This is a genomic window from Paramagnetospirillum sp. (assembly GCF_058402745.1).
In genome coordinates this window covers 168,998-222,530 of sequence record NZ_JBZVFI010000006.1, presented here as the reverse complement: position 1 = coordinate 222,530, position 53,533 = coordinate 168,998, and the positions used below count along the sequence as shown (strand labels likewise).

Below are 53,533 nucleotides of genomic sequence, written 5' to 3'. Positions count from 1 at the left end.
TAAAGACACACCAAATTAGTTGGTTATGCGCCGGCAAAGCGCACAAGCATCTCCTCATATGGGGCCTCGGCCCGGTTTCAAAGCCGATTCCCGCCGCCATCCTATATTGAAAACCGGTAATGTGAATGGCGTCGCGTTTTGCGCAAGGCGGAATCCTGCCTATGTTCCCCATGAATGTTGGGACTTGAACGAAGGGAAACCTCATGGCTTGGAATCCTCGTGGCGGCGGCGGCGGCCCTTGGGGCGGCGGCGGCGGCGGCGGCCCCTGGGGCAATGGTGGCGGCAACCGCCCGGGCGGCGGCGGGAACGGCGGCGGCTTCGGCGGCGGCCCCGATCTCGAGGATTTCATCCGCAAGGGCCAGGAAGGGCTCGCCGCGCCATGCCGGGCGGCACCGGCGGCGCCAACGGCATGCGGGGCATCGCGGCCCTGGCGGCGCTGGCGGTGGCGGCCTGGGGCTTTTCCGGCATGTACAAGGTCAGCCCCGACGAGCAGGGCGTGGTGATGCGCTTCGGCAAGTGGGTGGACACCACCGAGCCGGGGCTGCACTACCGCCTGCCCTACCCGATCGAGACGGTGCTGCTGCCCAAGGTGACCAAGGTCAACCAGCTGCTGCTGGGCTCGCGCGTCGGCGCCGACCTGCGGGGCGGCGGCCGCGCCACCGACGAGAGCCGCATGCTGACCGGCGACGAGAACATCGTCGAGGCGGAAGCCGCCGTGTTCTGGCCCATGCGAGGACGCCGGCAAGTTCCTGTTCGCGGTCCGCGATCCCGAGCTGACCGTCAAGGTGGCCGCCGAAAGCGCGCTGCGCGAGGTGATCGGCCGCAACCCCATCCAGGCGGCGCTGTCCGACAAGCGCGAGCTGATCGCCATCCAGACCCAGGAGGAATTGCAGCGGCTGCTGGATTCCTATGGCGCCGGCATCCACATCCAGCAGGTCCAGCTGCAGAAGGTCGATCCGCCCAGCGCGGTCATCGACGCCTTCAACGACGTGCAGCGCGCCCGCGCCGACCAGGAACGCGCCCGCAACGAGGCGGAAGCCTACCGCAACGACATCATCCCCCGGGCGCGCGGCGAGGCCGAGCACCCCTCGCCCAGGAGGCCCAGGCGCTACCGCGAGCAGGTGGTCAACCTAGCCCAGGGCGACGCCAAGCGCTTCACCCGCCCTTTACAATTCCTACAAGCGAGGCGGAGGACGTCACCGCAAGGCGCCTCTACATCGAAACCATGGAGGAAATCCTGGAAGGAAGGGGGCAAGGTGGTCATCGATCCCTCGGCCAAGGGACTGGTGCCCTATCTGCCGCTGCCCGAACTGAAGAGGGCAGCATGGCCGAGGTCACCGAACAGCAGATCATCCAGGCGCTGAGCCGGGTCATCGATCCCGACCGCAAGGCGGACATCGTCAGTCTCGGCATGGTGTCGGGCCTCGGCGGTGAAGAACGGCCACGTGGCCTTCGCCATCGAAGTCGATCCCCAGCGCGGTCCCCATCTCGAACCCCTGCGCAAGGCGGCCGAGGAGGCGGTGCATGATCTGCCGGGCGTGGTGTCGGTGTCGGCGGTGCTGACCGCCCAGCGCAACACCCAGGGCGGCCCGAAGGGGGCTCCCCAGGGCGGGCACGGCCATGGTCATCAGGCGGAAAAGCCGCTGCTGCCCCACGTCAAGGCCATCGTCGCCGTGGCGTCCGGCAAGGGCGGCGTGGGCGAGTCCACCACGGCGACCAACATCGCCATGGCGCTGTCGCGCATGGGCCTCAAGGTCGGGCTGTTCGACGCCGACATCTTCGGGCCTTCCATGCCGCGCATGCTGGGCATCACCGGCGAGCCGGTCAGCCCCGACGGCCAGACCATGATGCCCATGGAGAATTACGGGGTGAAGTGCATGTCCATGGGCTTCCTGGTGCCCCTGGACTCGCCGATCATCTGGCGCGGCCCCATGGTGATGGGCGCGCTGGAGCAGCTGCTGCGCGACGTCCACTGGGGCGAGCTGGACGTGATGATCATCGACATGCCGCCCGGCACCGGCGACACCCAGCTGACCATGACCCAGCGCGTGCCGCTGACCGGCGCGGTGATCGTGTCGACGCCGACATCGCGCTGCTCGACGCCACCAAGGGCCTCAACATGTTCCGCAAGGTGGACGTGCCGTATGGGCATCATCGAGAACATGAGCTATTACATCTGCCCCAAATGCGGCGACGAGGCCCACATCTTCGGCCATGGCGGCGCCAAGGCCGAGGCCGCCCGCCTGTCCGCCGACTTCCTCGGCGGGCGAGGTGCCCTTGGACATCGCCATCCGCCAGACGGCGGACGCCGGCGAGCCCATCGTCATCTCCAAGCCCAACTCGCCCCACGCCAAGGCCTACATGGAAATCGCCGGCAAGATCTAGGGATAAGGTCCAGGTCCTGCAGGGCAGCCACAAGGGCCCCCGGATCGTGATGGAGTAAGCCGGTGCCGGCGGAGCGCCCGCGCTCCAGGGAGTAGGGGAGTATGCAGGCAGGAGGACACCACGCTCCCCAGGAGTAGGGAGAAGCGGGCGGGACACCCCGCGCTCCACGAGGTATCGGAGCGCGGGCGTCCCGCCCGCCCCTCATCCCCCCGTTCCGGCCGACGGCACGCGGGGGTGGGCGAGGTCGGTCATCACGCCCGGGCCGTTGACCAGGGAGAAGCCGGCCCGAATCGCCTCGGTGATCAGCGGGCGGCGGCGGATGCCCCAGACATAGCAGGCCATGCCCGATGCGTGGGCGGCGTCGCGGAAGCGCTCCAGGCGGGCCAGCAGTTCCATGTCGCCGGTCTTTTCCTCCGGCGTCAGCTGGGCGAGATCGATGCCGATGGCCTTCACCCCCTTCAGGGCCTTGACCATGCCCGGCGCCGACAGGGGCAGGCGGACCATGATGGGGCAGTCCGAGCTTTTCCAGCGGCTGGAACAGGCGTCCGACCACATGGGGCGGGACGGCGGGCGACAGGCCGAAGATTTCGATCTTCAGGTGCTTGCGCAGGGCCTGGGGCGGGCAGCTTTCGAAGGGAATGCGGATGCAGTCGCGCCAGCGCGGCGCCAGGCTCATCCAATGGAAGGGCACGGTCAGCCCCACCTTGAGGCGGGCATAGAACAGGTCCTTCAGCTCGTAGGCCGCCTGGGTGGCGACGAAGCGGTCCATGGTCAGCGATTCGATGGGGGCGGCGCCAGGGCGACGGCGTAGGCGCTTTCCAGCGGCGGCGCCCCTTCCTTGTCGACCCGGATGACCTTGGCGTGGAAGGCGCCCACCGCCGGCTTGGTGGCCACCCAGGTGGGGGTCCACACCAGGGTCAGACTCGATTCCGGCGACAGGTGGTGGTCCGAGGCCAGGCCGGCCTCGGCGTGACGCTCCAGCTGCTCCTCCAGCCAGTCGGCGCCCTTGCCTTCGCGGGCCGCGACGGTCATCACCTCGCGCGGGGCGTCGGCGCCGTGCAGGGCGGTGCCCTCGACCCGCATCACCTCGCGCGGGGCGTCCGCGCCGTCGAGGGGGTGGCCTTCCACCCTGAGGACCCGCATGTCCCGCTTCTTCGGCTCCTCCATCACCCATTTGGGCACGGTGGATTCATCGATGCGATAGGGCTCGTCGCCGCCGCTGACGGCATAGGCCCCGCCCTTGACCGCCGGAGGGGCCCGGCTTCGCCGCCTCCTCGGGCGGCAGCATGGCCGCCAGGGTGGCGCGGTGGAGGGCGGACCAGCCAACTGGACGGGCAGGGCGGCCCCGGCCTGGGCGACGGCCTTGCGGATGGCCTCGTGGTCGAGGGTGCCGTCCTTGGCCACCGCGTCCCTGGCCGCCATGTTGGCGGCCACCACCTGGGGGCGGCGGCCGTTGATCATGGCGTCGCCGAACAGATAGGTGGAGAGGTCGGCGGCGATGGAGGCCACCCGCGCCCGGGTCTCCTGGCGCGACGCCGCCGGCATGGACAGACAGGCGATCTCGGCGTCCAGGCGGGTGATCGTCGTCCTTGGACAGGTCCACGTGGCGGCGGATGATGGCGTCGCCCGCCACCTCCAGCAGGCCGCTGAGCTTGCCCCATTTCGAGGAGCCCACCGCCTGGCGGAAATCGGAAAGCGAGAAGACGTGCAGCCGGTGGTCCTCGCCCCTGGCGCCGCCGGTGGCGTCGAGCAGGGCGCGGGCGAAGGCGTCGGGATCGAGGAAGCCGGTCTGGGGACGCGAGGGCGGGGCGGCGCGCGGCCTAGCTTTGGCAGCCGGTAGGCCTGCCCGCCCGGCGCTGGCCTGAACCGTCTTGATGGCGGCCCAAAGGCTCGCAAGGACCATGGTGCTATCCCCAAACCCCTAAGTAGAATTCCATAAGTGGAGATGGCCTGTCCAGTCGGGGGCTTCAACCCCGCCGGGCTCCGGGTGGCGCTGGCTCCTTTGGGGACAATATGATATGGCAGGAACCCGGCGGGCGCTCCAATCGGGGGCGCCCCGGTCTTTGTGGAGAGGATGGCATGCGTGCGCTTCTTGCCGCGTCGGTGCTGGCGCTGTTGCTCGTGTCCGGCCTGGCGGCGTCCGCCGGAGCGCGGGGAGGGAGCGACCGGAGGCGGTGATCCGCACCTTCAGCGCCCGCCTGCTGGACAGCATGAAGGGCGGCGCCAAGCTGGGCTACAAGGGCCGCGCCGAAAAGATGCGCCCGGCGGTGACCGAGGCCTACGACATGCCCGCCATGACCCGCGGCACCCTGGGCACCGCCTTCAACAAGCTGACGCCGGAAGAGGCGGCCAGGCTGGCCGAGGCCTATACCGCCTTCTCGTGGGCGCCTATGCCGCCAGTTCAACGAGTGGAACGGCGAGCGCTTCGACGTGGGCGCCCATCGCCCGTCAGCCAGCGGCACGGTGATCGTTCCCTCGTGGCTGGTGCCCAAGAGCGGCGATCCACCCCAGATCGACTACGTCATGCGCCAGGAGCAGGGCCAGTGGCGCATCATCGACGTGCTGTTCGAGGGCACGGTCAGCCAGGTGGCGGTGCGCCGCTCGGAATTCGGCTCATCTTCCGCGCCAAGGGCTTGCCGGGCTGATCGAGACCATCGAGAAGCAGACGGCCGGCCTGGACAAGTAGACGGGAGCTGTCGCGTGGCTGTCATCCCGACGACCATCGGGAGGAGGGAACTCCGCTTGTTCGGCTGTTTCCGGTTTGGTTCCGGCACGCCAGGACGAGATCCCTCGCCTGCGCTCGGGATGACCCTGGAGGAAGGCCTGTGATTACCGTTTGGCAGGGGCTGTCCCTGGCCCTGATCGCCCTGACCAGTGGCCGGCTGTATCTTCCAGGTGGCCTCGGCCCTGCTGGTCCACCGCTTCCAGCGGGCGCCCAAGCCCGCCGCCGCCATCCGGCCGCCCATCACGGTGATGAAGCCCCTGTGCGGCGCCGAGCCCGGCATGGCGGAGAACACCGAACTGCTGCTGCGCCAGGACTATCCCCGGTTCCAGATGGTGTTCGACGTGCCGATCCGCCGATCCGGCCCTGGCGGTGGTGGACGGCCTGCCCCGCGACCTGGCCGGCGTGGAGATCGACGCGGTGGCCGATGCCACCCGCCACGGCCTCAACCTCAAGGTCGGCAATCTCCTGAATATGTGGTCCAAGGTCCGGCACGACCTGATCGCCATCGCCGACAGCGACATCCGCGTCGGTCCCCATTACCTGGACGATCTGGCCGCGCCCTTCGCCGAGCCCAAGGTGGGCGTGGTGACCTGTCTTACGTGGGGCGCCCGGTGTCCCGGCCAGACGGTGACCCAGGGCATCGTCTCGGCCCTGGCGCGCACCAATGTGGGCGTCTCGGACGTCCAGAGCTTCATCCAGACCGACGCCGCCATCAATCCCGGCAATTCCGGGGGCGCCCTGGTGGACCTGCAGGGACGGCTGATCGGCATCAACACCGCCATCTATTCCAAGGACGGCGGCTCCAACGGCATCGGCTTCGCCATCCCCACCGCCCTGGTGCGTCAGGTGGCGGCCTCCATCGCCAAGGGCGGCAAGGTGGTGCGGCCCTGGCTGGGTGCGAGCGGGCAGGCGGTGACCTCCGATCTGGCCCAGGCCCTGAAGCTGCCGCGCCCCATCGGCGTGCTGATCAACCACATCCATGGCGATTCGCCCGCCGCCCGCGCCGGGCTGATGGACGGCGACGTCATCGTGGCGGTGGAAGGCCGCGAGGTGGACGACCCCGAAGGCATGCGCTTCCGCCTCGCCACCCTGCCCATCGGCGGCGACGCGCGCCTTACCGTGCTGCGGGGCGGGACGGAGAAGACCATCACCGTCCGGCTGGTGGCGCCCCCCGAGAATCCGCCGCGCGACAAGACCGAGATTTCGGGCCGCAATCCCTTCGCCGGCGCCACCCTGGTCAACCTCAACCCGGCGCTGGCCGAGGAGATCGGCATCAATTCCGGCCTGTCCGGCGTGATGATCTTCGGCATCCGCCGTGGCTCGGTGGCCGGCCGCCTGGGGCTGCAGCCCGGCGACATGCTGCTGAAGATCAACGAACGGCCGGTGGCCAGCGTCGCCGACGCCCGCAAGCTGCTGGGCGTCGAGGCGCCCCGCTGGGCGATCACCATCAAGCGCAACGGCGAGGTGATGAGTCTGGTCGTCGGCGGATGAGTTCGCTGTTCGACAACCCCGCCGACCGCCCCCTGGCCGAGCAGTTGCGCCCGGCCGGCCTGGATGAGGTGGTGGGGCAGACCCATCTGCTCGCCCCCACCGCGCCGCTGGGACGCATGCTGGCGGCGGGGCGCCTGGCCTCGGTGATCCTGTGGGGGCCGCCCGGCTGCGGCAAGACCACCATCGCCCGCCTGCTGGCCGAACGGGTCGGCATGCATTTCGAGCCCCTCTCGGCGGTGTTCTCCGGCGTCGCCGACCTGCGCAAGGTGTTCGATGCGGCGGAAAAGCGAAAACAGACCGGTCGGTCGACCTTGCTGTTCGTCGATGAGATCCATCGCTTCAACCGGGCGCAGCAGGACGGCTTCCTTCCTTTCGTGGAAAACGGCACGGTGGTGCTGGTGGGCGCCACCACCGAGAACCCGTCCTTCGAGCTGAACGGGGCGCTGCTGTCACGCTGTCAGGTGCTGGTGCTGCACCGCCTGGACGACGCCGCCCTCGATCTGCTGCTGGAAAGGGCGGAAAGCGTGCTGGGCCGCCCCCTGCCGCTGGATGCCGACGCCCGCGCCGCCCTGCGCGCCATGGCCGACGGCGATGGCCGCTACCTGCTCAATCTGGCCGAGGATCTGGCCGCGCTGCCGGCCGAACCGGTGCTCGATCCCGCCGGACTGGCCAATGCGGTGCAGCGCCGCGCCCCGGCCTACGACAAGGACCGCGAGGGCCATTACAACCTGATCAGCGCGCTGCACAAGAGCTTGCGCGGCTCGGACACCGACGCGGCGCTCTACTGGATGGCCCGCATGCTGAAAGGCGGCGAGGACCCGCTGTTCATCGCCCGCCGCCTGACCCGTTTCGCGGTGGAGGATATCGGGCTGGCCGACCCGCAAGCCGTCACCCAGGCCGTCGCCGCCTGGGACGTCTACGAGCGCCTGGGATCGCCCGAGGGCGAGCTGGCCCTGGCCCAGCTGGTGATCTATCTCGGCACGGCGCCCAAGTCCAACGCCGCCTACATGGCCTACAAGGCGGCCAGGAAGGCGGCCAAGACCACCGGCTCGCTGATGCCCCCCGCCCACATCCTCAACGCGCCGACCAGGATGATGAAGGACCTGGGCTATTCCAAGGGCTACCAGTACGACCACGACGACCCGGACGGCTTCTCGGGCCAGAACTACTTCCCCGACGGCATGGAACGCACCCGCTTCTATCGCCCGGTGGAACGCGGCTTCGAGCGCGAGATCAGGAAGCGCCTGGACTACTGGGATAAGCTGCGCATGAAAAAGGGGGGCTGAAGCTCAACCCTATTCGCACCTTGAATCGTCATGGCCGGGCTCGACCCGGCCATCCACGTGGAGCCGCGTGGATGCCCGGAACAAGTCCGGGCATGACGAAAACCGGGGCAATAACGCTGCTATGCCAGCCGCTCATACAGATCTTCCCAATTGGGATTGTCGGCCAAAATCAGCCTGACCTTCCACGTCCTGGGCCAGTGCTTAAGATTTTTCTCACGCTGAATGGCGCTTCGAATGTCCTCGTGGCGCTCGGCATAGACCAGTCGCTTCAGACCGTAGCGCTTGGTGAAGCCATCGGCCACCCCTTCGCGGTGCTCCCATGCCCGACGCGCCAGATCGCTGGTCACGCCAATATAGAGCGTGCCATTGGGGCGATTCGTCAGGATGTAGACCCACCCGCCTTGCATGACCTGTATTATGCGAGCGCAACTGTCTCGCGACAACAGCGTGGATGGCCGGGTCAAGCCCGGCCATGACGCTACCTTTGGAAAGCGATCAGCACTCCATGGGCTTGTCGCGGGTCCTGAGGAACTGGAAGAACTCGACGCCTTCGCGCAGGCGGCGCTTCATCATGTCCCAGTCCTGCAGCATCTCCCAGACGATCTCGCCGATCTTGGCGGGGCGGAAGTAGAAGGCCTTGTAGAAGTCGGCCACGCCCTTGAAGATCTCCTCGCTGGTGAGGTCGGGGTAGCTGAGAGCCGCCACCTGATAGCCGCCGCCACCGGTCTCCTTCATCAGCAGGTCCTTGTCCTTGTTGAACCAGCCGTTGGCGATGGCCTGCTCGTACAGCTCGGTGCCGGGATAGGGCGCCGCCATGGAGACCTGCAGGGTGCGCGGATTGACTTCCTTGGCGAATTCCAGGGTCTGCCGGATGGTTTCCTTGGTCTCGCCCGGCAGGCCCAGGATGAAGGTGCCGTGCAGCACGATGCCCAGCTCGTGGCAATCCTTGGAGAAGCGCTTGATGATGTCGAGGCGCAGGCCCTTCCTGATGTTGTTCAGGATTTCCTGCACGCCGGATTCGTAGCCGACCACCAGCACCCGCAGGCCGTTGGCCTTCAGCACTTCCAGGGTCTTGCGCGGAATGTTGGCCTTGGCGTTGCACGACCACGGCACGCCCAGATGGCCGATGCCGCGGGCGATCTCCTCGACCCGCTCCAGGTCGTCGGTGAAGGTGTCGTCGTCGAAGAAGAACTCCTTCACCTCGGGGAACATCTGGCGGGCCAGCTTCACTTCCTCGATGACGCTACGCGCGCTGCGCGCCCGGTAGACGCGGCCGCCGATGGTCTGCGGCCACAGGCAGAAGCTGCACTTCGACTTGCAGCCGCGCCCGGTGTAGAACGCCATGTAGGGATGGCGGATATAGCCGATGAAGTAATCCTCGGGGTTGAGGTCGCGGCGGTAGACCGGCCCCACATAGGGCAGGGCGTCCATGTCGTGGATCAGGGCGCGGTCCTTGGTGTGGACCGGCTTGCCGTCCTCGCCCCGGAAGGTCAGGCCGTCGATCTCGGCGAAAGGCTTGCCCTCGGCCACCTCGACGATGGTGTAGTCGAATTCGTGCCGCGCCACGAAGTCCACCGCCTCGGACGCCATCAGGGCCTGCTCGGGCACCGTCGCCACGTGGGCGCCGACCATGCCGATCATGATGTCGGGATTGGCGGCCTTGAACGCCTCGGCCACCTTGCACTCGGAGGCGTAGGTGGCGGCGCTGGCGTAGATCACCAGCAGCTCGTAATCCTTGGCCAGCTTCAGGCAATCGTCCAGGGTCTTGCCCGAGGCCGGCGCGTCCACCAGCTTGGAGTCCGGCACCATGGCGGCCGGCTGGGCCAGCCAGGTGGGATACCAGTTGGACTTGATCTCGCGCTTCGCCTGGAAACGGGCACCGGCGCCGCCGTCGTAACCTTCGAAGGAGGGCGGATTGAGGAAAAGAGACTTCTTCATGTCTTAAGAGCCTTCAACCTGATCAAGTGTGCCGTCGGCACGGACGGCGAATCGCCGGCCACGCCATACCACAGTCCGTCCGCTACATGCGACAACATAGACGACGAACGACAGAATTTCCCTCAGAGCCAGAAGCCCCAGACCGCTGCGGCCAAGCCCCAGCGCCCGCTCCTCGACCCGCACCGCCCACAGCCGGCACAGAGCCGCCAGCCCCAGCGCCGCCAGGGACGGAAGCCACGCCCAACCCGCCAGAACCGCCAGCAGGGCCAGCGCCACCGGCTGGGTGATCACCGACGCCATGTGGGAAGCCCGGTCCACCGCCGCAATGGTCCGACCCCAACGAATCTCGTGATCGAGCAAAGTTTTCAGATCGGGCTCGTGCACGGTGATGTCCACCGGCCGGGCCGCCAGCGCGATGTCCAGCCCCTGATCGCGGGCCATCTTGCCCAGCACCCAGTCGTCGGCCAGGACCATCGACAAGGCCCGCAGCCCGCCGCCCTTCTCCAGCACGGAGCGGCGCACCGCCATGGTGGCGCCGAAGCAGCCGTCCTTGCGGCCGATGGCGCGGGCCAGCACGGCGCCGGGCAGGAAACCGTGATTGATGCCCATGGCGCCCAATGCGCTCCACGGGCCGGACACCGGGCGCCCCACGTAAAGACAGGTCACCACGCCCACCTTGGGGTCGGCGAAGGGCGCGGCCAGATCGTCCAGGTAATGGGGACCGACGCGGATGTCGCTGTCGGCGATGGCGATCAGGTCGTGCCGGACCTTGGACCACATATTCAGGAGATTGCCGACCTTGAGGTTGAGGCCGTGGCGGGTGGCATCGGCCACCGCGTCGATCTCCACGCCGGCCAGGTCGCGGGGCAGGCCGTCCACCACCGCCAGGGCCGGATCGGCGGGATCGGCCACGCCGAACACCATCTGGAACCGGGGATAGTCCTGGCGCAGGCAGGAGTCCAGGTTCTCCGCCATGCCGGGCTCGGCGCCGCACAGGGGCTTCATCACCGTGATGGGCGGCCGGATGGCGGCGGCGGGCTTGGGCGCCCGCTGGAAGCGGTGGACCAGCAGGGCCGAGGCCACCTGGAACAGACAGCCGGCCACGGTCAGGGCGATCAGGGCCAGGGACAGCCCCTGCCAAACGGTAATCACAGGTTCTCCCTCCATGTCATCCCGAGCGCAGGCGAGGGATCTCGTCCTGGCGTGCCGGAACCAAACCGGAAACAGCCGAACAAGCGGAGTTCCCTCCTCCCGATGGTCGTCGGGATGACAGCCACGCGACAGCTCCCGTCTACTTGTCCAGGCCGGCCGTCTGCTTCTCGATGGTCTCGATCAGCCCGGAAAAGCCCTTGGCGCGGAAGATGGAGCCGAATTCCGAGCGGCGCACCGCCACCTGGCTGACCGTGCCCTCGAACAGCACGTCGATGATGCGCCACTGGCCCTGCTCCTGGCGCATGACGTAGTCGATCTGGGTGGGATCGCCGCTCTTGGGCACCAGCCACGAGGGAACGATCACCGTGCCGCCGGCCGACGGGCGATGGTCGCCCACGTCGAAGCGCTCGCCGTTCCACTCGTTGAACTGGGCGGCATAGGTGCCCACCGAGAAGGCGGTATAGGCCTCGGCCAGCCTGGCCGCCTCTTCCGGCGTCAGCTTGTTGAAGGCGGTGCCCAGGGTGCCGCGGGTCATGGCGGGCATGTCGTAGGCCTCGGTCACCGCCGGGCGCATCTTTTCGGCGCGGCCCTTGTAGCCCAGCTTGGCGCCGCCCTTCATGCTGTCCAGCAGGCGGGCGCTGAAGGTGCGGATCACCGCCTCCGGTCCCGCCTCCTGCGCTCCGGCGGACGCCGCCAGGCCGGACACGAGCAACAGCGCCAGCACCGACGCGGCAAGAAGCGAACGCATGCCATCCTCTCCACAAAGACCGGGGCGCCCCCGATTGGAGCGCCCGCCGGGTTCCTGCCATATCATATTGTCCCCAAAGGAGCCAGCGCCACCCGGAGCCCGGCGGGGTTGAAGCCCCCGACTGGACAGGCCATCTCCACTTATGGAATTCTACTTAGGGGTTTGGGGATAGCACCATGGTCCTTGCGAGCCTTTGGGCCGCCATCAAGCAACGGTTCAGGCCAGCGCCGGGCGGGCAGGCCGACCCGGCCGCCAAAGGGAGGCCGCGCGCCGCCCCGCCCTCGCGTCCCCAGACCGGCTTCCTCGATCCCGACGCCTTCGCCCGCGCCCTGCTCGACGCCACCGGCGGCGCCAAGGGCCAGGACCACCGGCTGCACGTCTTCTCGCTTTCCGATTTCCGCCAGGCGGTGGGCTCCAAATGGGGCAAGCTCAGCGGCCTGCTGGAGGTGGCGGGCGACGCCATCATCCGCCGCCACGTGGACCTGTCCAAGGACGTCATCACCCGCCTGGACGCCGAGATCGCCTGTCTGTCCATGCCGGCGGCGTCGCGCCAGGAGACCCGGGCGCGGGTGGCCTCCATCGCCGCCGACCTCTCCACCTATCTGTTCGGCGACGCCATGATCAACGGCCGCCGCCCCCAGGTGGTGGCCGCCAACATGGCGGCCAGGGACGCGGTGGCCAAGGACGGCACCCTCGACCACGAGGCCATCCGCAAGGCCGTCGCCCAGGCCGGGGCCGCCCTGCCCGTCCAGTCCGGCCTGTCCGCCCCCCACCGCGCCACCCTGGCGGCCATGCTGCCGCCCGAGGAGGCGGCGAAGCTGGCCCCTCCGGCGGTCAAGGGCGGGGCCTATGCCGTCAGCGGCGGCGACGAGCCCTATCGCATCGATGAATCCACCGTGCCCAAATGGGTGATGGAGGAGCCGAAGAAGCGGGACATGCGGGTCCTCAGGGTGGAAGGCCACCCCCTCGACGGCGCGGACGCCCCGCGCGAGGTGATGCGGGTCGAGGGCACCGCCCTGCACGGCGCCGACGCCCCGCGCGAGGTGATGACCGTCGCGGCCCGCGAAGGCAAGGGCGCCGACTGGCTGGAGGAGCAGCTGGAGCGTCAGGCCGAGGCCGGCCTGGCCTCGGACCACCACCTGTCGCCGGAATCGAGTCTGACCCTGGTGTGGACCCCCACCTGGGTGGCCACCAAGCGGGCGGTGGGCGCCTTCCACGCCAAGGTCATCCGGGTCGACAAGGAAGGGGCGCCGCCGCTGGAAGGCGCCTACGCCTATGCCGGCGCCGCCCCCATCGAATCGCTGACCATGGACCGCTTCGTCGCCACCCAGGCGGCCTACGAGCTGAAGGACCTGTTCTATGCCCGCCTCAAGGTGGGGCTGACCGTGCCCTTCCACTGGATGAGCCTGGCGCCGCGCTGGCGCGACTGCATCCGCATTCCCTTCGAAAGCTGCCCGCCCCAGGCCCTGCGCAAGCACCTGAAGATCGAAATCTTCGGCCTGTCGCCCGCCGTCCCGCCCCATGTGGTCGGACGCCTGTTCCAGCCGCTGGAAAAGCTGGACTGCCCCATCATGGTCCGCCTGCCCCTGTCGGCGCCGGGCATGGTCAAGGCCCTGAAGGGGGTGAAGGCCATCGGCATCGATCTCGCCCAGCTGACGCCGGAGGAAAAGACCGGCGACATGGAACTGCTGGCCCGCCTGGAGCGCTTCCGCGACGCCGCCCACGCATCGGGCATGGCCTGCTATGTCTGGGGCATCCGCCGCCGCCCGCTGATCACCGAGGCGATTCGGGCCGGCTTCTCCCTGGTCAACGGCCCGGGCGTGATGACCGACCTCGCCCACCCCCGCGTGCCGTCGGCCGGAACGGGGGGATGAGGGGCGGGCGGGACGCCCGCGCTCCGATACCTCGTGGAGCGCGGGCGTCCCGCCCGCTTCTCCCTACTCCTGGGAGCGCGGGCGTCCCGCCCGCATACTCCCCTACTCCCTGGAGCGCGGGCGTCCCGCCCGCACCGGCTTACTCCATCACGATCCGGGGGCCCTTGCGGCTGCCCTGCAGGACCTGGACCTTATCCCAGATCTTGCCGGCGATTTCCATGTAGGCCTTGGCGTGGGGCGAGTTGGGCTTGGAGATGACGATGGGCTCGCCGGCGTCCGCCGTCTGGCGGATGGCGATGTCCAAGGGCACCTCGCCCAGGAAGTCGGCGGACAGGCGGGCGGCCTCGGCCTTGGCGCCGCCATGGCCGAAGATGTGGGCCTCGTCGCCGCATTTGGGGCAGATGTAATAGCTCATGTTCTCGATGATGCCCAACACCGGCACGTCCACCTTGCGGAACATGTTGAGGCCCTTGGTGGCGTCGAGCAGCGCGATGTCCTGCGGCGTCGACACGATCACCGCGCCGGTCAGCGGCACGCGCTGGGTCATGGTCAGCTGGGTGTCGCCGGTGCCGGGCGGCATGTCGATGATCATCACGTCCAGCTCGCCCCAGTGGACGTCGCGCAGCAGCTGCTCCAGCGCGCCCATCACCATGGGGCCGCGCCAGATGATCGGCGAGTCCTCGGGCACCAGGAAGCCCATGGACATGCACTTCACCCCGTAATTCTCCATGGGCATCATGGTCTGGCCGTCGGGGCTGACCGGCTCGCCGGTGATGCCCAGCATGCGCGGCATGGAAGGCCCGAAGATGTCGGCGTCGAACAGCCCGACCTTGAGGCCCATGCGCGACAGCGCCATGGCGATGTTGGTCGCCGTGGTGGACTTGCCCACGCCGCCCTTGCCGGACGCCACGGCGACGATGGCCTTGACGTGGGGCAGCAGCGGCTTTTCCGCCTGATGACCATGGCCGTGCCCGCCCTGGGGAGCCCCCTTGGGGCCGCCCTGGGTGTTGCGCTCGGCGGTCAGCACCGCCGACACCGACACCACGCCCGGCAGATCATGCACCGCCTTCTCGGCCGCCTTGCGCAGGGGTTCGAGATGGGGACCGCGCTGGGGATCGACTTCGATGGCGAAGGCCACGTGGCCGTTCTTCACCGCCAGGCCCGACACCATGCCGAGACTGACGATGTCCGCCTTGCGGTCGGGATCGATGACCCGGCTCAGCGCCTGGATGATCTGCTGTTCGGTGACCTCGGCCATGCTGCCCTCTTCGCTGTAAAGACACACCAAATTAGTTGGTTATGCGCCGGCAAAGCGCACAAGCATCTCCTCATATAGGGGCCTCGGCCCGGTTTGCAAAGCCGATTCCCGCCGCCATCCTATATTGAAAACCGGTAATGTGAATGGCGTCGCGTTGCGCAAGGCGGAATCCTGCCCTATGTTCCCCATGAATGTTGGGACTTGAACGAAGGGAAACCTCATGGCTTGGAATCCTCGTGGCGGCGGCGGCGGCCCTTGGGGCGGCGGCGGCGGCGGCGGCCCCTGGGGCAATGGTGGCGGCAACCGCCCGGGCGGCGGCGGGAACGGCGGCGGCTTCGGCGGCGGCCCCGATCTCGAGGATTTCATCCGCAAGGGCCAGGAAAAGCTGCGCCGCGCCATGCCGGGCGGCACCGGCGGCGCCAACGGCATGCGGGGCATCGCGGCCCTGGCGGCGCTGGCGGTGGCGGCCTGGGGCTTTTCCGGCATCTACAAGGTCAGCCCCGACGAGCAGGGCGTGGTGATGCGCTTCGGCAAGTGGGTGGACACCACCGAGCCGGGGCTGCACTACCGCCTGCCCTACCCGATCGAGACGGTGCTGCTGCCCAAGGTGACCAAGGTCAACCAGCTGCTGCTGGGCTCGCGCGTCGGCGCCGACCTGCGGGGCGGCGGCCGCGCCACCGACGAGAGCCGCATGCTGACCGGCGACGAGAACATCGTCGAGGCGGAAGCCGCCGTGTTCTGGCGCATCAAGGACGCCGGCAAGTTCCTGTTCGCGGTCCGCGATCCCGAGCTGACCGTCAAGGTGGCCGCCGAAAGCGCGCTGCGCGAGGTGATCGGCCGCAACCCCATCCAGGCGGCGCTGTCCGACAAGCGCGAGCTGATCGCCATCCAGACCCAGGAGGAATTGCAGCGGCTGCTGGATTCCTATGGCGCCGGCATCCACATCCAGCAGGTCCAGCTGCAGAAGGTCGATCCGCCCAGCGCGGTCATCGACGCCTTCAACGACGTGCAGCGCGCCCGCGCCGACCAGGAACGCGCCCGCAACGAGGCGGAAGCCTACCGCAACGACATCATCCCCCGGGCGCGCGGCGAGGCCGAGCGCCTCACCCAGGAGGCCCAGGCCTACCGCGAGCAGGTGGTCAACCTAGCCCAGGGCGACGCCAAGCGCTTCACCGCCCTTTACAATTCCTACAAGCAGGCGGAGGACGTCACCGCAAGGCGCCTCTACATCGAAACCATGGAGGAAATCCTGAAGGGAGCCACCAAGGTGGTCATCGATCCCTCGGCCAAGGGACTGGTGCCCTATCTGCCGCTGCCCGAACTGAAGAAGCAACAGCAGGCGGGAGGCGCCAAATGAGCCGCTCCCTGGTCTTTTCCGCCGTCGCCGCCGCCATCCTCCTGGTGCTGGCCGGCTCGTCGCTGTTCATCGTCAACCAGGCCGAGCAGGCCCTGGTCCTGCGCTTCGGCGCCCACCGCGCCACCATCAAGGAGCCCGGACTGCACGTCAAACTCCCGTTCATCGAGGACGTGGTGCGCTACGACATCCGCCTGCTCGCCCTCGACCCGCCCGACGAGCAGGTCATCCTGGGCGACCAGAAGCGCATCGTGGTCGATACCTTCACCCGCTACCGCATCGCCGACCCGCTGAAGTTCTATCAGGCGGTGCGCACCGAGGTGCAGGCCCGCGCCCAGATGACCCAGATCGTCTCGTCGGCCATGCGCCGGGTGATGGGCCAGGTGATGCTGCCCTCGATCCTGTCCGACGAGCGCGCCCGCATCATGGAGCAGATCCAGCAGGAAGTGGCCGAGCGCTCCTTGCGCGAACTGGGCATCCAGGTGGTGGACGTGCGGCTGCGCCGCGCCGACCTGCCCGACGAGACCAGCCAGGCCATCTACGACCGCATGAAGTCCGAGCGCGAGCGCCAGGCCAAGGAAGCCCGCGCCCAGGGCTACGAGTGGAGCCAGCAGATCCGCGCCCGCGCCGACCGCGAACGCACCGTGCTGCTGGCCGAGGCGCAGCGCCAGGCCCAGATCGAACGCGGCCAGGGCGATGCCGAGGCCAACCGCATCTTCGCCGAGGCGTTCGGCAAGGACCCGCAGTTCTTTACCCTGTACCGCTCGCTGCAGGCCTATCGGGCGGCGTTGGGCGACGGCAGCACCACCCTGGTGCTGTCGCCGGACAACGAATTCCTGAAGGCGTTCGGCGCCGGTCCGGGCCGCCGGGGTCAATGACCGACCTGATGACCGCCCTGGCGCTGGTCCTCGTCATCGAGGGCCTCGCCTGGGCGGCCTTCCCCGAGGCCATGAAGCGCATGATGGCCCAGGTTCTGGTCATGCCGCCCGATCTGCTGCGCGGCATCGGGCTGTTCATGGCCCTTCTCGGCCTGGGCGGCGTGTGGCTGGCGCGCGGCGTGCTTTGAGACGATAATCCCGTTGCCCCCTGGGAGGGGCAGACCGTCCGGAGGACTGACTTCCGTGTTCATCGCAAGACGTGACAATTCCTTCCGCCCCGCCCGCCTGCTGCTGGGCGCCCTGGCGGTGATCACCCTGCTGCTGCCCGGACCGGCCTCCGCCGGCGCCCCGCCCGACAGCTTCGCCAACCTGGCCGAGCGGCTGCTGCCCAGCGTGGTCAACATCTCGACCACCCAGACGCTGAAGGGCACCCAGGGCGGCCCCGAAATGCCGCAATTCCCCCCCGGCTCGCCGCTCGAGGAATTCTTCAAGGAATTCATGGAGCGCCAGCAGGGCGCGCGCCCGGACGCGCCGTCGCGCAAGGCCACCTCGCTGGGATCGGGCTTCATCATCGACGCCGCCGGCTACATCGTCACCAACAACCACGTCATCGCCGACGCCGACGAGATCAGCGTCAAGCTGCACGACGACACGGTGTTCCAGGCCACCCTGGTGGGCCGCGACCCCAAGGTGGATCTGGCGCTCCTGAAGATCGATCCCGGCAAGAAGCCGCTCACCCCCGTCCCCTTCGGCAATTCCGACGAGGCCCGCGTGGGCGACTGGGTGCTGGCCATCGGCAACCCCTTCGGCTTCGGCGGCACCGTCACGGCGGGCATCGTCTCGGCCCGGGCCCGCGACATCAACGCCGGCCCCTATGACGACTTCCTGCAGACCGACGCCGCCATCAACCGCGGCAATTCCGGCGGCCCCATGTTCAACATCCGGGGCGAGGTGATCGGCATCAACTCGGCGATCATTTCGCCGTCAGGGGGCTCCATCGGCATCGGCTTCGCCGTGCCGGCCTCGCTGGCGGTGCCGGTGCTGGACGACCTTCGGAAGTTCGGCAAGGTGCGGCGCGGCTGGCTGGGTATCCGCATCCAGTCCCTGGACGCCGACATGGCCGAGAACATCGGCCTGCCCGACCAGAAAGGCGCCCTGGTGGCCAAGGTCGATCCCAACGGCCCCGGCGTCAAGGCCGGCCTCAAGGACGGCGACGTGGTGCTGAAGTTCGACGGCAAGGACATCACCGAGATGCGCCGCCTGCCCCGCTACGTGGCCTCGACCCCCATCGGCAAGAAGGTGGACGTGGTCATCTGGCGCGACGGCAAGCGCCAGACCATCACCGCCGCCGTCGGCGAGATGCCCGAGGATCCGGCCGAGCAGCAGGTCAAGGGCAAGCCCGAGCAGGCCAAGCCCCAGGCGGGCAAGGACGGCGTGCTGACCATTCCCGGCGCCGGCCTGACCGTGTCGTCGCTCACGCCGGCGCTGCGTGAACGCTTCGGCCTGGACGACGAGGCCAAGGGCATCATCGTCACCGAGGTCAAGCCCGACAGCCCGGCCGCCGAGAAGGGCATGCGCCCCGGCGACCTGATCATCGAGGCCGACCACAAGCCGGTGCGCTCGCCCTCCGATCTCGGCAAGCTGATCGAGGAGGGCCGCAAGGCGGGTACCAAGTCGCTGCTGCTGCGGGTGGAGAACCCCCAGCAGTTGCGCTACATCGCCCTGCCCCTGGCCGAGGGCAAGAAGAAGTAGGCCCTTCCCAAGGGCCGAACGGACAAGGGGCGGAGCCGCAAGGCTCCGCCCTCTTTCGTTTGAAAGTGCGGGCGAGACGCCCGCGCTCCACCAAGGGAGGGGTGTTCGGATTGCGGGTGAGACGCCCACACTCCACCGAGGGAGGGGTGTTCGGATTGCGGGTGGGACGCCCACACTCCACCGAGGGAGGGGTGTTCGGATTGCGGGTGGGACGCCCACACTCCACCGAGGGAGGGGTGTTCGGATTGCGGGTGGGACGCCCACACTCCACCGAGGGAGGGGTGTTCGGAGCGCGGGCGTCCCGCCCGCATCCCCCCCGCCCGGCAAAAAATGCCGAACGGCCCGCCGGAGGTTTCTCCGGCGGGCCTTCATGAATGCCGCTCCGATCAGAACGGGAAGATGATGTCGAAGATCTGCTGGCCGTAGCGCGGCTGGGTGAGGTCGCTGACCATGCCGCGGCCGCCGTAATAGACGCGGGCCTCGGCAATCTTTTCCGAGCTGACCGAGTTGGACGAGCTGATGTCCTCGGGGCGGATGATGCCCTGGATGGACAGTTCGCGCATTTCGTAGTTCACCCGGAATTCCTGGCGGCCGGAAATCACCAGATTGCCGTTGGGCAGCACCTGGGTGATCACCGCCGCCATGCTCATGGTGATGCTTTCCGTCCGGGTGGTGTTGCCCGAATTGGTCACCGCCGAGGTGGAGGAAAGATCGGCCAGGCTGGCTAGGTTGATGTTGGGAAGGATCTTCTGCAGTTGCCCTTCGAAGCCCAGCGCCGAGATGGGCGAGCCGGTGGTGCCCGAGCCGGCCTTTTCCGAGCCGGTGCGCGAGTTGGTCAGCCCGGTGGTGAGCGTCGCGCTGTCGGCGATGGACACCGCGACGGTCAGGATGTCGCCCACGTCCTTGGCGCGCTGGTCCTTGAAGAAGGCCCGGGCGCCGGGACGCCACAGGGAATTGGCGTTCTGCGGCGGGGCCGAGGGCTGGGGCATGGGCATGCTGACCGGCTGGTAGCCCGACTTCTGCGTGGGATTCTGGATGGGCGAGGTCTGGGGGCCGGAGCCCACTTCCGACATGCGGGTCAGGAAGTTGCAGGCCGACAGTTCGGACAGGGCGACCACGATGGCCAGAGCGCGAAAGACCTTGCGGCCGCTGGTCCGGGACGAGGAGGTGGTGGACATGATCTATCTCTCCGAATTCGGCTCAGTTCTGGGCGAGGTTGCGCAGGCCGCCGGGCATCACCGACACCTGGCCGGGGCCTTCGACCTTGGCGTCGACGGTCTGCTTGCTCTGGACATTGGTGACGCGGATCACGTCGCCGACGCTGCCGTCCTCGGCGGCGCGGCCCTGGGCCGTCAGCGTCATGAACCGCGAGCGCAGCACGATGGTCACCGCGCTGTTCTTGCCGACCACCACCGGCTTTTGCACCTCGGTGGTCCGCACCGGGGTGCCGGCCCGCAGCTGGTAGCGCGGCTCCTGGCCGATCAGCATGCGGGGATTGGTGACGATGTCGCGCCGCACCACCTCCTCGCGCACGTCCACCCACTGGATGTCGGCCTCGGAGATCACCTCGCCGCGGCCCATGGGATGGGCCAGCACCGGAATGCGGGCCGAGGCGAAGACGTTGCCGTTGACCTTGAAGCGCACGGAATTGGGGGCGCCGGCCGGCGATTCGACGATCGCCTGGAAGCGGTTCATGCGCGGGTCGTAGGCCAGGTCCTTGATGGCCACGGTGGGATTGGCGTTGGCGGGAATGACGATGTGCAGATGCTGACGGTTGCTGATCTCGATGCTGGCGTTCCTGGGGGCGCCCTCCAGGGCCAGGGCCTCGCGCAGTTCGGTCTCGATGGTGCGGATGTCGACGCTTTGGCCGGCACGCTCGGCCACCGCGCGCTCGAAGGGCGAGGAGGGGCGCCAGTCGATGCCGTAGGACTGGGCGACGGCCGCCAGCCAGCGGGTCTCCAGCGTGATCCGCTTGCCGGGCGCCGGCGCGTTGGCCAGCGGCGTCGAGGCCTTGTCGCCGATGTTCTCCCAGATGTCGCCCAGCGTGATGGCGTCGCCGGTCAGCACGATGGAGGGCTTGAGCTGGGGCGGCAGCTCGGCGGCGCGGGCGGCCCCGAGGGCGGCGGCCAGGGCCAGCCCGGCGAAGGTGGCGCGAAGGCAGAGGCGGCGGATCATGATGGCCTCACTACTTCATCTGGTTGATGGTGGACAGCATCTCGTCGGAGGCCTGGATGACCTTCGAGTTCATTTCGTAGGCGCGCTGGGCGCCGATCAGGTTGGTCACCTCGGCCACCACGTTGACGTTGGAGGTCTCGAGGAAGCCCTGGAGGATGGTGCCGAAGCCGGGCTTGCCCGGGGTCTGCACCACCGGCTGGCCCGAGGCCGGGGTTTCCATGAACAGGTTGTTGCCCCGCGCCTCGAGGCCGGCGTCGTTGGCGAAGGTGGCAAGGGTCAGCTGGCCCTTGATCTGGCTCTGCACCTGGCCGTCCTGCTTGACGATCACCTGGCCGGTGGAATCGATGGTGACGCCCACCGCGTCCGAGGGAATGGTGACCTGGGGGATCACCTGATAGCCCTCGTGGGTGACGATGGTGCCTTCCGGCGACAGCTGGAACGAGCCGTCGCGGGTGTAGGCGGTCTCGCCCGAGGGCAGCTTGATCTGGAAGTAGCCCTTGCCCTGGATGGCCATGTCCAGCGTGTTGTCGGTGCTCTGGACGCTGCCCTGCTCGGTGATGCGGTAGACGGCGGTGGTCTTCACGCCCAGACCCAGCTGCACGCCGGTGGGCACGATGGTGCCGGTGTCCGAGGACTGGGAACCGACGCGGCGCAGGTTCTGGTAGAGCAGGTCCGCGAACTCGGGCCGCCGCCTGGTATAGGCGGTGGTGTTCATGTTCGCGATGTTGTTGGAGATCACTTCGACGTTGGTCTGCTGGGCCAGCATGCCGGTCGCGGCGATGTTCAGGGAGCGCATGGCGAGAGTTCCTTACTCGTTGAACCGGTCAGTTGGTCTTGGAGGTGCCCAGGGTCTGGATGGCCTTGAGCTGGCGTTCATGCTCGGCATCCAGCATCTTCTGGATGCCCTGGTATTCGCGCAGGATCTGGGTCATGCGGGTCATCTCCATCACGGGCTGAATGTTGGATTCCTCCATCATGCCCTGGGCGACGTGGGGGCGTTCGACCACCTCGGGATCCTGCGAGGTCTCGTAGAGCGAGTCGCCGGCCTTGCGCATCTGCTGGTCATTCTCGAACTTCACCACCTTGATGCGGGCCACCCGGCCGTTCTCGGTGGAGATGGTGCCGTCGGACGACACCTCGATCTGGGTCTCGTTGGGGGCGAAGATGATCGGCTGGTCGCGGTCGTCCATCACCGCGAAGCCCTGGGTGTTGACCAGCATGCCGGTCTGGTCCAGGCGGAAATGGCCGTTCCTGGCATAGCGCATGCCGGCCTCGGTCTCGATCTGGAAGTAGCCGTCGCCGTGCAGCGCGAAATCCAGCGGATTGTCGGTCTTGGTCAGCGGGCCTTCGCGGGTGTCGCGCAGCACGCCCACGTCCTGGACGAAGGACAGCTTGTTGCCCACGGCCCGCTCGGACGACCGGGTGGGGATCAGGTACTCGCGGAACATCATCTGCTCGCCCTTGAAGGCGGGCGTGTTGGCGTTGGCCATGTTGTTGGCGACCACTTCCATCTGGCGCCACAGGGCGGCCTGGCGGGAGAGAGCGATGTAGGACGTGTTCTGCATGGTTCGATCCTGGGTGGCAATTGCTTGCGCCGCCATCCTTGCAGACCGCGTGCCAAGTTCACGAACCGAGGAATTCCGCCATTCTTCCCGACCGCCTTCCGGTTTGGGGCAGGGCTTGCCGGGCAGTTATTGCCGGGCGCCCCCCGGCATTGCTATCGTGGCCGCGCGGTGGGGAAAAGCGCGCGCCGATGATCGGGTCGAATCCCTATCTTTTGCGCCGGCTCAACCTTCTGTTAACCGCGAAGGTCTAGTTTTTAAGGTGCGCAGGTGTGGGCCCGGGTGGGTCCGCGCGCCCCGAGCGGCGGAAGAGGGCCATGGCCGAAGATCTGGAAGAAGATTTCGAGGAAGGTGAAGGTTCGGAAGAGGTATCCGAGTCACCGTCCAAAAAACTGCCGATCAAGAAGATCCTGATCATCGTGCTGCCCATCCTGCTGTTGGGCGGCGCCGGTGCGGGCGTCTATTTCTCCGGGCTGCTCGACAAGCTGCTGGGCAAGAAGGCCGATACGCCAGCGGCCGAGGCCGCCGCGCCGCCGCCGCCGCCCAAGGCGGTGCAGGCGGCGTCGTTCATGGACCTGCCCGAGATGCTGGTCAACCTGCAGACCACCGGGCGCAAGCAGGCGTTCCTGAAGCTGCGCGTCGCCCTCGAGCTGGAGGCGGTCACCGACCAGCCCCGCGTCGAGCAGATGCTGCCGCGCATCATCGACAACTTCCAGATCTACCTGCGCGAACTCAGGGTGGAGGATCTGCAGGGTGCCTCCGGCATGCACCTTTTGCGCGAGGAGCTGCTGACCCGCGTCAACGCGGCGGTCAAGCCGGTCAAGGTCAACGACGTCTTGTTCAAGGAAATGCTGGTCCAGTGATGGGCCGGCGGGAAAGGCCGACATGGCGATGAACGACGACGGTGGAACCACCCGCGGGGCCGAGGACGAAGAGGCCCTGATGAAGGAATGGGCCGCCATGGCCGGTGACGATGGCGGCGGCGGCGGTGGCGGCGATGCCGGCGGCGGCGGCGACGGCGGCGACATGGCCGCCGAATGGGAAGCCATGCTGGGTGCCGGCGACAGCACCGGCGAGACCCAGGCCGCCGTGGCCAAGGACGCCACCCGCGTCCTCAACCAGGACGAAATCGACTCGCTGCTGGGCTTCGACGACGACATCGGCGGCGCCGGCGACAAGTCGGGCATCCAGGCCATCCTCAATTCCGCCCTGGTCTCCTACGAACGCCTTCCCATGCTGGAAGTGGTGTTCGACCGCCTGGTCCGCATGATGTCCACCTCCATGCGCAATTTCACGTCGGACAACGTGGAAGTGTCGCTGGACAACATTCTCTCGCTTCGCTTCGGCGACTACCTGAACTCCATTCCCCTGCCCGCCATGCTGGCGGTGTTCAAGGCCGAGGAATGGGACAATTTCGGCCTGCTGACCGTCGATTCCTCGCTGATCTACTCCATCGTCGACGTGCTGCTGGGTGGCCGGCGCGGCACGGCGGCCATGCGCATCGAGGGCCGCCCCTACACCACCATCGAACGCAATCTGGTGGAGCGCATGGTCCATGTGGTGCTGTCCGACCTGTCGGCGGCCTTCGACCCCCTGTCGCCGGTGACCTTCCGCTTCGACCGCCTGGAAACCAACCCCCGCTTCGCCACCATCTCGCGCCCCTCGAACGCCGCCATCGTCGCCAAGCTGCGCATCGACATGGAAGACCGCGGCGGCCGCCTGGAACTGCTGCTGCCCTACGCCACCCTGGAACCCGTCCGCGAGCTGCTGCTGCAGATGTTCATGGGTGAAAAGTTCGGCCGCGACTCCATCTGGGAAACCCACCTGGCCGAGGAACTGTGGCTGACCGAGGTGGAGCTGGAGGCCGTCCTGGACGAGCAGGTGATGAACCTGCGCGAGGTCCTGGCCTGGAAGCCGGGTTCGAAATACATGCTGAACGCCACCGCCGACTCGCCCATCGACATGCGCTGCGGCGAGGTGGCCATGTTCCGCGGCCGCATGGGGCGCAAGGGCCAGCACATCGCCATTCAGGTGGACGAGTCCACCATCAAGTCCGGGTGAAGCGCCGTGGATTGGAAAGTCATTCTCGACCTCGTCGTCTCCGTGCTGCTGATCGCCACCATCGGCTATGCCTGGATGCTGAACCAGCGCCTGTCCAGCTTGCGCAAGAACCGCGACGATCTGGCCAAGACCATCGCCGCCTTCAACGAGGCGACGCTGCGGGCCGAATCCTCCATCCCCAAGCTCAGGAAGGCGGCCGAGGAATCCGGCCAGACCCTGCAGGAGCGGGTGGAGAAGGCGCAGTCCCTGCGTGACGACCTGGCCTTCATGATCGAGCGCGCCGACACCATGGCCAACCGCCTGGAGAACGCCGTGCGCTCGGCCCGCACCGACGGGGTCAAGGCGCCCCCCGACGCGCGCGCGCCCGCCCAGGTGGGCGCCGCTTCGGCTCCGACCATGCCGCCGCCCCGCATGGCCGGCAACCGGGCCGCCGCCATCGCCGCCGCCGCCGCCGCGTCCGAGGCGGAAAGCGACGACCGTTCCGAAGCCGAGCGCGAGCTGCTGCGCGCGCTCCAGTCCATGCGGTAGGAAGGCATCATGGCCGCCAAGACCCGCAAGCCCGTTCCCGGCCCCATCAAGGTCCAGCCCCCCGGTCCGTCGAGATCGGCGAAGGCCGAGGCCAAGGCGCCCATCGTCCGGGTGCTGCCGGTGCTGATCTTCGCCGGCGTGCTGATGCTCTCGCTTCGGGTCGGCGACATCTTCAAGGGCATCCTGGGGATCGAATCCTTCTCGGTGGCCGAATTGCAGGCGCAACAGACTCCCAAGGCGGCGACGCCACCGGCCACTCCGGCCACTCCGGCCCAGCCGCAGCCCGCCACCGCCCCAGCCCCAGCCGCCGCCACTCCGGTCAGCACCGAGCCCGGCGCCGGCATGAGCCAGACCGAGCTGGACGTGCTGCAGAAGCTGCAGGAGCGGCGCGGCACGCTGGACGCGCGCGAAAAGGACATCGAGAAGCGCGAGGCCCTGCTGAAGGCCGCCGAGGACCAGATCGACCGCAAGGTCGCCGAGATGAAGACGCTGCAGAACACCATCGAAGGCCTGCTGCGCCAGTACAACGACCAGGAAGACAACAAGATGCGCTCCCTGGTCAAGATCTACGAGAATATGAAGCCGAAGGAAGCGGCGAAGATTTTCGAACAGCTGGATATGAATATCCTGCTGGAAGTCATCGAGCGCATGAAGGAACAGCGAGTTGCTCCGATCATGGCCGAAATGGACCCGTCCAAGGCCAAGGCAGTTACTGCCGAATTGGCACAAAGACGCCAGATACCGATGCCAAGGGCGGCCACGGGCGGGTGATTGTCGGGGGATTGCATAAAAAATGACTTGCGCTAGTGCGGTCCCCCATCTTAACTAGGAAAATTCGTGGGTTACCGGTTTTTTCGGTTTCTGGCGGCTAGTGTCTCGAAGGAGCGGATGGATGGCTGTCGATAAGAATATGAACGTCCTCATCGTCGATGATTACAAGACGATGTTGCGAATCATTCGAAACCTGCTGAAGCAGCTGGGTTTCAACAACGTTGATGAGGCCACCGATGGCGCCATGGCGCTGCAGATGCTTCGCGTGGGCAATTACGGTCTGGTGATTTCCGACTGGAACATGGAGCCCATGACCGGTCTGCAGCTTCTGCGCGAGGTACGCGCCGATGCCAAGCTGAAGCCGATTCCTTTCATCATGGTGACCGCCGAGTCCAAGTCGGAGAACGTCATCGCCGCCAAGGAAGCGGGCGTCTCCAACTACATCGTCAAGCCCTTCAACGCCGAAACGTTGAAGACCAAGATGGTGAGCGTGCTGGGCGAATTCTGACGACCTTGGGGGGTCTTTAGCCATGTCGGCGAAGGGCGTTGACCGCGATTTAGAGCTTCGCTTGGACGCCATTCGTGCCGAGCATGGCGAGACCGTTCATGTCGATCAGATCGGAGAAGTGGTTCGGGCCCTGCTCGAGACCATGACGGGGGATATCGGCGCCGGGGATTTGCAGCTCTATCGCGAGCTTGAATCCCTGGCCAACTACATCCATGCCGCCAAGGAAGAGATCGCCGCGCTTCGGCCCGGCGAGATCAAGAACGAGTTCATCGCCTCGGCGACCGACGAGCTTGACGCCATCGTCGGCGCCACCGAGGCCGCCACCAACGAGATCATGGACGCGGCCGAAAGCCTGGGCTCGCTCGCGCCCATGCTCGACCAGGAGGTGGCCAACCGCCTGGACGAGATCACCACCCGCATCTTCGAGGCCTGCACCTTCCAGGACATCACCGGCCAGCGCATCACCAAGGTGGTCAAGGCGCTGAAGGAAATCGAGGACCGGGTCGAAGGCCTGGTCAAGATGTTCGGCGGCACCTATGACGACGGCTCCAGGAAGGAAGCCAAGCCGCTGACCGACCAGGACCTCCTCAACGGCCCGCAGCTGCCCGGCAACGCGACCAACCAGGCCGAAATCGACGCGCTGCTGGCAAGCTTCGACTAGCCTTCCATGAAGGCTGCCGAGCAAGCCCCGACCGGACGGCCAGAGAAAGCGCCGGTGAGCGCGAGCGATTCCGGCTGCCGCATTCCACGCGCGTTCGTCATCCTTCTCGTCCTGATCGCCCTGGCCTTCGGCCGGGCGGCTCCCGTGGCGGCGCAAAGCTCGCCGCGCGCCGCCGAGCATGACGGCTTCGGCCGCATGGTGTTCGACTGGGATTCCCCGGTGAAGTTCTCGGCCGAAACGGTCAACAGCCAGCTGATCGTCCGCTTCGACCGGCCCATCGCCGGCGACCCCAAGGTGGTGCTGAAGCCCCTGGCCCGCTATCTCAAGGGCGTCACCCTGTCGCCCGACCGCAAGATGGTCACCTTTCCCCTGGCCGTGCCGGTCCAGGTGAAGAGCTTCCAGACCGGCACCCATTCCGTGGTGGTCGACCTGTCCGAGGACAAGAAGCCCGCCTCGTCCTCTGCCCCGCCGCCGCCGCCGGAACAGGCCATTCCCCCGGCCGAGATCCCCCCGGCCGAGGCCCCGGCCAAGGGCAGGGACACCGCCGCCAAGCCCCCCGAACCGGCCAAGGCCCCCGACCCTCCAAAGCCCCTCCCCCCCGCCCAGCCCCAGGGCCCGGCCACCGACCTGATGGTCCGGGGCGGCGAGCATACCGGCTTCAACCGTCTGGTCTTCGACTGGCCAAAGCCGGTCGGCTATTCGGTGGACGAGGCCGGCGCCACCGTCTCCATCAACTTCGACCGCCCGGCCAACGTCAACGCCACCTCGCTTCGGGCGTCGCTGCCCCCCGACGTCGGCTTCCTGGAAGCCAGGCCCAACGGCAAGGGCACCTCGGTGATCCTGTCGCTGCCCCAGGGCATGCGGGTCCGCCATTTCACCAACGGCCCGCGCGTCGCGGTGGATCTGGTGCGCCCGGCCGGGGCGCCGCCGCCGCCGCGGGCCAACGGCGCCGCCGCGCCGCCGCTCGCCCCCGCTCCCGGCACCCAGGAGCAGCCCCCGGCGCTCAAGCCGCTGGACGGCCTTCCCCCGGCCGAGGCCGCCGCTCCGGCCAAGCCTAACGGCAACGGCAAGGCACAGGCCGCCCCCCAGGCTGCCGCCGAAGGTGAAGGCGCCCCCCGCCCCGGTGACGAAATCAGGCCGGTCCCCACCGGCAAGGTGGTCAGCCTGGGCTTTTCCTTCGACAAGCCGGTGGGCGCCGCGGTGTTCCGCCGCGCCGGTTGGCTGTGGGCGGTGTTCGACCTGAAGGCCGAGATGGACGCCAAGCTGCTGAAGCGCACCGGCGGCGACGTGGTGCTGCACGTGGAGCAGGTGCAGGGCTTCAAGGGCACCGCCGTGCGCATGATCACCCGACCGGGCTTCAATCCCTCGGTGCGCAAGGAAGGTCAGCTGTGGGTCCTCGACATCAGCGAGCAGCCCATCGCCCCCAAGGCGGGCTTCGACGTCGCCACCCAGATGGATTTCCAGGAACGCGGCCGCATCGTGATCAAGGCCGCCGACGGCTCGCAGCCCATGATCCTGAGGGATCCGGAAGTGGGCGATTCCATCCATGTGGTCACCGTTCCCGCCATCGGCGCCGGCGTGCGCCAGGGCCGCGAATATCCCGGCGCCGAGCTGCTGCCCTCGGCCCAGGGCGTCGCCATGATTCCCCGCGCCGACACCGTGCGCCTGGACACCAACCGCGACGGAGTGGAGATCACCCAGCCCGGCGGCCTCTATCTGTCGCCCATGCTGGCCGCCGAAGGAGCCGGCGGCGGCAAGGTCGCCACCGACGGCAACGTGGGCGCCGACGTGATGGCCACCGGCCCCCTGGACATTTCCAAGTGGATGCGCGGCGGCAACGACAAGTTCGTTGACGACCACCGCAAGCTGATCAGCCGGCTGGCCCATGTGCGGCCCGACGAGAAGAACGCCCAGCGCATGGAGATCGCGCGGCATTACGTCGCCAACGGCTTCGGCGCCGAGGCGCTGGGCGAGCTCAGGGTGATGGCGGCGGTGGACCCGCTGATCGTCGACACCCCCCCCTACCGCGCGGTGCGCGGCGCCGCCAGCTTCCTGATGGGCCGCGACGCCGACGCCATCGTCGATCTGTCCACCCCGGCGCTGAAGGGCGACGCCAGGGTGCAGCTGTTCCTGGCCGCCGCCTCGGCCCGCTCGCTGCCCGAGCCCAACAAGCACGCTTTGGTCCTGCGCCTGGCCCCCGACGACATCAAGGGCTGGCCGCGCAACCTGCGGATCGGCATCGGCGAGGTGGCGGCGCGCACCGTGGCCCAGGCCGGCGATTCCAAGGGGGCGGCGCGCATCGTCGATGCCATGATGGGTCCCGGCCTGTCCAGGCGCGACATCGGCAAGCTGGCCTATCTGTCGGGCATGGCCGCCCAGGCGGGCAAGCAGTGGGATACCGCCATTTCCCGCTACCGCGACGCCGAGGCCAGCGAAAGCCGCCCCGACCGCGCCTACGCCGCCCGCGACCGCGTCGAGCTGATGCTGCGCCTGAATAAGATGACCCCGGCCGAGGCCATCCGCGACCTGGAGAGGCTGCGCTTCGCCTGGCGCGGCGAGGATTTCGAGTTCCAGCTGCTGAAGCGCCTGGGCCAGCTGCAGATCGCCGCCGGCCGCTATGGCGAGGGGCTGCGGTCCATGCACTCCCTGGTCGCCAATTATCCCGAGCACCCGGAAATCGCCAAGGTGCAGGACGAGATGAGCGACACCTTCAACCGCCTGTTCCTGATGGGCGAGGCCGACAAGCTGGCCCCCGTGGTGGCCATCGGCCTGTACGACGAGTTCCAGGAACTGACCCCGTCGGGCACCAAGGGCGACGAGATGATCCGCCGCCTGGCCGACCGGCTGGCCGGCGTGGATCTGCTGGAGCGGGCGGGCGAATTGCTGCGCCATCAGGTGGAGTTCCGCCTGTCGGGACTGGAAAAGGCCCGGGTGGGCACCCGTCTGGCCTTCCTCAACCTGTCCGACCGCAAGCCCGGCCTTGCGCTGGAAGCGCTCGAGGCCAGCGAGGCGCCGGAGATTCCCGCCGATCTGGCGGCGCGGCGGCGCTACATCCGGGTGCAGGCGCTGACCGATCTCGGCCGCTCGGCCGAGGCGCTGGCCCTGATCATCAACGACCAGGGCGAGGAGGCCAACCGGCTGCGGGGCGACATCAACTGGAAGCTCAAGCGCTGGCCCGAGGCCGCCGCCGCCCTGGAATCCACCATCGTCAAGCCCATCGGCAACCGTCCGCTGGACCCGGCCACCGCCCGGCGCCTGCTCGACACCGCCACCGCCATGACCCTGGCCCGGGACGAACGCGGCCTGACCCGGCTGCGGCGCAATTACGGCGCGCTGATGGCCCAGACCGAATGGAAGGAGGCCTTCGACCTGCTGACCAGCGAACCCGAACGCGGCATCATCGACTACCGCCGCCTGGGTGATAAGATCAAGCAGGCCCAGGACTTCCAGACCTTCATGGGCGAGTGGCAGAAGCGGGTGAAGGCCCAGGGCCTGTCGTCCATCAATTAGATCAGCGTGCGTTGAACATGAATTGTCATCCTGAGCATCGCGAAGGATCTTTCAGCCGCAAGCGGCTATGGTTGCCGGAGAAAGACCCTTCGGCAAGGCCTCAGGGTGACAGACTGTTTCCGATTAAACACTCGACGTTCTAGCAGAGGATTCTTGAACATGGCGCGTTGCGGTTGGATCGGTGGCGCCCTGGCGGCGCTTTTGCTGGCGGGCTGCTCGTCGGGCCTGCCCCCGGCGGCGAACGTCGATCCCGCCCCGGTGCCCGGCGTGGCGCTGCCCTTCAACGCCCGCGTGATGATCTACATGGGCGAAAACGACCTGAAGCGGAAGCTCAGCATCCAGATCACCCGCTTCCAGGCCGAGGAAACCAAGGTCCCTGAAGGCCGCATCCTGGTCGAGACCGCCCAGACCCTGCTGGCCAAGGGCTTTCGGCAGGTGGCGGTCAACGACCCGTCCATTCGCCCCCACATCGTGGTGCGCCTGACCGGCCGGCCGGGCTGGAGCAAGCTGGAGGGCACCCTGAAGCTGGGCTGCGGCATCGACGCCTGGACCGCCGACGGCATTCCCCTGGGTAATTTCGTGGCGCGCTGGGATTCCCCCATGAAGGTCGATTACGACGCCGATCTGGGACCGGGTTATGCCCAGTGCCTGAAGAAGCCGCTGGATGAATTGCTGACCTCGCCCAGTCTGGCCCGGCTGGCCGGCGCCGGCTTCCGCGATCCCCACCCCAAGGCGGCGGAAGAGTGGATGCGCGGCCTGGGCCCCATCCCCGCCTGGAAGTAGGCCATGGCCGGGGAGTCCGCCCCCCTGGCCCGCTCGGGCCGCTTCCCCAGGGCGCACCGGCCGTTCTTCCTGGCCGCCAGTCTCTACGCCGCCCTCGCCGTGCCCCTGTGGGTGGCGGAATGGGCCGGCTTGCTGCCCGGCTGCGCCGGATGCGACCCCGTCGCCCGCCATGCCCACGAGATGCTGCTGGGCTTCGCGGCGGCGGTGCTGGGCGGCTATCTCTTCACCAAGGTCAGCCGCACCCGCCTGATCCTCGCCCTGCTGGCCTGGGCGGCGGCCCGCGTCGCCGCCTGGAGCGGATTGGGCGGCGAGGCCGGGCTGATCGCCTCGCTGGCCTATCCCGTCCTGCTGTTCGCCTTCGGCGGCTGGCCCTTCCTCAGGGCCGCCAAGCTGGGCCACAACATGGTGTTCGCGCCGACCATCGCCGCCTTCGCCATCGCCGAGGCCCTGTACCAGGCCGGCCGCATGGGGCTGCTCGACGGCGGCGAGCGGCGCGGCGTGATGACCGCCTTCTGCCTGGTGGCGCTGATGATCCTGGTCATGGGGGGACGCGTCATTCCCGCCGGCATGGCCGGTCTGGTGCGCAAGGAAGAGGCGCGCGAGCTGTTCGACCGCAACCGGCCCTGGGCGGAATGGCTGTGCGTCCTCGGCATGGGCGCCGAGGCCCTGGCCCAGGCCCTGGGGCTGGCCACCTTCGGGGCCATGGCCCTGGCCGGCGCGGCCGGATTGTGGCGCCAGCGGTGCTGGCGGCCGGTCCTGTCCCTGGGCGATGCCTCGCTGGGCCCCATCCAGGTGGGTCACTTCCTGCTGTGCGTCGGGCTGATGGCCGCCGCCGCCTCGGACTGGCTGGGCATCGGGCCGGCCACCGACGCCCTGCATCTGGCCACCATGGGCGGCATGGGACTGGTGACGGCGGCCATGATGCTGCGCATCGACGCCATCCGCGAGCGCCGGGTGGGCCAATGGCCGCGCGCCGCCATCCCCTGCGCCGTGCTGCTGGTGGCCGCCGCCGATTTGCGCGCCGCCGCCTCGCTGGCCCCCGACCTGCTGATCCCCGCCTCCATGGCGCTGTGGTCGCTCGCCTTCGCCCTGGTGGCGAGGAGCATGGCAAGGCGGTGGAGAAAGCCGCCGCCTGCGCTATAATCGGTGCCGGAGGACTCTGAATGGCATCGGCCCGCACCCTGCTGGAAGAAAAGCGCGAGGAGATCCTGCGCCTTGCCGCCCAGCACGGAGCGACGAACGTGCGGGTGTCCGGCTCGGTGGCACGCGGCGACGACCGCGACGACAGCGACATCGACCTGCTGGTCCATATGGAGGACGGCCGCTCGCTGCTGGACATGGTCCGCTTGTGGGATCAGCTGGGCAGCCTGCTGGGGCGCAAGGTGGACGTGGTCGATGACGAAAGCCTGCATTACGTGATCCGCGACGAAGTCCTGAGCGAGGCGAGACCGCTGTGAATCCGCGAGATCGCACCTATCTGATCCATATCCGCGATGCAGTCGCGCTGATCCGGCAATACACCGTTATCGGCGAAGCGGCCTTCATGGCGTCCTCCCTTCACCAGGACGCCGTCATGCGCAAGTTCGAGATCGTGGGCGAGGCCGGAGGACGCCTTTCAACGGAACTCCGGGAAAGCAGCCCGATCGCATGGCAGGAGATCAAGGCGCTCCGCAGCTTCCTTGCCCATCAGTACATGGATGTGCGGCCCGCCCTGGTCTGGCGAATCATCGTCGATGACCTTCCCGCCCTCGAGGCCCATGTCCTGAGCCTGCTGTCCGAGTCATGATTCACCGCCCCGCTTTGGTCATCGCCGGCCCCACCGCGTCGGGCAAGTCGGGTCTTGCCCTGGCCATCGCCCGTGAATTCGGCGGCGTGGTGATCAACGCCGATTCCATGCAGGTCTACGACGCCCTGCCGTTGCTCACCGCCCGGCCGTCGGACGAGGACATGGCCCAGGTGCCGCACCGGCTTTACGCCGCGCTGCAGCCTTCGGAACTCTGTTCGGCGGCCCGTTGGGGCGCGTTGGCCGCGGTGGAGATGGAAGCCGCCTGGGCTGCAGGCAAGCTGCCCATCCTGACGGGGGGCACCGGGCTGTATCTGCGGGCGGTGATGGAGGGGCTGTCGCCCATTCCCGACATCCCCGAGGACATCCGCGCCGCCGCCCGCGCCCGGCTGGCCGAAATGGGCAACACCGCCTTTCACAACCTGCTGGCCAAGCGCGACCCCGAGATGGCGGCCCGCCTCGATCCCGGCAATTCCCAGCGTCTGGCACGGGCCTGGGAGGTGCTGGAAGCCACCGGGCGCTCCCTGGCCCAATGGCAGGACGAGCCCCGCGAAGGTGGCGTGGACGCAAGCTGGTTCTCCCTGGTCCTCGACCCCGAGCGCCCCCGCCTCTACGCCCAGTGCGACGTCCGCTTCCGCGCCATGATGGCGGCGGGCGCCCTGGACGAGGTGCGCGCCTTCGAAGCCCTGCGCCTGCCCCCCGACCTGCCCATCGCCAAGGCCCTGGGGCGGCGCGAGCTGGCCGCCCATCTGGCGGGCGAGATGGACCTGGACGCCGCCATCGCCGCCGCGCAGCAATCCACCCGCAACTACGCCAAGCGCCAGGGAACATGGTTCCGCCATCAATTGAATGCGTCGATCACCATCGCCGAGCAATTTTCGGAAAGTTTAAAAGCCACAATCTTTCTGAAAATTCGCCAACACCTCTTGACCGCTTGAAGACATGCCGCTAGGTTGTCCGCCCGCGCCGCAGTGCAGCAGCGCGCTTGCCTGCCCGTTCGGTGGGCGACAACGACTTACAGACAAGGTGCTGAGATGGTGCATCACGATACGTTGACCGGAGCGGAAATCCTCCTCAAGGCCCTGGTCGACCAGGGCGTAGAGGTCATTTTCGGGTATCCCGGCGGCGCCGTATTGCCCATCTATGACGAGCTGTTCAAGCAGAACCGCCTGCGCCACGTGCTGGTCCGCCACGAGCAGGCCGCCGTGCACGCCGCCGAGGGCTATGCCCGCTCCACCGGCAAGGTGGGCTGCGTGCTGGTGACCTCGGGCCCCGGCGCCACCAACGCGGTGACCGGCCTGGCCGACGCCCTGTGCGATTCGGTGCCGCTGGTCTGCCTGACGGGACAGGTGCCCACCCACCTGATCGGCAACGACGCCTTCCAGGAAGCCGACATCACCGGCATCACCCGGCCGTGCACCAAGCACAATTATCTGGTCAAGGACGTCAACGACCTGGCCCGGACCGTGCACGAGGCCTTCCACGTGGCCCGCTCGGGCCGCCCCGGCCCGGTGCTGATCGACCTGCCCAAGGACGTGGTCCAGGCCAAGGGCGAGTACCAGACGCCGTCCAAGGTCAAGCCCAAGTACAAGCCCCAGGTCAAGGGCGACCTGAAGGCCATCGAGAAGGCGGTCGAGATGATCGCCCACGCCAAGCGCCCCATCTTCTACGTGGGTGGCGGCGTGGTGAATTCCGGCCCGGCCGCCTGTCAGCTGCTGACCCAGTTCGTGCGCATGACCGGCTATCCCTGCACGCTGACCCTGATGGGCCTGGGCGCCTTCCCGGGCTCGGACCCGCTGTTCCTGGGCATGCTGGGCATGCACGGCACGGTCGAGGCCAACATGGCCATGCACGATTGCGACCTGATGATCAACATCGGCGCCCGCTTCGACGACCGCGTCACCGGCAAGCTGGAGGGCTTTTCGCCCAAGTCGAAGAAGATCCACGTGGACATCGACCCCAGCTCCATCAACAAGAACGTGGCGGTCGACCTGCCCATCGTCGGCGACTGCGCCCACGTGCTGGAAGACATGATCAAGGTGTGGAAGGCCAAGCAGGCCCGCGTCGACGAGAAGGCGCTGAAGGCCTGGTGGGCCAAGATCGACCAGTGGCGGGCCACCGACTGCCTGTCCTTCGAGAATTCCAACAAGATCATCAAGCCGCAATACGCCATCCAGCGGCTGTACGAGATGACGCGGCACCGCAATCCCTATTTCTGCACCGAGGTGGGGCAGCATCAGATGTGGGCGGCGCAGCACCTGCGCTTCGACCTGCCGCTGCACTGGCTGACCTCGGGCGGGCTGGGCACCATGGGCTATGGCCTTCCCAGCGCCATGGGCGTGCAGATGGCCCACCCCGACGCGCTGGTCATCAACATCGCCGGCGAGGCCTCCATCCAGATGAACATCCAGGAGATGGCCACCCTGGTGCAGCACCGCCTGCCGGTGAAGATCGTCATTCTCAACAACCAGTATCTCGGCATGGTCCGCCAGTGGCAGGAACTGATCCACGGCGGCCGCTATTCCGAGAGCCACATGATCCACCACCCGGACTTCGTCAAGCTGGCCGAGGCGTTCGGCGCCGTGGGCCTGCGCGCCGAGAAGCCCTCCGAGGTGGACGGCGCCATCAAGGAGATGATCGCCGTCGATCGCCCGGTGATCCTGGAGATGCGCACCGACGCCTCGGAAAACGTCTTCCCCATGATCATGCCCGGCATGGCCCACAACGAGATGGTGCTGGGGCCGGAGGACAAGGGCCGCGACAAGCCGGGCTCGGAACAAGACGGCATGGTTCTGGTGTAAGGGGGATTTGAGAAGTGTCCAACGCCATCCAAGAAATCAATCGCCACACCGTCGCCGTCCTGGTGGACAACGAATCCGGCGTGCTGGCCCGGGTCATCGGCCTGTTCTCGGGCCGGGGCTACAACATCGAAAGCCTGACCGTGGCCGAGGTGGACGCCGCCCAGAAGCTGTCGCGCATCACCATCGTGACCTCCGGCACCGCCATGATCATCGAGCAGATCAAGAACCAGCTGCGCCGCCTGGTGCCGGTGCACAAGGTTCACGACCTGACCATCGAAGGCCCCCACGTCTCGCGCGAACTGGCCCTGATCAAGGTGGTCTCCACCGGCGACAAGCGGGTGGAATCCCTGCGCATCGCCGACATCTTCCGGGCGCGCGCCATCGATTCCACCAATGAAAGCTTCGTCTTCGAGGTGGTGGGCGCCACCGAGAAGGTGGACGCCTTCATCAAGCTGATGGAGCCCCTCGGCCTCACCGACGTGTCGCGCACCGGTGTCGTCGCCATTGCGCGCGGGCCGAATCCGATTTAGAAAGCCCGCCAGAATTTTGCGCGGAGGCCTCTCCGCCTTTCGAAAGGAAGCAACATGCGCGTTTATTACGACCGTGACGCCGACGTCAATCTGATCAAGGGCAAGAAGGTGGTGGTGGTGGGCTACGGCTCCCAGGGCCATGCCCATGCGCTGAACCTGCGCGATTCCGGCGTCAAGGACGTGGCCGTGGCGCTGCGCGCCGGCTCCGCCACCGCCAAGAAGGCCGAGGGCGAGGGCCTGAAGGTCATGACCCCCGCCGACGCCGCCAAGTGGGGCGACGTGGTGATGATCCTCACCCCCGACGAGCTGCAGGCCGAGCTGTATTACAACGACCTGGCCCCCAACCTGAAGCAGGGCGCCTCGCTGGTGTTCGCCCACGGCCTGAACATCCACTTCAAGCTGATCGAGGCCCGCGCCGATCTCGACGTGTTCATGGTCGCCCCCAAGGGCCCCGGCCACACCGTGCGCGGCGAGTACCTGAAGGGCGGCGGCGTGCCCTGCCTGGTGGCGGTGGCCCAGAACGCCTCGGGCAACGCGCTCGAGATCGCCCTGTCCTACGCTTCCGCCATCGGCGGCGGCCGTTCGGGCATCATCGAGACCAGCTTCCGCGAAGAGTGCGAGACCGACCTGTTCGGCGAGCAGGTGGTGCTGTGCGGCGGCCTGACCAAGCTGATCCAGTACGGCTTCGAGACCCTGGTGGAAGCCGGCTACGCCCCCGAGATGGCCTATTTCGAGTGCCTGCACGAGGTGAAGCTGATCGTCGACCTGATCTACGAGGGCGGCATCGCCAACATGCGCTACTCCATCTCCAACACCGCCGAGTACGGCGACTACGTCACTGGCCCGCGCATCATCACCGAAGAGACCAAGGCCGAGATGAAGCGCGTCCTGGAAGACATCCAGGCCGGCCGCTTCGTCCGCGACTGGATGCTGGAATGCAAGGCCGGCCAGCCCTCCTTCAAGGCCACCCGCCGCATCCAGGCCGAGCACGGCATCGAGGTGGTGGGCGAGAAGCTGCGCGCCATGATGCCCTGGATCGCCAAGAACAAGCTGGTGGACAAGGCCAAGAACTGACGCGAAGCGTCATCCTGAGGCAATGCCGAAGGATCTTTCAGACGAGAAGGCCCCGGCGGGACACCGCCGGGGCTTTTTCATGTCCCCTCTCCCCTCGTGGGAGGGGGTAAGGGTGAGGGGGCCAAGGAAATACCCTTGCGAAGGGATTCATCCCTTCGCGCATCCCTCTTCGTTATTTTTCCCGCATCGGATGTTGCCACCCGCCGCCCCACCGCCTAAAGTCGGTCCGACCCAGGTTGAGTCGGCAACACCTCTTCGTCATCCCGGCCTTGAGCCGGGATCCAGGGGGAGGCGCTTCAACAGCTGTCGTTTGTGACTCCTGGGTCCCGGGTCAAGCCCGGGACGACGGGAGAACCGCTGCTTCCACCTAAATCGGACACTCTAGGATAGGCGGATGGGGGGATATGGACTGGGTCTTGACCGGTTTCGTCTGGCTGTTTCGCCTGGATCAAGTTCTGCGCGAGTTGATTCACGAGCGCATTCCCGATCCGCTGAAACCCTATATCCCCGACATTCCCCCATGGGGCGCTTTGGCCATCACCCCCGTCTTGCTCTCCCTCCCCTGGCGGGAGTGGGGCGGGGTCAGGGGAAAATCCATCCTTCCCGGGGAAAGAATGCCTATCGCCACACCAATGAACGATCGAGCGATATCGTTGAAATTATAATTCCCTCAAAAGACGTTGCCATCACGGGCTCGACCGCCTAACCTTGATTCGATCTGGATGGCGGGGGCTCTCTTTGATGGATAGTGGACAAGGCACACCGCCGGCCACGGGCGGATGGCGGGAAAAGGGCGTCGCCCTGCTCCGCGCCCTCTTCATCAATTGGCTTCCCGAACCGGCCAAACATCTCGGCAATCGCCTGCCCAACTGGATCATCGTCCTGCTTCTGCTCCTCGCCGCCGTGGCCTTGGCCGCCTGGAACCGGGAAAGCATTCAGGCCGGCTATCTGTGGCTGTTCGACCGCCAGAAATACGAGAATGAGCAGACGGCGAAGGTCGTCGATGTCAGGAAGGTCGCGGCTGAACTGGCTGAGATCAAGGCGATTCTGGCCGCCGAGCGAGCCGCCAAGGGCGCCCCCCCACTTCCCGCCGATGCCCAAAACCTCCAGGACGAAGCTGCCAAGGCCATCGCCACGGAACAAGGTCCCGCTGCCAAAGCCCTGGCCGAGGGCAAGATTCCCGAGGCTATCGCCATCCTGGAAAAGGAAGCGGAATCCCACACCGGCGAAGCGGCAGGACGCTGGCGCCGCATCGGCAATCTGGTCCTCGGCATCGACACCGCCAAATCGCTAGCCGCCTACGAACGGGCCTTCGCCCTACAACCAGACGACTTCAAGACCGCCCTGCAACTCTCCCGCCTACGACACGAAGCGGGCGACCTGAAGGGCGCCCTGGCGGCGGCGGCGGCCGGAGAGAAGGCGGCCGCCACGGATCGGGAAAGGCACATCGCCCACAATGACTTGGGCGATCTGCTCGTCGCCGCCGGGAACCTGAAGGCGGCCAGCACCCGCTATCAATCGGCACTGGACCTCGTCCTACATCTCGTCAACGCCAGTCCCACCAGTACCGAGGCCCAGCGCGACCTCGCAGTCACATACAATAAGCTCGGCGACGTGGCACGGGAGGGCGGCGACCTCAAAGCCGCCCAAGCCCGCTTTGAGCAGGCCTTGGCGGTGGCCGAACGCCTCGCCACCGACAATCCCGCCAGCACCCAGGCCCAACGCGACCTCTCCGTCACCTACACAAATCTCGGTGATGTAGCGCGGGAAAGTGGTGACCTCAAGGCTGCCCAAGCCCGCTTCGAGCAGGGGCTGGCGGTCGACGAACGCCTCGCCGCTGCCAATCCCACCAGCACCGAGGCTCAGCGCGATCTTTCCGTCAGCTACATCAAGCTTGGCGACGTGGCGCGGGAGGGCGGCGACCTCAAAGCCGCCCAAGCCCGCTTCGAGCAATCCCTGGCGGTGGCCGAACGCCTCGCCGCCGCCAATCCCGGCAGCGCCCAGGCCCAACGCGACCTCTCCGTCAGCTACAACAAGCTCGGCGACGTGGCGCGGGAAGGCGGCAACATCGAGGCCGCCCGCTCCCGCTTCGAACAATCCCTGGCGGTGCGCGAACGCCTCGCCGCCGCCAATCCCGGCAGCGCCCAGGCCCAACGCGACCTCTCCGTCAGCTACGAGAAGCTCGGCGACGTGGCGCGGGAAGGCGGCGACCTCGGGGCCGCCCGCTCCCGCTTCGAACAATCCCTGGCGGTGGCCGAACGCCTCGCCGCCGCCAATCCCGGCAGTGCCCAGGCCCAACGCGACCTCTCCATCAGCTACGAGAAGCTCGGCGACGTGGCGCGGGAAGGCGGCGACCTCGAGGCCGCCCGCTCCCGCTTCGAGCAATCCCTGGCGGTGCGCGAACGCCTCGCCGCCGCCAATCCCGGCAGCGCCCAGGCCCAACGCGACCTCTCCGTCAGCTACGACAAGCTCGGCGACGTGGCGCGGGAAGGCGGCAACCTCGAGGCAGCCCGCTCCCGCTTCGAGCAATCCCTGGCGGTGCGCGAACGCCTCGCCGCCGCCAATCCCGGCAGCGCCGAGGCCCAACGAGACCTCTCCGTCAGCTATGAGAAGCTCGGCGACGTGGCGCAAGAGGGCGGCGACCTCAAGGCCGCCCAATCCCGCTTCGAGCAATCCCTGGCGGTGCACGAACGCCTCGCCGCCGCCAATCCCGGCAGTGCCCAGGCCCAACGCGACCTCTCCGTCAGCTACAACAAGCTCGGCGATGTGGCGCAAGAGGGCGGCGACCTCAAGGCCGCCCGGACACGCTTCGAGCAATCCCTGGCGGTGGCCGAACGCCTCGCCGCCGCCAATCCCGGCAGTGCCCAGGCCCAACGCGACCTCTCCGTCAGCTATGAGAAGCTCGGCGACATGGCGGAAGGGCGGGGTGATCTTGCCGCCGCCATCGCTTGGTACGAGAAGAGCCTGCCCATCGCCCGCGCCATCGCCCGGGCCAATCCCAGTCATCCGGGATTGCATAAGGACCTGGCGATCACCGAACGCCGCCTCGCCCAAATGCGGGCCAAGGGGAAGTAGGCCGCCCCCTTTCCAGGGACCGGGATGCGCGAAGGGATGAATCCCTTCGCCCCCTTTCCCTTTAACCCCTACTTGGCGAACCGTCCGAACAGTTCCTCCACGAAGGCGGCGAAGGCGGCGGGGGAGGCCTGGGCGTCCAGACCGGCGGCGCGTGCCCGCTCGATCAGGGCCAGGATCAGCACCAGCTCGCCCTTGCGGCCGAACATACGCTCGTAGACGGCGGGCGGCAGCAGCAGGGCGGATTTGGCCAGCATGGCGGTCATCTGTTCGGGGGAGAGCCCAAAATCCACCGCCAGGCGGCGCACGGTGCCCGATCCGGTCACGGCCAGCGAGCGGGCGGCGCGGCGCAGTTCCTCGCGCCCCGGATGCCCCAGCGCCGCCTTCAGCTCGGGCGTGGTCAGCAGCGGCACCACACTCTGCATGCGGATCAGGCGGCCATCGTCGGACAGCACCTGACTGAGACGGGAACGGCCGTCGCCCGTCAGACCGGCGCCGGGCAAGGCGGCGGCGCCCTGCACCGGCTCGGCGGGCATGGCGGCGGGTGCGACCACCACCGGCTCCACCGGCGCCTTGGCCGCCGGGGCGGATACAGGGGTCGCATGAATCGGCTCGACCACCCATTCGGCGGGCATCCGCCGCGCCGCTTCGTCGCCATCCAGCCAGGCGGCCAGCTCGGCGGCGTCGCGGAAGTCGAGGATGCGCGAGCCGAGCGCGCGCACTTCCGGCGGCGTCATGCGGGCGTATTGCGGAATGATCGGCACCTGCCAGTCGTGCAGCAGGTAGCGGCGGATGGCGTCGTAGAGCCGGTCGCCGGCCGAGCCTTCCCGGCGGGGGCGCCGGTGTTCCTCGGCCCGGGCGTTCATCCAGCCCAGCATGCCGCTCCATCCCACGCTTTCAGGGCGGCGCAGGCGTCCGGCGTCTCCGCCGCCATCCAGGCGGGCGCGGAAGTGCCGCTTGGCCGCCGAGCGCACGATCATGGCGATGACCTGATTGACGGTGCGGCCGCAAGCCAGCGGCGTGTTGTCGTTGTCCACCGGGCGGTTGCGTCCGTCCACCAGCAACTGCCGGAAGTGGGAGCGATGGGTGCGAAAGGCGACGAAGCAGCGGTGCAGCAGGTCGCAGTCGCGCAGGGCCGTCTCCAGTTCGCGCCCGCGCGGCGCCCAGGCCAGATCGGGGACCAGGTCCGCCAGCCTGGCCATCACCGGCCCCGCCAGGGTCTGGTTGATGGCCTGGCGGGCCTTCCGGCCGGCATTGGTCCGAGGAGAAACGGTACGCATCACGTTCGGGCTCCGACCCTTCCTCAATTCATCCATCCCGAAATCATCTTAGTATTTCCGTCGGGTATGAACTGTGAGGGGCCGCACACAGATTCCGCTTTTGTGCCGCGTGGCTAGGGGCCTTCCTGGAACGAGTCCGAACTTGACCGGATAGCCGGAGCGGCCCGTCCCTTTCCGCCCGATTTAGACACACGATCACTGTTGACATTGCGCCGCGAAATCGCCTTCCTATAGGCGCGGTGAAACGGGTTTCACGACGATGTTTCACCGGCCGCTGCCGGCGGGCCGTGCTCGCCTCCTTCGACGTGCGCGCCCGGGTCGCGCCAAACCGTTCAAGAGCGAGTGCATGGACCAGAACCGCGTCATCATCTTCGACACCACGCTGCGTGACGGCGAGCAATCGCCCGGCGCCTCCATGAACCTGGAGGAGAAGGTCCGCATCGCCCTGGTCCTCGAGGAGATGGGCGTCGACGTGATCGAGGCCGGCTTCCCCATCGCGTCCAACGGCGATTTCGAGGCGGTGGAGGCGGTGGCCAAGGCGGTGAAGTCCTCGGTGATCTGCGGCCTGGCCCGCGCCACCAGGGGCGATATCGACCGCTGCGCCGAGGCGGTGAAGAAGGCGCCGCGGCACCGCATCCACACCTTCCTGTCCACCAGCCCGCTGCACATGAAGTACAAGCTGCAGATGGAGCCGGAGAAGGTGCTGGAGAAGGTCGCCGAATCGGTGGCCTATGCCCGCAATCTGGTGGACGACGTGGAATGGTCGGCCGAGGACGGCTCGCGCACCGAACACGACTTCCTCTGTCGCTGCGTCGAGGCCGCCATCAAGGCCGGCGCCACCACCATCAACATTCCCGACACCGTGGGCTATGCGGTGCCCGAGGAATACGCCGCCCTGATCGCCATGCTGATCGACCGCGTCCCCAACATCGACAAGGCCATCCTGTCGGTGCATTGCCACAACGACCTGGGGCTGGCGGTGGCCAATTCCCTGGCCGCCGTGGGCCGGGGCGCGCGGCAGATCGAGTGCACCATCAACGGCCTGGGCGAGCGCGCCGGCAACGCCGCCATGGAAGAGATCGTCATGGCGATCCGCACCCGGCCCGACCTGCTGCCCTTCAAGACCGGCATCAAGACCGAGAACATCACCAAGGCGTCGCGCCTGGTCTCGACCATCACCGGCTTCGTGGTGCAGCCCAACAAGGCCATCGTCGGCAAGAACGCCTTCGCCCACGAATCCGGCATCCATCAGGACGGGGTGCTGAAGCACGCCCAGACCTACGAGATCATGACCCCGGACTCCGTGGGCCTGCACCGCTCGTCCCTGGTGATGGGCAAGCATTCCGGCCGCGCCGCCTTCAAGGCCAAGCTGAAGGAGCTGGGCTACGAGCTGGGCGACAACGCGGTGGAGGACGCCTTCACCCGCTTCAAGGATCTGGCCGACCGCAAGAAGGACGTGTTCGACGAGGACATCGTCGCCCTGGTGGACGACGCGGTGGTGCGCGGCAACGACCGGCTGAAGCTGGTCTCGCTGGAAGTGCTGTGCGGCACCAAGCACCAGCCGCCCTCGGCCGAGCTGGAGCTGTCGGTGGACGGCGTGGTCAAGAGCGTGCGCGCCACCGGCGACGGTCCGGTGGACGCCACCTTCAACGCCATCAAGGCGCTGTTCCCCCACGAGGTGAAGCTGCAGCTCTATCAGGTGAGCGCGGTGACGCAAGGCACCGACGCCCAGGCCGAGGTGACCGTGCGCCTGGAAGAGGACGGCAAGTCCGTCAACGGCCAGGGCGCCGAGACCGATACTTTGGTCGCTTCGGCGCGGGCCTATGTCAACGCGCTGAACAAACTTCTGGTCAAGCGGCAAAAAACCGCCCCCGACGCCGCCGGGGCGTGATAAAAGCACGCCCGCGGCTGGGGCCCCTGAAAATGCATCGTACGGTGAGCGAGGTATTATGTTTTCGAAGCTGACGGGTTGGATGTCCGCCGACATGGCGATCGATCTCGGGACCGCCAATACGCTGGTCTACGTCAAGGGTCGAGGGATCGTCCTCAATGAACCGTCGGTGGTCGCCATCGCCGAGGAAAAGGGCAAGAAGAAGGTCCTGGCCGTCGGCGACGAAGCCAAGATGATGCTGGGCCGCACCCCGGGCTACATCCAGGCCATCCGCCCGCTTCGCGACGGCGTCATCGCCGATTTCGAGGTGGCGGAAGAGATGATCAAGCACTTCATCCGCAAGGTGCACAACCGCCGCTCCTTCGCCAGCCCGCTGGTCATCGTCTGCGTGCCGTCGGGCTCCACCGCCGTCGAGCGCCGCGCCATCCAGGAATCGGCGGAAAGCGCCGGCGCGCGCCGCGTCTTCCTGATCGAGGAACCCATGGCGGCGGCCATCGGCGCCGGCCTGCCCGTCACCGAACCCACCGGCTCCATGGTGGTGGACATCGGCGGCGGCACCACCGAGGTGGCGGTCCTCTCGCTGGGCGGCATCGTCTATTCCCGCTCGGTGCGCGTCGGCGGCGACAAGATGGACGAGGCGATCATCGCCTATATCCGCCGCAACCATAACCTTCTGGTGGGCGAAGGCTCGGCCGAGCGCATCAAGAAGGAAATCGGCTCCGCCTGCCCTCCCGAGGACGGCGAGGGCCGCACCATGGAGATCAAGGGCCGCGACCTGATGAACGGCGTGCCCAAGGAGCTGATCATCTCGGAACGCCAGATCGCCGAATCCCTGGCCGAGCCGGTGGGCGCCATCATCGAGGCGGTCAAGGTCGCCCTGGAGCACACCGCGCCGGAACTGGCCGCCGACATCGTCGACAAGGGCATCGTGCTCACCGGCGGCGGCGCCCTGCTGTCCAACCTGGACTACGTCCTGCGCCATGCCACCGGCCTGCCGGTCTCCATCGCCGACGACCCACTGTCCTGCGTGGCGCTGGGCACCGGCCGCGCCCTGGAAGAAATGCCCAAGCTGAAGAACGTGCTGACCAGCATGTACTAATTGACGGCCCGCCCCCCGCCGAAAGGCCGGGAGGGCGGGCTTTGAATCCCTGGGATTCTTTGGGCGGGACCATCTTAATTGGTGGTTTTACGCACACTAGATATAGTAGTATCGACCCGACGCTTTCCCCTTTGTGCCGGGGGCGCGCGGAGGAACGGAGGGGTTCGGTGAAGCAGTCGGGTGCGGCAGGTCGGCTCGCGACGTTAAGGCTGCTGGCCCAGCGCTTCGCGTTCCTGTCGCTGATCGTGGCCTCGGTGGCCCTGATGATCCTGGGCAAGGCCGACATCGTCCTGATCGAGCGCACCCGCGCCCTGGTCGCCGACGCCATCGCCCCCATCCTGGACGCCATGGCGCGCCCCGCCGCGACCATCGCCCAGATCACCGAGAATTTCCACGAACTGGCCAATCTCCGGACCGAGAACGCCCGGCTCAAGGAAGAGAACGCCAAGCTGATGCACTGGCAGACGGTGGCCCGGCGCCTGGAAGCCGAGAACACCGTCCTTCACGACCAGCTGAACTTCGTCCCCGACCCCGACCCCGCCTTCGTCACCGCCCGGGTGATCGGCGACATGGGCTCGGCCTTCGGCCAGAGCATGCTGCTGGGCGCCGGCGCCAAGGACGGAGTGCGCAAGGGCCAGGCGGTGCTGACCGGCGAAGCCCTGGCCGGCCACGTGGCCGAGGTGGGCGCCCGCTCGTCGCGGCTGCTGCTGATCACCGACATCAACGCCCGCACGCCGGTCATGCTGGAAGCCACCCGCACCCGGGCCATCCTCACCGGCGACAACAGCCAGCGGCCGCGCCTGAACTACATCACCGGCAGCCCGACCATCTCGGTGGGCGACCGGGTGGTCACCGCCGCGTCGGGCGGCGCCTTCCCGCCCGGCATTCCGGTTGGCGTGGTGTCGTCGGTGAGCGACGGCATCGTCCGGGTGGAGCCCTTCGTCCAGCGCCATCGCCTGGAATTCGTCTCGGTTGTGGATTACGGACTGGGCGGCATCCTGCCGTTCGAGCGCCCGCCGCCGCCCGAGCGCCGCCGCCGGGGAAAGGAGAAGGAGGAGTGAAGCCCTCGGTCTGGGTGAAGATGGACACCTGGGTCCGTCACTCGGTCCCCTTCGGCATCACCGTGTTCCTGCTCCTTCTCACCGCCATCCCCACCCACATCCCCGGCTTTTCCGGCATCGCGCCCATGCTGCCGCTGATGGGGGTCTATTACTGGGCCATCTACCGCCCCGACCTGCTGCCGGCCTGGCTGGCCTTCGTCATCGGCCTGCTTTACGACATCGTCGCCGGCACGCCCCTGGGGGTGAACGCTTTGGTGCTGCTGCTGGTCCAGGGTACGGCCGCCTCGCAGCGCAAGTTCTTCCTGGGCAAGTCCTTCGCCGTCACCTGGTGGGCCTTCGGCCTGCTGACCGCCGGCGCCATCGGCATGGCCTGGCTGCTGCTGTCGTTCATCAAGGGCCGCCCGCTGGACATCACCCCGGTGGTGTTCGAGTACATGATGACGCTGGCCCTGTTCCCGCTGCTGACCTGGACCCTGGCCCGGACGCAGCTGGCCTTCCTGCGCGACGTGTAGCCATGTACCACGACAACGACCGCTCCAAGCTGTTCTCGCGCCGGGCCATGATGCTGGCCGGGGGCAAGGCGACCCTGATGGGGGCCCTGGCGGCGCGCATGTACTACCTGCAGGTCATGGAGGCGGACAAGTACGCCGTCCAGGCCGAGGACAACCGCATCAGCACCCGCCTGCTGGCGCCGCCGCGCGGCCTGATCCTCGACCGCAACGGCATCGCCATGGCGGTCAACCAGCACAATTACCGCGTCATGGTGGTGGCCGAGCAGACGCCGTCGCTGGATTACACCCTGGACGCCCTGGCCCGAATCATCACCATCGGCGACGGCGACCGCGCCCGCATCCACAAGGAAGTGCGCCGGCGCCGGAGCTTCGTGCCCTTGAGCGTGCGCGAGAACCTGACCTGGGAGGAAGTGGCGCGCGTCGAGGTCAACGCCGCCGACCTGCCCGGCGTGGTGATCGACGTCGGCCAAAGCCGCTACTACCCCCTGGAAAGCCTGGGCGCCCACATCCTGGGCTACGTCTCGGCGGTGTCCGAGAGCGAGCTGACCGGCGACCCGCTGGAGGAGCTGCCGGGCTTCCGCATCGGCAAGGGCGGCGTGGAACGCATCTACGACATGGCGCTGCGCGGTCGCCACGGCACCTCGACGCTGGAAGTCAATTCGGTGGGCCGCGTCATCCGCGAACTGGAACGCAAGGAGGGCGAGCCCGGCATCGACCTCAACCTGACGCTGGACATGAAGCTGCAGGAATACGCCGCCCAGCGCCTGGGCGACGAGAGCGCCGCCGTGGTGGTGATGGACATCCACACCGGCGACGTGCTGGTGATGGCATCGACCCCCAGCTTCGATCCCAATTCCTTCAATCGCGGACTGTCCAGCGAGGAATGGAAGGATCTGTCCACCAATCCCCGCTCGCCGCTGACCAACAAGGCCATCGGCGGCACCTTCGCGCCCGGCTCCACCTTCAAGATGCTGACCGCGCTGGCCGCGCTGGAAGCCCGCGACATCACCCCGGAGATGCGGGTGTTCTGCTCGGGCCACACCCAGCTGGGCAGCATCAAGTTCCATTGCTGGAAGAAGGAAGGCCACGGCGCGCAGGATCTGGTCAACGGCATCAAGAATTCCTGCGACGTCTACTTCTATGAGATCGCTCGCCGCGTCGGCTACGAGAAGATCGCCGAGATGGCCAAGAAATTCGGCCTGGGCGCCCCGACCGGCGTCGACCTGCCCGGCGAGAAGTCGGGAATCATCCCCAACAAGGCGTGGAAGAGAGCGGCGCTGAAGCAGCCCTGGCACCCGGGCGAGACCCTGATCAACGCCATCGGCCAGGGTTACGTCACCGCCACCGCCATGCAGCTCGCCACCATGACGGCGCGCATCGCCAATGGCGGCTTCGCCGTGGTGCCCCACGTGGCCCGCGACCAGATCACCGAGAAGACCGCCAAGGGCCGTGCCGCTCCCGCCTGGCCCAGCCTGGACGTGTCGCGGCAATCCCTGGCCCTGATCAGGAAGGGCATGTTCGCGGTGTCCAACGAGCCGGGCGGCACCGCCTACAAGGCCCGCATCACCCAGGAAGGCATGTGGCTGTCGGGCAAGACCGGTTCCGCCCAGGTGCGCCGCATCACCATGCGCGAACGCGAGACCGGGGTGAAGAAGAACGAGCAACTGCCCTGGAAGGAGCGCGACCACGCCCTGTTCGTGGCCTATGCCCCCGAGGAGAACCCGCGCTATTCCATCGCGGTGATCGTCGAGCACGGCGGCAGCGGTTCGGGGATGGCCGCCCCCATCGCCCGCGACATCATGATCGAGGTGCAAAAGCGCGACATGGCCCGCATCGCGGCCGATTCGGGCGGCGGTTCCATGGCTCCCGACCTGAGGAGATTCTGATGCTGAGGCCGCTGCCGCGCACGCCGTCGCGCCTCAACCGCACCGAAATGTCCATGCGCGACAAGATCTGGCAGATCAACTGGTCGCTGATCGCCGTGCTGACCGCCATCGCCTCGGTGGGCTTCGCCACCCTGTATTCGGCCGCCCAAGGCTCGCTGGAGCCCTGGGCCATCAAGCAGATGGTCCGCTTCGCCGTCGGCATCGGGCTGATGATCACCGTCGCCATGATCGATCTGCGCTTCTGGATGCGCCACGCCTATACCTTCTACGCCATCGCCTTCGTGCTGCTGGTGCTGGTGGAACTGAAGGGCACCATCGGCATGGGCGCCCAGCGCTGGATCGACCTGGGCTTCATCCAGCTGCAGCCCTCCGAGATCATGAAGATCGCCCTGATCCTGTCGCTGGCCCGCTATTTCCACGGCGCGGGACAGCAGGAAATCGGCCGCCCCCTGTTCCTCATTCCGCCGATGATCATGGTCTTCGCCCCCGCCACCCTGGTGCTGAAGCAGCCCGATCTCGGCACCGCCCTGATGCTGATCATGTCGTCGGGAGCCCTGTTCTTCATGGCCGGGGTGCGCATCTGGAAGTTCGTGGTGGTGATCGCCGGCGCCCTGGCGGCCATTCCGGTGGCCTGGCAGTTCCTGCGCGAATACCAGAAGAAGCGGGTCCTGGTCTTCCTCAATCCCGAGAACGACCCCCTGGGCGCCGGCTACCACATCACCCAGTCCAAGATCGCGCTGGGTTCGGGCGGCGTGTTCGGCAAGGGCTACATGATGGGGACGCAAAGCCGCCTCAACTTCCTGCCCGAGAAGCAGACCGACTTCATCTTCACCATGTTCGCCGAGGAATGGGGGATGATGGGCGGGCTGGTGCTGCTTGGGCTCTATGCCCTGCTGCTGGCCTACGGCTACGCCATCGCCATCCGCTGCCGCTCGCAGTTCGGACGCCTGGTGGCCCACGGCATCGCCACCACCTTCTTCCTGTACTTCTTCATCAACACCGCCATGGTGATGGGCCTGGTGCCGGTGGTCGGCGTGCCGCTGCCGCTGATCTCCTATGGCGGCACGGCCATGCTGTCGCTGCTGCTGGGCTGGGGACTGGTGATGAGCGCCTATATCCACCGCGACATCCCCATCTCGCGCCGCGGCATGGGCGAGGACTGACGGCGGCGGCCCTTCCGCATGGCCCCATGCGCTCCCCGCACATAAGTTTATGTTGCACTGCAGCATAAACATCCCATCTCATGGTAAGACCATTTGATGGAGGTCGGCCATGCTGATCCGCAGACTCTACATTCACGAGCGTTCCGCCTATGCCGCCCATCTGAAGCGGCTGTCGGCCGAGGACCGCCGCCTGCGCTTCGCCCGCTCTGGCGTATCGGACCAGGTGATCGACGATTATGTCGCGGCCATCGGGGTGGGAGACCTGATCCTCGCCGCCTTCGCCGGGGACGAATTGGTGGGGGCCGCCCATGTGGCCCTGACCGGTTCGCTGGCCGAGGTCGGGGTCAGCGTCGACGAAGGCCACCGCACCGACGGCATCGGTTCCAAGCTGCTGCGGCAGGCGGCCGCCTTCGCCCGCAACCGCCGGGCCGAGAAGCTTTACACCCTTTGCCTGTCGGACAACCGCTCCATGGTCGCCCTGGCGCGGCGCAGCGGCATGCAGGTGCATTTCGAAGGCGGCGAGGCCGAAGCCTTCCTGGAATTGCCGCCCCCCGATCCGGTGACGGTAACCGAGGAAATCAGCACGGGCCTGTTCGCGGTGTTCCACGACTGGGCCGAGATGATGGATTCCTACAGTACCATGCTGGTGGGAAACTCGGCGGTCGAGCCATTGCTGGAAGCCACGGGATTGGCGAAGAGCGCTTGACAGGGAGAGGCTCCAGGATACAAATTGCGAGTCATTCGCATTTGCATCTCAGGAGGCCTCCCCATGTGCGAGCAATGCCACCCCGCCCTGACCGCCCCCATGGACACCCCCCGCCGCCGCGCCCGGCTGTGGGAGATCGACAGCCAGTGGCATTGCACCATCATCGGCACCTGCCTCAGCCTGGGCGAGTTGAAGGCCGCGGCCTCGCGCCTCGGGGTGCAGATGCGCTCGGCCAAGCCCAGCGCCTATGAGATTCACACCGGCATGATCCATCTGGCCTCCCGCGAGAAGCTGGTGGGCAAGGCGCTGACCAAGCTGTTGGACCGCAAGCACGCCGTCGCCATCAACCGCGCCAAATCCCTGGACGGCGAGGAGACGCTGACGGCGATGTGGGAGGACGCCCTGGCCAAGGGCGACGTGGCCTCGGCCTGCTGGGCGGCGATGAGCCATCCCGATGCCACCGAAGGCTTGCGCAACCGCATCTTCGGCGACGTCCACATGCTGTCCCATCAGGTAGGAGCGGCGGCCCGGGCCGACCTCAAGTCCATCCACCAGCTGGAGCGCGAGAAGGCGGACCTGGAGGCCAAGGTCGCCCGCCAGCAGGAGCGCCTGAAGACCGAGATCGGCCGGCGCAACGCCGAAATCCGCGACCTGCGCCAGCTGCTCGAGCAGGAAGCCTCGGAAGCCCGTCGCCTCGCCCATGCCGCCGGCGCGGCGCGGGAAATGGAGCAGCTGCGGCAAGAACTGATGGAACTGCGCCATCTGCTGGATGTGGAAACCGCCTTCCGCCACGTGGCCGAGGACGAGACCCGCCGCCTCCAGGCCCAGGCCCGCGAACGGGACCAGGAAGCCGAACGCCTGGCCCGCGAGATCGACGACATGCGCGACGAACTGGCCCTGTCCGAAGCCCGGCTGGCCGATACCCTGGCCCCCGCCGCCGCCGCCGACGGGCTGGGGCAATGCGACGAGGAATGCGCCCGCCTCGACCTGTGCGGCCGCTGCATCCTGTTCGTGGGCGGGCGCAACCAGCACCTGCCCCATTTCCGCCGGCTGGTGGAGGAGGCGGGCGGCACCTTCGCCCACCACGACGGCGGCTTCGAGGAAAGCATGGGCCGCCTGCATTCCCTGTTCGGCCGCGCCGACGCCGTGCTGTTCCCGGTGGACAGCGTCAGCCACTCCGCCCACGACGAGGTCAAGCGGTTGTGCCGCCGTTGGGAAAAGCCCTTCGTCCCGGTGCGCCGCTCCGGCCTCGGCGCCTTCATCCGGGCACTCAACACGGTGGCGGAGACCAGCGGCCAGCCGGCTTGACGCGCCCTGAGCGTATATACATACTGTCTTGACAGATGAGTAAGGAGGCCATCATCAGGCGTACTCTCACAGAGCGCCGCAAGGGCGGAACCGACTGGGATCGGGTCAAGGCCCTGTCGGACGAGGACATCGATTCCGCCATCGCCGCCGACCCGGACGCCGCCCCCGTCCTGGACGAGGAGTGGTTCCGCACCGCCGAACTGGTGATGCCCCAGCCCAAGGCCCCCATCTCCATCCGCGTCGATCGCGAGGTGCTGGACTGGTTCAAGAGCCAGGGGCCGGGCTATCAGTCGCGCATGAACGCGGTGCTGGCCGCCTATGTGAAGGCCCATCGCAAAGGCGGCTGAGACCGCTCCCCCCTTCCCCGCCGGGCCGGGAATGGCTTATGGTCCGGGCATGAGCAAGCCCGCGCCCGTTTCCGTCCTGCCCGCCGACCCCGCCGCCATCGCCCGGGCCGGCCGTGTGCTGGCCGAGGGCGGGCTGGTGGCCTTTCCCACCGAGACGGTCTACGGGCTGGGCGGCGACGCCACCTCGGATTCGGCGGTGGCCGCCATCTTCAAGGCCAAGGGCCGCCCCAGCTTCAATCCGCTGATCGCCCATGTGAGCAGCCTGGAGCAGGCCGCCGCGCTGGTGGAGCTTTGCGGCGACGCCCATGTCCTGGCCGAGCGCTTCTGGCCCGGCCCGCTGACCCTGGTGCTGAAGCGCCGCGCCGATTCGCCGGTGTCGCTGCTGGCCTCGGCCGGTCTCGACTCGGTGGCGGTGCGCATGCCCGACCACCCCGTCGCCCTGGCCCTGATCAAGGCGGCCGGGCGCCCCCTGGCGGCGCCCTCGGCCAACCGCTCGGGCCGCGTCAGCCCCACCCGGGCCGAGCACGTCGCCCAATGCCTGGAAGGCCGCATCGCCCTGGTGCTGGACGGCGGCCCCTGCCGGGTCGGCGTCGAATCCACCGTGCTGGACCTGTCGGAACGCCCCCCCACCCTGCTGCGCCCCGGCGGCATCACCGCCGAGGAGCTGGAGGCGGTGCTGGGCCATCCCATCCGCCGCGCCGTGGAAACGCCCGACGCGCCGCGCTCGCCCGGCCAGCTGGAAAGCCATTACGCCCCCGCCCTCCCCGTCCGCCTCAACGCCCACGCGGCCGAACCCGGCGAGGCGCTGCTGGGTTTCGGCCCCGCCCCCGACAGCGTGCTGAACCTGTCCCCCAAGGGCGACCTGACCGAGGCCGCCGCCCATCTGTTCGCCATGCTGCGCGCCCTGGACCGTCCCGATTACCGGGGCATCGCCGTGATGCCGATCCCGGAAAAGGGCCTGGGCCTGGCCATCAACGACCGCCTGCGGCGCGCCGCCGCGCCACGGAGCCCATCTTGAGCATTCTCGACTCCCTCGCCGCCATCGTCGGCCCCGGCAACGTCCTGACCGATGCCGCCGACTTGGCGCCCTATCTGGTGGAGGAGCGCGGCCTCTATCGCGGCGCCGCCCTGGGCGTGATCCGCCCGGGATCGACCGCCGAGGTGGCGGAGGTGGTCAAGGCCTGCGCCAGCGCCGGAATTCCCATGGTGCCCCAGGGCGGCAACACCGGCCTGTGCGGCGGCGGCGTACCGGCCGAGGACGGGCGGTCCGTGGTGATCTCCACCGAGCGCCTGACCCGCATCCGCGCCGTCGATCCGGTGGATTTCACGCTGACCGCCGAGGCGGGCTGCGTGCTGGCCGGCCTGCAGCAGGCGGCGGAAGCAGCCGATTGCCTGTTCCCGCTCAGCCTGGGGGCGGAAGGGTCGTGCCGCATCGGCGGCAACATCTCGACCAATGCCGGAGGCACCAACGTGCTGCGCTACGGCAACACCCGCGACCTGGTGCTGGGCCTGGAGGTGGTGCTGCCCGACGGAAGGGTGTGGAACGGCCTGAAGCGGCTGCGCAAGGACAATACCGGCTATGCCCTGCAGCACCTGTTCATCGGCGCCGAGGGCACTCTC

General features: G+C 67.8%; 52 protein-coding genes and 2 pseudogenes (1 of these 54 only partly in view). 41 read left to right on the top strand and 13 right to left on the bottom strand.

The window, feature by feature from the left end; genetic code table 11:
• Positions 1-345 precede the first annotated feature (345 nt).
• Positions 346-528: a hypothetical protein gene (locus ACV4UZ_RS04860; RefSeq protein ID WP_491599787.1), complete on the bottom strand. Its 183-nt coding sequence runs from the start codon at positions 526-528 to the stop codon at positions 346-348.
• On the opposite strand from ACV4UZ_RS04860, the pseudogene ACV4UZ_RS04855 reads away from it, so the two are divergent.
• The 3 genes and pseudogenes from ACV4UZ_RS04855 to ACV4UZ_RS04845 form a co-directional block, all read left to right on the top strand.
• Positions 467-664 (top strand): annotated as a pseudogene (locus ACV4UZ_RS04855) (SPFH domain-containing protein); the annotation flags it as partial. The gene ACV4UZ_RS04860 and the pseudogene ACV4UZ_RS04855 overlap by 62 nt on opposite strands.
• A 121-nt stretch (positions 665-785) precedes the next feature.
• Positions 786-1,364 (top strand): SPFH domain-containing protein, encoded by a 579-nt coding sequence (locus tag ACV4UZ_RS04850; protein WP_491599786.1) that lies wholly within the window; start codon positions 786-788, stop codon positions 1,362-1,364.
• An 81-nt stretch (positions 1,365-1,445) separates the two neighbouring features.
• The gene (locus tag ACV4UZ_RS04845; protein WP_491599785.1) at positions 1,446-2,435 is read left to right on the top strand and encodes an Mrp/NBP35 family ATP-binding protein; all 990 of its coding nucleotides are present in this window, start codon (positions 1,446-1,448) and stop codon (positions 2,433-2,435) included.
• A gap of 151 nt (positions 2,436-2,586) precedes the next feature.
• On the opposite strand, the gene ACV4UZ_RS04840 is transcribed toward ACV4UZ_RS04845, so the two are convergent.
• Positions 2,587-2,889 (bottom strand): hypothetical protein, encoded by a 303-nt coding sequence (locus ACV4UZ_RS04840; RefSeq protein WP_491599784.1) that lies wholly within the window; start codon positions 2,887-2,889, stop codon positions 2,587-2,589.
• 267 nt (positions 2,890-3,156) lie between these two features.
• Positions 3,157-3,930 carry a hypothetical protein gene (locus ACV4UZ_RS04835; protein WP_491599783.1) on the bottom strand — a complete coding sequence of 258 codons (774 nt, stop codon included), beginning with the start codon at positions 3,928-3,930 and terminating at the stop codon, positions 3,157-3,159.
• Positions 3,931-3,974: 44 nt separating this feature from the next.
• On the opposite strand from ACV4UZ_RS04835, the gene ACV4UZ_RS04830 reads away from it, so the two are divergent.
• The 5 genes and pseudogenes from ACV4UZ_RS04830 (at position 3,975) to ACV4UZ_RS04810 (ending at position 7,887) form a co-directional block, all read left to right on the top strand.
• Positions 3,975-4,250 carry a hypothetical protein gene (locus tag ACV4UZ_RS04830; protein WP_491599782.1) on the top strand — a complete coding sequence of 92 codons (276 nt, stop codon included), beginning with the start codon at positions 3,975-3,977 and terminating at the stop codon, positions 4,248-4,250.
• Positions 4,251-4,815: 565 nt separating this feature from the next.
• A complete protein-coding gene (locus tag ACV4UZ_RS04825; protein ID WP_491599781.1) occupies positions 4,816-5,214 on the top strand; it encodes an ABC transporter substrate-binding protein in 399 nt (132 codons plus the stop codon).
• 45 nt (positions 5,215-5,259) lie between these two features.
• Positions 5,260-5,394, top strand: a pseudogene (locus tag ACV4UZ_RS04820) (glycosyltransferase); the annotation flags it as partial.
• 88 nt (positions 5,395-5,482) lie between these two features.
• Entirely contained in the window at positions 5,483-6,601 is a 1,119-nt protein-coding gene (locus ACV4UZ_RS04815; RefSeq protein ID WP_491599780.1) for a PDZ domain-containing protein, read from the top strand.
• Positions 6,598-7,887: a replication-associated recombination protein A gene (locus tag ACV4UZ_RS04810; protein WP_491599793.1), complete on the top strand. Its 1,290-nt coding sequence runs from the start codon at positions 6,598-6,600 to the stop codon at positions 7,885-7,887. Before ACV4UZ_RS04815 ends, ACV4UZ_RS04810 begins: the two co-directional genes overlap by 4 nt.
• Positions 7,888-8,006: 119 nt before the next feature.
• Here ACV4UZ_RS04810 and ACV4UZ_RS04805 read toward each other — a convergent pair whose 3' ends face one another.
• From ACV4UZ_RS04805 to ACV4UZ_RS04790, 4 genes are all read right to left on the bottom strand, one after another.
• Positions 8,007-8,294 carry a GIY-YIG nuclease family protein gene (locus ACV4UZ_RS04805; protein WP_491599779.1) on the bottom strand — a complete coding sequence of 96 codons (288 nt, stop codon included), beginning with the start codon at positions 8,292-8,294 and terminating at the stop codon, positions 8,007-8,009.
• 88 nt (positions 8,295-8,382) lie between these two features.
• On the bottom strand, positions 8,383-9,825 hold the full coding sequence (gene hpnJ, locus ACV4UZ_RS04800; protein WP_491599778.1) for a hopanoid biosynthesis associated radical SAM protein HpnJ: 1,443 nt from the start codon (positions 9,823-9,825) through the stop codon (positions 8,383-8,385).
• A 3-nt stretch (positions 9,826-9,828) separates the two neighbouring features.
• Positions 9,829-10,977, bottom strand: a complete 1,149-nt coding sequence (hpnI, locus tag ACV4UZ_RS04795) for a bacteriohopanetetrol glucosamine biosynthesis glycosyltransferase HpnI (protein WP_491599777.1) — start codon at positions 10,975-10,977, stop codon at positions 9,829-9,831.
• Positions 10,978-11,116: 139 nt separating this feature from the next.
• Positions 11,117-11,725 carry an HpnM family protein gene (locus tag ACV4UZ_RS04790; protein ID WP_491599776.1) on the bottom strand — a complete coding sequence of 203 codons (609 nt, stop codon included), beginning with the start codon at positions 11,723-11,725 and terminating at the stop codon, positions 11,117-11,119.
• A gap of 176 nt (positions 11,726-11,901) precedes the next feature.
• Between ACV4UZ_RS04790 and ACV4UZ_RS04785 the strand changes: the two genes are divergently transcribed.
• The gene (locus tag ACV4UZ_RS04785; protein WP_491599775.1) at positions 11,902-13,599 is read left to right on the top strand and encodes a hypothetical protein; all 1,698 of its coding nucleotides are present in this window, start codon (positions 11,902-11,904) and stop codon (positions 13,597-13,599) included.
• Between the two features lie 139 nt (positions 13,600-13,738).
• Here ACV4UZ_RS04785 and ACV4UZ_RS04780 read toward each other — a convergent pair whose 3' ends face one another.
• Positions 13,739-14,857, bottom strand: coding sequence for an Mrp/NBP35 family ATP-binding protein (locus ACV4UZ_RS04780; protein ID WP_491599774.1), 1,119 nt, complete (start codon positions 14,855-14,857; stop codon positions 13,739-13,741).
• A 220-nt stretch (positions 14,858-15,077) separates the two neighbouring features.
• On the opposite strand from ACV4UZ_RS04780, the gene hflK reads away from it, so the two are divergent.
• From hflK to ACV4UZ_RS04760, 4 genes are read left to right on the top strand one after another with little or no spacing between them, the layout of a single operon-like run.
• Positions 15,078-16,214, top strand: a complete 1,137-nt coding sequence (gene hflK, locus ACV4UZ_RS04775; RefSeq protein ID WP_491599773.1) for an FtsH protease activity modulator HflK — start codon at positions 15,078-15,080, stop codon at positions 16,212-16,214.
• Positions 16,211-17,089: a protease modulator HflC gene (gene hflC, locus ACV4UZ_RS04770; RefSeq protein ID WP_491599772.1), complete on the top strand. Its 879-nt coding sequence runs from the start codon at positions 16,211-16,213 to the stop codon at positions 17,087-17,089. Before hflK ends, hflC begins: the two co-directional genes overlap by 4 nt.
• Entirely contained in the window at positions 17,086-17,277 is a 192-nt protein-coding gene (locus ACV4UZ_RS04765) for a DUF2065 domain-containing protein (RefSeq protein ID WP_491599771.1), read from the top strand. Before hflC ends, ACV4UZ_RS04765 begins: the two co-directional genes overlap by 4 nt.
• Before the next feature lie 55 nt (positions 17,278-17,332).
• The gene (locus tag ACV4UZ_RS04760; RefSeq protein ID WP_491599770.1) at positions 17,333-18,841 is read left to right on the top strand and encodes a DegQ family serine endoprotease; all 1,509 of its coding nucleotides are present in this window, start codon (positions 17,333-17,335) and stop codon (positions 18,839-18,841) included.
• A gap of 386 nt (positions 18,842-19,227) precedes the next feature.
• On the opposite strand, the gene flgH is transcribed toward ACV4UZ_RS04760, so the two are convergent.
• Genes flgH through flgF form a run of 4 tightly spaced genes read right to left on the bottom strand, consistent with a single transcriptional unit; the run spans position 19,228 to position 22,581 of the window.
• Positions 19,228-20,019, bottom strand: coding sequence for a flagellar basal body L-ring protein FlgH (gene flgH / locus ACV4UZ_RS04755; RefSeq protein ID WP_491599769.1), 792 nt, complete (start codon positions 20,017-20,019; stop codon positions 19,228-19,230).
• A gap of 22 nt (positions 20,020-20,041) precedes the next feature.
• Positions 20,042-21,016: a flagellar basal body P-ring formation chaperone FlgA gene (gene flgA, locus ACV4UZ_RS04750; protein ID WP_491599768.1), complete on the bottom strand. Its 975-nt coding sequence runs from the start codon at positions 21,014-21,016 to the stop codon at positions 20,042-20,044.
• Positions 21,017-21,026: 10 nt separating this feature from the next.
• A complete protein-coding gene (gene flgG, locus ACV4UZ_RS04745) occupies positions 21,027-21,812 on the bottom strand; it encodes a flagellar basal-body rod protein FlgG (protein WP_068436643.1) in 786 nt (261 codons plus the stop codon).
• A gap of 28 nt (positions 21,813-21,840) precedes the next feature.
• Complete coding sequence (gene flgF / locus ACV4UZ_RS04740) at positions 21,841-22,581, bottom strand: flagellar basal-body rod protein FlgF (protein ID WP_491599767.1); 741 nt, start codon at positions 22,579-22,581, stop codon at positions 21,841-21,843.
• A gap of 314 nt (positions 22,582-22,895) precedes the next feature.
• On the opposite strand from flgF, the gene ACV4UZ_RS04735 reads away from it, so the two are divergent.
• The 17 genes from ACV4UZ_RS04735 to ACV4UZ_RS04655 all read left to right on the top strand — a co-directional run bounded on the left by ACV4UZ_RS04735 (position 22,896) and on the right by ACV4UZ_RS04655 (position 40,663).
• The gene (locus ACV4UZ_RS04735; RefSeq protein ID WP_491599766.1) at positions 22,896-23,441 is read left to right on the top strand and encodes a flagellar basal body-associated FliL family protein; all 546 of its coding nucleotides are present in this window, start codon (positions 22,896-22,898) and stop codon (positions 23,439-23,441) included.
• 22 nt (positions 23,442-23,463) lie between these two features.
• The gene (fliM, locus tag ACV4UZ_RS04730; RefSeq protein ID WP_491599765.1) at positions 23,464-24,639 is read left to right on the top strand and encodes a flagellar motor switch protein FliM; all 1,176 of its coding nucleotides are present in this window, start codon (positions 23,464-23,466) and stop codon (positions 24,637-24,639) included.
• 6 nt (positions 24,640-24,645) lie between these two features.
• A complete protein-coding gene (locus tag ACV4UZ_RS04725) occupies positions 24,646-25,167 on the top strand; it encodes a DUF6468 domain-containing protein (protein ID WP_491599764.1) in 522 nt (173 codons plus the stop codon).
• 9 nt (positions 25,168-25,176) lie between these two features.
• A complete protein-coding gene (locus tag ACV4UZ_RS04720) occupies positions 25,177-25,938 on the top strand; it encodes a MotE family protein (RefSeq protein ID WP_491599763.1) in 762 nt (253 codons plus the stop codon).
• A 121-nt stretch (positions 25,939-26,059) separates the two neighbouring features.
• Positions 26,060-26,446 carry a response regulator gene (locus ACV4UZ_RS04715; protein ID WP_068436653.1) on the top strand — a complete coding sequence of 129 codons (387 nt, stop codon included), beginning with the start codon at positions 26,060-26,062 and terminating at the stop codon, positions 26,444-26,446.
• Positions 26,447-26,507: 61 nt separating this feature from the next.
• Positions 26,508-27,107: a protein phosphatase CheZ gene (locus ACV4UZ_RS04710; protein WP_491599762.1), complete on the top strand. Its 600-nt coding sequence runs from the start codon at positions 26,508-26,510 to the stop codon at positions 27,105-27,107.
• A 54-nt stretch (positions 27,108-27,161) separates the two neighbouring features.
• Positions 27,162-30,617 (top strand): hypothetical protein, encoded by a 3,456-nt coding sequence (locus tag ACV4UZ_RS04705; RefSeq protein ID WP_491599761.1) that lies wholly within the window; start codon positions 27,162-27,164, stop codon positions 30,615-30,617.
• Between the two features lie 159 nt (positions 30,618-30,776).
• The gene (locus ACV4UZ_RS04700; RefSeq protein ID WP_491599760.1) at positions 30,777-31,400 is read left to right on the top strand and encodes a hypothetical protein; all 624 of its coding nucleotides are present in this window, start codon (positions 30,777-30,779) and stop codon (positions 31,398-31,400) included.
• Between the two features lie 3 nt (positions 31,401-31,403).
• Positions 31,404-32,543, top strand: a complete 1,140-nt coding sequence (locus ACV4UZ_RS04695; protein ID WP_491599759.1) for an NnrS family protein — start codon at positions 31,404-31,406, stop codon at positions 32,541-32,543.
• Positions 32,544-32,563: 20 nt separating this feature from the next.
• Positions 32,564-32,857 (top strand): nucleotidyltransferase family protein, encoded by a 294-nt coding sequence (locus ACV4UZ_RS04690; RefSeq protein WP_491599758.1) that lies wholly within the window; start codon positions 32,564-32,566, stop codon positions 32,855-32,857.
• A complete protein-coding gene (locus ACV4UZ_RS04685) occupies positions 32,854-33,186 on the top strand; it encodes a HepT-like ribonuclease domain-containing protein (RefSeq protein ID WP_491599757.1) in 333 nt (110 codons plus the stop codon). The genes ACV4UZ_RS04690 and ACV4UZ_RS04685 overlap by 4 nt, the downstream gene beginning before the upstream one ends.
• The gene (gene miaA / locus ACV4UZ_RS04680) at positions 33,183-34,121 is read left to right on the top strand and encodes a tRNA (adenosine(37)-N6)-dimethylallyltransferase MiaA (protein ID WP_491599756.1); all 939 of its coding nucleotides are present in this window, start codon (positions 33,183-33,185) and stop codon (positions 34,119-34,121) included. The genes ACV4UZ_RS04685 and miaA overlap by 4 nt, the downstream gene beginning before the upstream one ends.
• A gap of 96 nt (positions 34,122-34,217) precedes the next feature.
• Entirely contained in the window at positions 34,218-35,984 is a 1,767-nt protein-coding gene (locus ACV4UZ_RS04675) for an acetolactate synthase 3 large subunit (protein WP_491599755.1), read from the top strand.
• 14 nt (positions 35,985-35,998) lie between these two features.
• Positions 35,999-36,514, top strand: a complete 516-nt coding sequence (ilvN, locus tag ACV4UZ_RS04670) for an acetolactate synthase small subunit (RefSeq protein ID WP_491599754.1) — start codon at positions 35,999-36,001, stop codon at positions 36,512-36,514.
• 54 nt (positions 36,515-36,568) lie between these two features.
• Entirely contained in the window at positions 36,569-37,588 is a 1,020-nt protein-coding gene (gene ilvC / locus ACV4UZ_RS04665) for a ketol-acid reductoisomerase (RefSeq protein ID WP_491599753.1), read from the top strand.
• A gap of 404 nt (positions 37,589-37,992) precedes the next feature.
• Positions 37,993-38,253 (top strand): hypothetical protein, encoded by a 261-nt coding sequence (locus ACV4UZ_RS04660; protein WP_491599752.1) that lies wholly within the window; start codon positions 37,993-37,995, stop codon positions 38,251-38,253.
• A gap of 76 nt (positions 38,254-38,329) precedes the next feature.
• Positions 38,330-40,663 (top strand): tetratricopeptide repeat protein, encoded by a 2,334-nt coding sequence (locus tag ACV4UZ_RS04655; protein WP_491599751.1) that lies wholly within the window; start codon positions 38,330-38,332, stop codon positions 40,661-40,663.
• A gap of 68 nt (positions 40,664-40,731) precedes the next feature.
• On the opposite strand, the gene ACV4UZ_RS04650 is transcribed toward ACV4UZ_RS04655, so the two are convergent.
• Positions 40,732-41,940, bottom strand: a complete 1,209-nt coding sequence (locus ACV4UZ_RS04650) for a hypothetical protein (RefSeq protein WP_491599792.1) — start codon at positions 41,938-41,940, stop codon at positions 40,732-40,734.
• Between the two features lie 346 nt (positions 41,941-42,286).
• Here ACV4UZ_RS04650 and ACV4UZ_RS04645 point away from each other — a divergent pair, with 346 nt between their 5' ends.
• The 11 genes from ACV4UZ_RS04645 to ACV4UZ_RS04595 form a co-directional block, all read left to right on the top strand.
• Complete coding sequence (locus tag ACV4UZ_RS04645) at positions 42,287-43,831, top strand: 2-isopropylmalate synthase (protein ID WP_491599750.1); 1,545 nt, start codon at positions 42,287-42,289, stop codon at positions 43,829-43,831.
• Between the two features lie 58 nt (positions 43,832-43,889).
• The gene (locus ACV4UZ_RS04640; protein ID WP_008618978.1) at positions 43,890-44,930 is read left to right on the top strand and encodes a rod shape-determining protein; all 1,041 of its coding nucleotides are present in this window, start codon (positions 43,890-43,892) and stop codon (positions 44,928-44,930) included.
• A gap of 167 nt (positions 44,931-45,097) precedes the next feature.
• Positions 45,098-45,991 carry a rod shape-determining protein MreC gene (mreC, locus tag ACV4UZ_RS04635; protein ID WP_491599749.1) on the top strand — a complete coding sequence of 298 codons (894 nt, stop codon included), beginning with the start codon at positions 45,098-45,100 and terminating at the stop codon, positions 45,989-45,991.
• The gene (mreD, locus tag ACV4UZ_RS04630; RefSeq protein ID WP_491599748.1) at positions 45,988-46,503 is read left to right on the top strand and encodes a rod shape-determining protein MreD; all 516 of its coding nucleotides are present in this window, start codon (positions 45,988-45,990) and stop codon (positions 46,501-46,503) included. The genes mreC and mreD overlap by 4 nt, the downstream gene beginning before the upstream one ends.
• Before the next feature lie 2 nt (positions 46,504-46,505).
• On the top strand, positions 46,506-48,389 hold the full coding sequence (gene mrdA / locus ACV4UZ_RS04625) for a penicillin-binding protein 2 (RefSeq protein ID WP_491599747.1): 1,884 nt from the start codon (positions 46,506-46,508) through the stop codon (positions 48,387-48,389).
• The gene (rodA, locus tag ACV4UZ_RS04620) at positions 48,389-49,552 is read left to right on the top strand and encodes a rod shape-determining protein RodA (protein WP_491599746.1); all 1,164 of its coding nucleotides are present in this window, start codon (positions 48,389-48,391) and stop codon (positions 49,550-49,552) included. Before mrdA ends, rodA begins: the two co-directional genes overlap by 1 nt.
• Positions 49,553-49,661: 109 nt before the next feature.
• Positions 49,662-50,258 (top strand): GNAT family N-acetyltransferase, encoded by a 597-nt coding sequence (locus ACV4UZ_RS04615; RefSeq protein WP_491599745.1) that lies wholly within the window; start codon positions 49,662-49,664, stop codon positions 50,256-50,258.
• A 63-nt stretch (positions 50,259-50,321) separates the two neighbouring features.
• On the top strand, positions 50,322-51,566 hold the full coding sequence (locus tag ACV4UZ_RS04610; RefSeq protein WP_491599744.1) for a DUF2325 domain-containing protein: 1,245 nt from the start codon (positions 50,322-50,324) through the stop codon (positions 51,564-51,566).
• 35 nt (positions 51,567-51,601) lie between these two features.
• Positions 51,602-51,913: a BrnA antitoxin family protein gene (locus ACV4UZ_RS04605; protein WP_491599743.1), complete on the top strand. Its 312-nt coding sequence runs from the start codon at positions 51,602-51,604 to the stop codon at positions 51,911-51,913.
• A gap of 49 nt (positions 51,914-51,962) precedes the next feature.
• Entirely contained in the window at positions 51,963-52,931 is a 969-nt protein-coding gene (locus tag ACV4UZ_RS04600; protein WP_491599742.1) for an L-threonylcarbamoyladenylate synthase, read from the top strand.
• A protein-coding gene (locus ACV4UZ_RS04595; protein WP_491599741.1) for an FAD-binding oxidoreductase crosses the window boundary here: on the top strand, positions 52,928-53,533 show its 5' portion. 798 nt of this gene lie beyond the right edge of the window; 606 of the gene's 1,404 nt are visible here — the first part of the coding sequence; its start codon is at positions 52,928-52,930; its stop codon lies off the right edge, out of view. The genes ACV4UZ_RS04600 and ACV4UZ_RS04595 overlap by 4 nt, the downstream gene beginning before the upstream one ends.

Excerpts from the sequence above, each read along its gene's own strand:
- ACV4UZ_RS04840 (WP_491599784.1), bottom strand. The coding sequence starts at position 2,889 with ATGGTCCGCCTGCCCCTGTCGGCGCCGGGCATGGTCAAGGCCCTGAAG.
- ACV4UZ_RS04835 (WP_491599783.1), bottom strand. The coding sequence starts at position 3,930 with ATGCCGGCGGCGTCGCGCCAGGAGACCCGGGCGCGGGTGGCCTCCATC.
- ACV4UZ_RS04810 (WP_491599793.1), top strand. The coding sequence starts at position 6,598 with ATGAGTTCGCTGTTCGACAACCCCGCCGACCGCCCCCTGGCCGAGCAG.
- ACV4UZ_RS04805 (WP_491599779.1), bottom strand. The coding sequence starts at position 8,294 with ATGCAAGGCGGGTGGGTCTACATCCTGACGAATCGCCCCAATGGCACG.
- hpnJ (WP_491599778.1), bottom strand. The coding sequence starts at position 9,825 with ATGAAGAAGTCTCTTTTCCTCAATCCGCCCTCCTTCGAAGGTTACGAC.
- ACV4UZ_RS04790 (WP_491599776.1), bottom strand. The coding sequence starts at position 11,725 with ATGCGTTCGCTTCTTGCCGCGTCGGTGCTGGCGCTGTTGCTCGTGTCC.
- ACV4UZ_RS04785 (WP_491599775.1), top strand. The coding sequence starts at position 11,902 with ATGGTCCTTGCGAGCCTTTGGGCCGCCATCAAGCAACGGTTCAGGCCA.
- ACV4UZ_RS04780 (WP_491599774.1), bottom strand. The coding sequence starts at position 14,857 with ATGGCCGAGGTCACCGAACAGCAGATCATCCAGGCGCTGAGCCGGGTC.
- hflK (WP_491599773.1), top strand. The coding sequence starts at position 15,078 with ATGGCTTGGAATCCTCGTGGCGGCGGCGGCGGCCCTTGGGGCGGCGGC.
- hflC (WP_491599772.1), top strand. The coding sequence starts at position 16,211 with ATGAGCCGCTCCCTGGTCTTTTCCGCCGTCGCCGCCGCCATCCTCCTG.
- ACV4UZ_RS04765 (WP_491599771.1), top strand. The coding sequence starts at position 17,086 with ATGACCGACCTGATGACCGCCCTGGCGCTGGTCCTCGTCATCGAGGGC.
- flgH (WP_491599769.1), bottom strand. The coding sequence starts at position 20,019 with ATGTCCACCACCTCCTCGTCCCGGACCAGCGGCCGCAAGGTCTTTCGC.
- flgA (WP_491599768.1), bottom strand. The coding sequence starts at position 21,016 with ATGATCCGCCGCCTCTGCCTTCGCGCCACCTTCGCCGGGCTGGCCCTG.
- flgG (WP_068436643.1), bottom strand. The coding sequence starts at position 21,812 with ATGCGCTCCCTGAACATCGCCGCGACCGGCATGCTGGCCCAGCAGACC.
- flgF (WP_491599767.1), bottom strand. The coding sequence starts at position 22,581 with ATGCAGAACACGTCCTACATCGCTCTCTCCCGCCAGGCCGCCCTGTGG.
- ACV4UZ_RS04735 (WP_491599766.1), top strand. The coding sequence starts at position 22,896 with ATGGCCGAAGATCTGGAAGAAGATTTCGAGGAAGGTGAAGGTTCGGAA.
- fliM (WP_491599765.1), top strand. The coding sequence starts at position 23,464 with ATGGCGATGAACGACGACGGTGGAACCACCCGCGGGGCCGAGGACGAA.
- ACV4UZ_RS04720 (WP_491599763.1), top strand. The coding sequence starts at position 25,177 with ATGGCCGCCAAGACCCGCAAGCCCGTTCCCGGCCCCATCAAGGTCCAG.
- ACV4UZ_RS04715 (WP_068436653.1), top strand. The coding sequence starts at position 26,060 with ATGGCTGTCGATAAGAATATGAACGTCCTCATCGTCGATGATTACAAG.
- ACV4UZ_RS04700 (WP_491599760.1), top strand. The coding sequence starts at position 30,777 with ATGGCGCGTTGCGGTTGGATCGGTGGCGCCCTGGCGGCGCTTTTGCTG.
- ACV4UZ_RS04695 (WP_491599759.1), top strand. The coding sequence starts at position 31,404 with ATGGCCGGGGAGTCCGCCCCCCTGGCCCGCTCGGGCCGCTTCCCCAGG.
- ACV4UZ_RS04690 (WP_491599758.1), top strand. The coding sequence starts at position 32,564 with ATGGCATCGGCCCGCACCCTGCTGGAAGAAAAGCGCGAGGAGATCCTG.
- miaA (WP_491599756.1), top strand. The coding sequence starts at position 33,183 with ATGATTCACCGCCCCGCTTTGGTCATCGCCGGCCCCACCGCGTCGGGC.
- ACV4UZ_RS04675 (WP_491599755.1), top strand. The coding sequence starts at position 34,218 with ATGGTGCATCACGATACGTTGACCGGAGCGGAAATCCTCCTCAAGGCC.
- ilvC (WP_491599753.1), top strand. The coding sequence starts at position 36,569 with ATGCGCGTTTATTACGACCGTGACGCCGACGTCAATCTGATCAAGGGC.
- ACV4UZ_RS04660 (WP_491599752.1), top strand. The coding sequence starts at position 37,993 with ATGGACTGGGTCTTGACCGGTTTCGTCTGGCTGTTTCGCCTGGATCAA.
- ACV4UZ_RS04655 (WP_491599751.1), top strand. The coding sequence starts at position 38,330 with ATGGATAGTGGACAAGGCACACCGCCGGCCACGGGCGGATGGCGGGAA.
- ACV4UZ_RS04650 (WP_491599792.1), bottom strand. The coding sequence starts at position 41,940 with ATGCGTACCGTTTCTCCTCGGACCAATGCCGGCCGGAAGGCCCGCCAG.
- ACV4UZ_RS04645 (WP_491599750.1), top strand. The coding sequence starts at position 42,287 with ATGGACCAGAACCGCGTCATCATCTTCGACACCACGCTGCGTGACGGC.
- ACV4UZ_RS04640 (WP_008618978.1), top strand. The coding sequence starts at position 43,890 with ATGTTTTCGAAGCTGACGGGTTGGATGTCCGCCGACATGGCGATCGAT.
- mrdA (WP_491599747.1), top strand. The coding sequence starts at position 46,506 with ATGTACCACGACAACGACCGCTCCAAGCTGTTCTCGCGCCGGGCCATG.
- rodA (WP_491599746.1), top strand. The coding sequence starts at position 48,389 with ATGCTGAGGCCGCTGCCGCGCACGCCGTCGCGCCTCAACCGCACCGAA.
- ACV4UZ_RS04615 (WP_491599745.1), top strand. The coding sequence starts at position 49,662 with ATGCTGATCCGCAGACTCTACATTCACGAGCGTTCCGCCTATGCCGCC.
- ACV4UZ_RS04610 (WP_491599744.1), top strand. The coding sequence starts at position 50,322 with ATGTGCGAGCAATGCCACCCCGCCCTGACCGCCCCCATGGACACCCCC.
- ACV4UZ_RS04605 (WP_491599743.1), top strand. The coding sequence starts at position 51,602 with ATGAGTAAGGAGGCCATCATCAGGCGTACTCTCACAGAGCGCCGCAAG.
- ACV4UZ_RS04600 (WP_491599742.1), top strand. The coding sequence starts at position 51,963 with ATGAGCAAGCCCGCGCCCGTTTCCGTCCTGCCCGCCGACCCCGCCGCC.